The organism is Mycobacterium sp. UM_CSW (assembly GCF_000455205.1).
In the GTDB taxonomy this organism is placed as follows: domain Bacteria; phylum Actinomycetota; class Actinomycetes; order Mycobacteriales; family Mycobacteriaceae; genus Mycobacterium.
The window spans coordinates 1-57671 of the sequence record NZ_AUWQ01000023.1 but is presented as its reverse complement, the minus strand read 5'-3'; the positions used below and the strand labels follow the sequence as shown (position 1 = coordinate 57671).

The 57671-nt window shown below is 65.4% G+C and carries 39 protein-coding genes and 1 riboswitch; of the genes, 26 read left to right on the top strand and 13 right to left on the bottom strand.

The window, feature by feature from the left end:
- The first annotated feature begins 55 nt into the window (after nucleotides 1–55).
- The 5 genes from mutA to N415_RS10070 all read left to right on the top strand — a co-directional run bounded on the left by mutA (nucleotide 56) and on the right by N415_RS10070 (nucleotide 8053).
- Entirely contained in the window at nucleotides 56–1939 is a 1884-nt protein-coding gene (gene mutA, locus N415_RS10090) for a methylmalonyl-CoA mutase small subunit (RefSeq protein ID WP_068180462.1), read from the top strand.
- Nucleotides 1940–1943: 4 nt separating this feature from the next.
- Nucleotides 1944–4160, top strand: coding sequence for a methylmalonyl-CoA mutase (scpA, locus tag N415_RS10085; RefSeq protein ID WP_068180459.1), 2217 nt, complete (start codon nucleotides 1944–1946; stop codon nucleotides 4158–4160).
- A gap of 238 nt (nucleotides 4161–4398) precedes the next feature.
- Nucleotides 4399–5700, top strand: coding sequence for a hypothetical protein (locus tag N415_RS10080; RefSeq protein WP_068180456.1), 1302 nt, complete (start codon nucleotides 4399–4401; stop codon nucleotides 5698–5700).
- A gap of 27 nt (nucleotides 5701–5727) precedes the next feature.
- Nucleotides 5728–6702 carry a methylmalonyl Co-A mutase-associated GTPase MeaB gene (gene meaB, locus N415_RS10075; protein WP_068180454.1) on the top strand — a complete coding sequence of 325 codons (975 nt, stop codon included), beginning with the start codon at nucleotides 5728–5730 and terminating at the stop codon, nucleotides 6700–6702.
- A gap of 64 nt (nucleotides 6703–6766) precedes the next feature.
- The gene (locus N415_RS10070) at nucleotides 6767–8053 is read left to right on the top strand and encodes a serine hydrolase domain-containing protein (RefSeq protein WP_068180452.1); all 1287 of its coding nucleotides are present in this window, start codon (nucleotides 6767–6769) and stop codon (nucleotides 8051–8053) included.
- Here the strand turns inward: N415_RS10070 and N415_RS10065 are convergent.
- Complete coding sequence (locus N415_RS10065) at nucleotides 8050–8277, bottom strand: dodecin (protein WP_068180448.1); 228 nt, start codon at nucleotides 8275–8277, stop codon at nucleotides 8050–8052. The genes N415_RS10070 and N415_RS10065 overlap by 4 nt on opposite strands.
- A gap of 295 nt (nucleotides 8278–8572) precedes the next feature.
- Between N415_RS10065 and N415_RS10060 the strand changes: the two genes are divergently transcribed.
- Entirely contained in the window at nucleotides 8573–10156 is a 1584-nt protein-coding gene (locus N415_RS10060; protein WP_152531315.1) for a hypothetical protein, read from the top strand.
- Nucleotides 10157–10241: 85 nt separating this feature from the next.
- On the opposite strand, the gene N415_RS10055 is transcribed toward N415_RS10060, so the two are convergent.
- A complete protein-coding gene (locus N415_RS10055) occupies nucleotides 10242–10709 on the bottom strand; it encodes a hypothetical protein (protein WP_068180443.1) in 468 nt (155 codons plus the stop codon).
- A 358-nt stretch (nucleotides 10710–11067) separates the two neighbouring features.
- Here N415_RS10055 and N415_RS10050 point away from each other — a divergent pair, with 358 nt between their 5' ends.
- Genes N415_RS10050 through N415_RS10035 form a run of 4 tightly spaced genes read left to right on the top strand, consistent with a single transcriptional unit; the run spans nucleotide 11068 to nucleotide 16524 of the window.
- Nucleotides 11068–12327, top strand: a complete 1260-nt coding sequence (locus N415_RS10050) for a nucleotide sugar dehydrogenase (RefSeq protein ID WP_068180439.1) — start codon at nucleotides 11068–11070, stop codon at nucleotides 12325–12327.
- Complete coding sequence (locus N415_RS10045) at nucleotides 12324–13343, top strand: NAD(P)-dependent oxidoreductase (protein WP_068180436.1); 1020 nt, start codon at nucleotides 12324–12326, stop codon at nucleotides 13341–13343. Before N415_RS10050 ends, N415_RS10045 begins: the two co-directional genes overlap by 4 nt.
- A gap of 30 nt (nucleotides 13344–13373) precedes the next feature.
- A complete protein-coding gene (locus N415_RS10040) occupies nucleotides 13374–14876 on the top strand; it encodes a glycosyltransferase (RefSeq protein WP_068180435.1) in 1503 nt (500 codons plus the stop codon).
- A gap of 28 nt (nucleotides 14877–14904) precedes the next feature.
- Nucleotides 14905–16524: a hypothetical protein gene (locus N415_RS10035; RefSeq protein WP_068180432.1), complete on the top strand. Its 1620-nt coding sequence runs from the start codon at nucleotides 14905–14907 to the stop codon at nucleotides 16522–16524.
- 253 nt (nucleotides 16525–16777) lie between these two features.
- On the opposite strand, the gene N415_RS10030 is transcribed toward N415_RS10035, so the two are convergent.
- The 3 genes from N415_RS10030 to N415_RS10020 form a co-directional block, all read right to left on the bottom strand.
- Nucleotides 16778–17551, bottom strand: a complete 774-nt coding sequence (locus N415_RS10030; RefSeq protein WP_068180429.1) for a glycosyltransferase family 2 protein — start codon at nucleotides 17549–17551, stop codon at nucleotides 16778–16780.
- A 280-nt stretch (nucleotides 17552–17831) separates the two neighbouring features.
- Nucleotides 17832–18803 (bottom strand): GDP-L-fucose synthase, encoded by a 972-nt coding sequence (locus N415_RS10025; RefSeq protein WP_068180570.1) that lies wholly within the window; start codon nucleotides 18801–18803, stop codon nucleotides 17832–17834.
- A gap of 73 nt (nucleotides 18804–18876) precedes the next feature.
- Complete coding sequence (locus N415_RS10020) at nucleotides 18877–19707, bottom strand: FkbM family methyltransferase (protein WP_161630293.1); 831 nt, start codon at nucleotides 19705–19707, stop codon at nucleotides 18877–18879.
- A 559-nt stretch (nucleotides 19708–20266) separates the two neighbouring features.
- On the opposite strand from N415_RS10020, the gene N415_RS10015 reads away from it, so the two are divergent.
- The 3 genes from N415_RS10015 to N415_RS10005 are packed head-to-tail and all read left to right on the top strand — an operon-like array spanning nucleotide 20267 to nucleotide 23532.
- Nucleotides 20267–21583, top strand: coding sequence for a UDP-glucose/GDP-mannose dehydrogenase family protein (locus N415_RS10015; protein ID WP_068180423.1), 1317 nt, complete (start codon nucleotides 20267–20269; stop codon nucleotides 21581–21583).
- A 16-nt stretch (nucleotides 21584–21599) separates the two neighbouring features.
- Entirely contained in the window at nucleotides 21600–22544 is a 945-nt protein-coding gene (locus tag N415_RS10010) for a UDP-glucuronic acid decarboxylase family protein (protein ID WP_068180420.1), read from the top strand.
- 40 nt (nucleotides 22545–22584) lie between these two features.
- Nucleotides 22585–23532: a methyltransferase type 11 gene (locus N415_RS10005; RefSeq protein ID WP_239645492.1), complete on the top strand. Its 948-nt coding sequence runs from the start codon at nucleotides 22585–22587 to the stop codon at nucleotides 23530–23532.
- A 10-nt stretch (nucleotides 23533–23542) separates the two neighbouring features.
- On the opposite strand, the gene gmd is transcribed toward N415_RS10005, so the two are convergent.
- Complete coding sequence (gene gmd / locus N415_RS10000; protein WP_068180417.1) at nucleotides 23543–24559, bottom strand: GDP-mannose 4,6-dehydratase; 1017 nt, start codon at nucleotides 24557–24559, stop codon at nucleotides 23543–23545.
- A gap of 260 nt (nucleotides 24560–24819) precedes the next feature.
- Here gmd and N415_RS09995 point away from each other — a divergent pair, with 260 nt between their 5' ends.
- Nucleotides 24820–25617 (top strand): class I SAM-dependent methyltransferase, encoded by a 798-nt coding sequence (locus N415_RS09995; protein ID WP_068180414.1) that lies wholly within the window; start codon nucleotides 24820–24822, stop codon nucleotides 25615–25617.
- Here the strand turns inward: N415_RS09995 and N415_RS09990 are convergent.
- Both N415_RS09990 and N415_RS09985 read right to left on the bottom strand, forming a co-directional pair.
- On the bottom strand, nucleotides 25614–26711 hold the full coding sequence (locus N415_RS09990) for a glycosyltransferase family 1 protein (RefSeq protein WP_068180411.1): 1098 nt from the start codon (nucleotides 26709–26711) through the stop codon (nucleotides 25614–25616). The two genes, N415_RS09995 and N415_RS09990, sit on opposite strands and share 4 nt — an antisense overlap.
- Nucleotides 26708–27673, bottom strand: a complete 966-nt coding sequence (locus N415_RS09985) for a GDP-mannose 4,6-dehydratase (RefSeq protein ID WP_193376425.1) — start codon at nucleotides 27671–27673, stop codon at nucleotides 26708–26710. Before N415_RS09985 ends, N415_RS09990 begins: the two co-directional genes overlap by 4 nt.
- Before the next feature lie 354 nt (nucleotides 27674–28027).
- Here N415_RS09985 and N415_RS09980 point away from each other — a divergent pair, with 354 nt between their 5' ends.
- A complete protein-coding gene (locus N415_RS09980; RefSeq protein ID WP_239645491.1) occupies nucleotides 28028–28780 on the top strand; it encodes a GAP family protein in 753 nt (250 codons plus the stop codon).
- Between the two features lie 25 nt (nucleotides 28781–28805).
- Nucleotides 28806–29780, top strand: a complete 975-nt coding sequence (locus N415_RS09975; RefSeq protein ID WP_068180403.1) for a glycosyltransferase — start codon at nucleotides 28806–28808, stop codon at nucleotides 29778–29780.
- Here N415_RS09975 and N415_RS09970 read toward each other — a convergent pair.
- Nucleotides 29733–31070 carry a hypothetical protein gene (locus N415_RS09970; RefSeq protein WP_239645490.1) on the bottom strand — a complete coding sequence of 446 codons (1338 nt, stop codon included), beginning with the start codon at nucleotides 31068–31070 and terminating at the stop codon, nucleotides 29733–29735. The genes N415_RS09975 and N415_RS09970 overlap by 48 nt on opposite strands.
- Nucleotides 31071–31209: 139 nt before the next feature.
- Between N415_RS09970 and N415_RS09965 the strand changes: the two genes are divergently transcribed.
- Nucleotides 31210–32964, top strand: coding sequence for an AMP-binding protein (locus tag N415_RS09965; protein WP_068180564.1), 1755 nt, complete (start codon nucleotides 31210–31212; stop codon nucleotides 32962–32964).
- A gap of 96 nt (nucleotides 32965–33060) precedes the next feature.
- Here the strand turns inward: N415_RS09965 and N415_RS09960 are convergent, their stop codons facing one another.
- Nucleotides 33061–36780, bottom strand: a complete 3720-nt coding sequence (locus N415_RS09960; RefSeq protein ID WP_081665166.1) for an RND family transporter — start codon at nucleotides 36778–36780, stop codon at nucleotides 33061–33063.
- A gap of 178 nt (nucleotides 36781–36958) precedes the next feature.
- Between N415_RS09960 and N415_RS09955 the strand changes: the two genes are divergently transcribed.
- The 3 genes from N415_RS09955 to N415_RS09945 are packed head-to-tail and all read left to right on the top strand — an operon-like array spanning nucleotide 36959 to nucleotide 39841.
- Entirely contained in the window at nucleotides 36959–37744 is a 786-nt protein-coding gene (locus N415_RS09955) for a phthiotriol/phenolphthiotriol dimycocerosates methyltransferase (protein ID WP_068180397.1), read from the top strand.
- Nucleotides 37745–37760: 16 nt separating this feature from the next.
- On the top strand, nucleotides 37761–39008 hold the full coding sequence (locus N415_RS09950) for a glycosyltransferase (RefSeq protein ID WP_068180394.1): 1248 nt from the start codon (nucleotides 37761–37763) through the stop codon (nucleotides 39006–39008).
- On the top strand, nucleotides 39008–39841 hold the full coding sequence (locus N415_RS09945) for a glycosyltransferase family 2 protein (RefSeq protein WP_068180391.1): 834 nt from the start codon (nucleotides 39008–39010) through the stop codon (nucleotides 39839–39841). The genes N415_RS09950 and N415_RS09945 overlap by 1 nt, the downstream gene beginning before the upstream one ends.
- A gap of 13 nt (nucleotides 39842–39854) precedes the next feature.
- Here N415_RS09945 and N415_RS09940 read toward each other — a convergent pair whose 3' ends face one another.
- From N415_RS09940 to pks2, 3 genes are read right to left on the bottom strand one after another with little or no spacing between them, the layout of a single operon-like run.
- On the bottom strand, nucleotides 39855–41105 hold the full coding sequence (locus N415_RS09940; protein WP_068180388.1) for a glycosyltransferase: 1251 nt from the start codon (nucleotides 41103–41105) through the stop codon (nucleotides 39855–39857).
- A gap of 49 nt (nucleotides 41106–41154) precedes the next feature.
- Complete coding sequence (locus N415_RS09935) at nucleotides 41155–42600, bottom strand: condensation domain-containing protein (protein ID WP_081665165.1); 1446 nt, start codon at nucleotides 42598–42600, stop codon at nucleotides 41155–41157.
- Between the two features lie 58 nt (nucleotides 42601–42658).
- On the bottom strand, nucleotides 42659–48940 hold the full coding sequence (pks2, locus tag N415_RS09930; RefSeq protein ID WP_068180385.1) for a type I polyketide synthase: 6282 nt from the start codon (nucleotides 48938–48940) through the stop codon (nucleotides 42659–42661).
- A 987-nt stretch (nucleotides 48941–49927) separates the two neighbouring features.
- Between pks2 and N415_RS09925 the strand changes: the two genes are divergently transcribed.
- The 6 genes from N415_RS09925 to N415_RS09900 all read left to right on the top strand — a co-directional run bounded on the left by N415_RS09925 (nucleotide 49928) and on the right by N415_RS09900 (nucleotide 57458).
- Nucleotides 49928–50503, top strand: coding sequence for a carboxymuconolactone decarboxylase family protein (locus N415_RS09925; RefSeq protein ID WP_068180558.1), 576 nt, complete (start codon nucleotides 49928–49930; stop codon nucleotides 50501–50503).
- A 39-nt stretch (nucleotides 50504–50542) separates the two neighbouring features.
- On the top strand, nucleotides 50543–51667 hold the full coding sequence (locus N415_RS09920) for a nitronate monooxygenase family protein (RefSeq protein WP_068180382.1): 1125 nt from the start codon (nucleotides 50543–50545) through the stop codon (nucleotides 51665–51667).
- Nucleotides 51664–52308: a TetR/AcrR family transcriptional regulator gene (locus tag N415_RS09915; RefSeq protein WP_068180379.1), complete on the top strand. Its 645-nt coding sequence runs from the start codon at nucleotides 51664–51666 to the stop codon at nucleotides 52306–52308. The genes N415_RS09920 and N415_RS09915 overlap by 4 nt, the downstream gene beginning before the upstream one ends.
- A gap of 94 nt (nucleotides 52309–52402) precedes the next feature.
- Nucleotides 52403–52572, top strand: a riboswitch (M-box (ykoK) riboswitch).
- 284 nt (nucleotides 52573–52856) lie between these two features.
- Nucleotides 52857–53087 (top strand): Rv1535 family protein, encoded by a 231-nt coding sequence (locus N415_RS09910; protein ID WP_068104990.1) that lies wholly within the window; start codon nucleotides 52857–52859, stop codon nucleotides 53085–53087.
- A 288-nt stretch (nucleotides 53088–53375) separates the two neighbouring features.
- Nucleotides 53376–56501: an isoleucine--tRNA ligase gene (ileS, locus tag N415_RS09905; protein ID WP_068180376.1), complete on the top strand. Its 3126-nt coding sequence runs from the start codon at nucleotides 53376–53378 to the stop codon at nucleotides 56499–56501.
- A 93-nt stretch (nucleotides 56502–56594) separates the two neighbouring features.
- Entirely contained in the window at nucleotides 56595–57458 is an 864-nt protein-coding gene (locus N415_RS09900; protein ID WP_068180372.1) for a DUF559 domain-containing protein, read from the top strand.
- The last annotated feature ends 213 nt before the right edge of the window (nucleotides 57459–57671 follow it).

Genomic DNA, 57671 nt, shown 5'->3' with positions numbered 1-57671 from the left:
TTAGCCTCGTTAGCAAGTGGCGGAGCCCCATTTGCAGGGATAAAGGGAGCAATCGGTGTCCATTGATGTACCCGAGCGCGTCGGACTGGAACAGGTTCGCGGGCGTTGGCGCACTGCGGTCGCGGGTGTGCTGTCGAAGAGCTCGCGCAAGGATCCCGAGCAACTGGGTGACGAGCCCGAACGGCTGCTGGAAAGCCCGACTTACGACGGGATCGCGGTTCGGGCGCTCTACACCGCCCTCGACGAGCTGCCCGAACCGGCGCTGCCCGGCGAGTGGCCCTACGTGCGTGGCGGCGACGCGGCGCGCGACGTCGACGCCGGCTGGAAGGTCGCCGAGGCGTTCCCCGCGCCGGGCTGCGACGACCCCAACGCCGCGGTGCTGTCCGCCCTCACCGACGGGGTCAGCGCGCTGCTGCTCCGGATAGGAAAGTCGGGGGTGTCGGCCGGCGAGATCGGGCAGCTGCTCTCGGGCGTGTACCTGGACCTGGTTCCGGTGATCCTCGACGCGGGCGCCGACTACGCCGAGGCCAGCGACGCCCTGCTGGCGTTGGTCGACCGGGTGGACGACGACAAGCGCGGCGCCCTGTCGATCGACCTTGGCGCGGACCCGCTGACCGCGTCGCTGAGCGGCCGGGAATCCCCGTCCACGGAACAAGTGGTGGCCGTGGCCACGCGGGTGGCCGGGAGCCACGGCGTGCGAGCGATCACCGTCGACGGTCCCGCCTTCCACAACCTGGGCGCCAACGCGAGCTGGGAGCTGGCCGGCAGCGTCGCGGCCGGGGTGGCCTACCTGCGTCTGCTCACCGAGGCCGGGGTTCCGGTCGGCCAGGCGCTACGGCAGATCAGCTTCCGGCTGGCCGCCGACGACGACCAGTTCACCACCATCGCCAAGTTCCGGGCCGCACGTCAGCTGTGGGCGCGCGTTGCCGAGGTGGTCGGCGAGCCGGACGCCGGCGCGGCGCTGGTGCACGCCCAGACGTCGCTGCCGATGATGACCCAGCGCGACCCGTGGGTGAACATGCTGCGCGGCACGGTGGCCGCGTTCGGCGCGGGCGTCGGCGGCGCCGACACCGTGCTGGTATTGCCGTTCGACGTGGCCATCCCCGGCGGTTTTCCCGGCGTAGGCGCCGGCTTCGCACGCCGCATCGCCCGCAACACGCAGCTGCTGCTGCTGGAGGAGTCGCACGTCGGGCGGGTGCTGGATCCGGCCGGCGGGTCCTGGTACGTCGAGGACCTCACCGAGCAGTTGGCGCAGCGGGCGTGGCAGCAGTTCCAGGCCGCTGAAGAATGGGCGGAGCGCGGCGGGTTCGCCGCCGCCCGCGACTACATCACCGAGCAGATCGCCGAGGTCGCCGCGCGGCGCGCCGACGACATCGCGCATCGCCGCACCGCGATCACCGGTGTCAACGAATACCCGAACCTCGAGGAACCGCCTTTAACGCAGGCCGAGACGCAGGTTGAGCCGCAAGAGGATTCGCCATCCGGCGTCCGACGCTACGCGGCAGAGTTCGAGGCGCTGCGGAACCGTTCCGACGCCTTCCTGGCGCGCACGGGTTCGCGCCCCAAGGCGCTGCTGCTGCCACTCGGCCCCTCGGCCGAGCACAACATTCGGACGACGTTCGCGGCCAACCTGCTGGCGTCGGGCGGCATCGAGGCGATCAACCCGGGGCCGGTGGACGCCGCCGGGGTCGGGGCCGCGGTGGCCGGCGCGGATTCGACGGTGGCGATTATCTGCGGCACCGACAAGCGGTATCACGACGAGGCCTCGGGCGTCGTCGAGGCGGCCCGAAGCGCCGGTGCGGAGAGGGTCTATCTGGCGGGCCCGGAGAAGGCGCTGAGCGAGCTGGACGACGCCGCACCCCGGCCGGACGAGTACCTGACCGCGAAAATCAATGCGGTGCAAGCCATGTCGAACCTGCTCACCCGGTTGGGAGCGTAGCGCCATGACGATGACCACACCCGCGATCGGTAGCTTCGCCGAGGTCCCGCTGCACGGTAATCGCAAAGTGCCGCCGGCCACCGAGGCAGCCCTGCAAAAGTACGACGCCGCGGATTGGCACACCCCCGAAGGCATCGACGTCAAACCGGTGTACATCGCCGCCGACCGCGCCGCCGCGGCGGCCGAGGGCTATCCGCTGAACAGTTTCCCGGGCGAGCCCCCATTCGTGCGCGGCCCTTATCCGACGATGTACGTCAACCAGCCCTGGACTATTCGCCAATACGCGGGGTTCTCCACGGCGGCGGATTCCAACGCCTTCTACCGTCGCAACCTCGCCGCCGGCCAGAAGGGCTTGTCAGTCGCCTTCGACCTGGCCACCCACCGTGGCTACGACTCCGACCACCCCCGCGTTCAGGGCGACGTCGGAATGGCCGGTGTGGCAATCGATTCCATCCTCGACATCCGCCAGCTGTTCGACGGCATCGACCTGTCGGCGGTGTCGGTGTCGATGACCATGAACGGCGCCGTGCTGCCGATCCTGGCGCTGTACGTGGTAGCCGCCGAGGAGCAGGGGGTGCCGCCGGAGAAATTGGCCGGCACCATCCAGAACGACATCCTCAAAGAGTTCATGGTGCGCAACACCTACATCTATCCGCCCAAGCCGTCGATGCGCATCATCTCCGACATCTTCGCCTACACCAGCGCCAAGATGCCCAAGTTCAACTCCATCTCGATCTCCGGGTATCACATCCAAGAGGCCGGCGCGACAGCGGATTTGGAGCTGGCCTACACCTTGGCCGACGGCGTCGACTACATCAAGGCGGGCCTGGACGCCGGGCTGGACATCGACAAATTCGCACCCAGGCTGTCGTTCTTCTGGGGCATCGGCATGAACTTCTTCATGGAGGTCGCCAAGCTGCGCGCCGGGCGGCTGCTGTGGAGCGAACTCGTCGCAGGGTTCGGCGCCAAGAACCCGAAATCCCTTTCCCTGCGCACGCATTCGCAAACCTCGGGCTGGTCGCTGACCGCCCAGGACGCCTTCAACAACGTCGCGCGCACCTGCATCGAGGCCATGGCCGCCACCCAGGGCCACACGCAGTCGCTGCACACCAACGCGCTGGACGAGGCGCTCGCGCTGCCCACCGACTTCTCGGCCCGGATCGCGCGCAACACCCAGCTGCTGTTGGCGCAGGAGTCGGGCACCACCAGGCCGATCGACCCGTGGGGCGGCTCCTATTACGTGGAGTGGCTCACTCATCGGCTCGCGCAAGCGGCCCGCGGCCACATGGCCGAGATCGCCGAGCACGGCGGCATGGCCCAGGCCATCGACGACGGCATCCCCAAGATGCGCATCGAGGAGGCGGCCGCGCGCACCCAGGCGCGCATCGACTCGGGCCAGCAGCCCGTGATCGGGGTCAACAAGTACCAGGTCGACGAGGACCAGGAAATCGAGGTGCTCAAGGTCGAGAACAGCCGGGTGCGGGCCGAGCAGCTGGCGAAACTGCGCGAGCTGCGGGCCGGCCGGGACCAGGCGGCCGTCGACGCCGCGCTGGCCGAGCTGTCCCGCGCGGCGGCCGCGCACGGTCGCGCGGGCGAAGATGGGCTGGGCAACAACCTGCTGGCGCTGTCCATCGACGCCGCCCGGGCCAAGGCCACCGTGGGCGAGATTTCCGACGCGTTGGAGAAGGTATATGGCCGTCACCAGGCGGAGATCCGTACCATCGCCGGGGTCTACCGTCACGAAGCCGGAAAGGCAACCAACATCGCAAGCGCCACGGAATTGGTCCAGAAATTCGCCGAGGCCGACGGTCGCCGGCCCAGGATTCTGGTGGCCAAAATGGGCCAGGACGGCCACGACCGTGGGCAGAAGGTGATCGCGACGGCGTTCGCCGACATCGGGTTCGACGTCGACGTCGGGTCGCTGTTCTCCACGCCCGAGGAGGTGGCGCGCCAGGCCGCCGACAACGACGTGCACGTCGTCGGGGTGTCGTCGCTGGCCGCCGGCCATCTGACGCTGGTGCCGGCGCTGCGCGACGCGCTGGCTGCGGTGGGACGGCCCGACATCATGATCGTGGTCGGCGGCGTCATCCCGCCGGGCGACTTCGACGAGCTGTACGCCGCCGGGGCCACCGCCATCTTCCCGCCGGGGACAGTGATCGCCGACGCCGCGATCGGCCTGCTGCACAAGCTTGCCGAGCGGCTTGAATACAAGCTCGATTAGCCGCCCATTTACCAATTGCGTTGGTAATCATGGATTGTCACCGGCGCGCCCGAATCATCGCCCGATGGGGGGCTGCGATGCATTCATATTCGGCCATTGAGCGACGGATATCGCGAATTTTGTAAGCCGTTCTACCGTTTTACCATCGCAGTTCTTTGGGCCAAATGGTCACATTCTCTACCGCGCTGACCCGGCATGGGCTATTCTCCGGCTAACCTTTGTCGGGAAAGGTGCCTTTATGCCGGTGTCGGCCATTTCCACCTATCCGGCGGACCACTTAATTCCGCATCGATACCCGTACCTTACCGGCAGGCTCCCGTGGGCTTACGCACTCACCTCGGCCTGGGTGATCGGCTGGGTTATCGCCCACATGTATTTCCAGCGGGTTGTCTTTTCCAACGATTTATGGTGGTTGCAGTACTACGTCGGCAGTTACGCACCGGGATTCGTTCGACGCGGGCTCGGGGGTGAACTGATCCGCATCTTCGCGCCCGGCCACTACTTCACCGCCGCGTATGCGATCCTGTGGGCGTCCATCGTGGTCTGGTTGACCGCCCTCGCCGTGCTGACGTGGCGGATTTTTACCAGTGGAGCCCGGTCTCAGCGCAGGGCAATGCTTGCCCTCCTGGTTCCGGTCCTGCCCTTCTCGCTTTCCTATGCCATCTACAGCCCACATCCCGAACTCTTCGGCATGACCGCGCTGTTGGCCTATACCGTTTCCCTCACCGCGGTGAGAACCTCCCGCGCCAGAATGAGCCTCAGCGCCCTGTATGGAATCGGGATAGCCGTGCTGGCCCTGATGCACGAGGCGATTCCGCTCGAGTTCGCGCTCGGAGCGGTATTGGCGATCGTCGTGCTCGCGAAGGATTCGACGCGTGCCACCCAGCGAATGTGCGCCGTCTTGGCGGTCGGTCCGGGGATCGTATCGACCCTGTTGGTCGCCGCGCTGGGGCGCCGCGATGTCGCGGCGCAAATTTGTGCCCAAGTCCCGCACGGGATGATCGAGCATCCGTGGGGCGTTTCGACAACGCCGCAGAAAGCGCTCGACTACATGCTCGGTCGGGTCGAGAGCCGCACGGATTTTCACGACTTCATGTGCGCTAAAGTCATACCGATTTTCGACTCCGACACGGCCGGCGCCGTCTACATGGTTTTACAGTGGGGTTTCTTCCCGCTGCTCGGCGCCTTCGTCCTCGGGGTGGTGTACTTCGCCGGCACGGCATGGACAATTCGCTATTTCTCCGGTGTTCCGATCCGTGTTTTCCTCGGCGAATTACGCCATAATCTCGTGCTGCCGTTGCTCGGGGCGGCATTGGTGGTTCCGCTCTTTGTCACCGCCGTCGATTGGACTCGGTGGTGGATCTTGATCACCTTCGACGTGGCCGCCGTGTACTTCCTCTACGCGATCAAGCGGCCGGAGATCGAGCAGGCGCCGTCTAGGCGAAGCGTGCTGCTGTTCGTGTACATCGTCGTCGCGCTGGCGTTGCTTCCGACCGGGGCCGCGAACAACGTCGGCGTATGGAGCGTGCACCTTTTCTGAGCCGATGGCCCTATACGCTGGGGGATCGTGTCGGGAATCGAGGCATTGGCCGAGGCGGTCCGTAATGGCGATCGCGCGGCGCTGCCGCGGGCGATCACGCTGCTGGAATCCACCCGCGCCGACCATCGGGAGAAAGCGCAGCAGCTGCTGCTGGAGCTGATGCCACACTCGGGCAACGCGCGCCGCGTCGGCATCAGCGGGACGCCCGGGGTGGGCAAGTCCACCAGCATCGAGGCGCTCGGCATGTACCTGATCGAGCGGGACCATCGGGTGGCCGTGCTGGCCGTCGACCCGTCGTCGACCCGCACCGGCGGCTCGATCCTGGGCGACAAGACCCGGATGGCCCGCCTGGCGGTGCACCCGGACGCCTACATCCGTCCGTCCCCGACGTCAGGCACGTTAGGCGGGGTGGCCAAGGCCACGCGGGAAACCATCGTTCTGCTGGAGGCCGCCGGGTTCGACGTCATACTCGTCGAGACCGTCGGCGTCGGCCAGTCCGAGGTGGCCGTGGCAAACATGGTGGACACTTTCGTGTTGCTGACCCTGGCGCGCAGCGGCGATCAGCTGCAGGGCATCAAGAAGGGCGCGCTGGAGCTGGCCGACATCGTCGTGGTCAACAAAGCCGACGGGGAGCACCTGCCCGAGGCGCGCAAGGCCGCGCGCGAGCTGTCCGCGGCGATCAGGCTGATCCACCCGGGCGAAACGCTCTGGCGGCCACCGGTTCTCACGATGAGCGCGACCGAGGGCACCGGCCTGGCCGAGCTCTGGGACACGATCGAGCGCCATCGCCGGGTGCTATCCGAAGCCGGGGAACTCGACGAGCGCCGCCGGGCCCAGCAGGTCGACTGGACCTGGCAGATGGTCCGCGACACGGTGCTGGACCGGGTGATGTCCAACCCGGGCGTCCGCAAAATCCGCGCCGACCTGGAACGGCAGGTCAAGGCGGGGGAGCTGACCCCCGCGCTGGCGGCCCAGCAAATCCTCAAGGCCGCGTCCGCCTAACGGAAAGGTAACTTAGCCTCCGTTTTCCCGGCGGAAGGTATGAAATCCAAGTAAATTCGATAGCGTGACGATGGAGTCTCGGGTCGCTCGCCGCGCGGTCCCTGTACAGGATGGCCCTGACGCAGGCCATCGTGTGTCCGGCGCGGCGGACCCCCATTTTGCGTGCGTCGTTCGCGCCTTCTCCACGATGTTCCCGGCCCGCCGGTTCGGCGGCGGGGCGCTGGCCGTCTACGTCGACGGCCAGCCCGCGGTCGACGTGTGGACCGGCTGGGCGGACCGGGGCGGTCAGGTGCCGTGGTCGGCCGACACCGCCCCCATGGTGTTCTCGGCAACCAAGGGCATGGCCGCCACGGTCATCCACCGGCTCGCCGACCGTGGGCTCATCGACTACGAGGCTCCCGTCGCCGAGTACTGGCCGGACTTCGCCGCCAACGGCAAAGCCGAGCTCACCGTGCGCGAGGTGATGAGGCACGCCGCCGGCCTGTCGGGCCTGCGCGGCGCCACGCAGGAAGACTTGTTCGATCACCTCGTGATGGAGCAGCGGCTGGCGGCCGCCCCGCCGGGGCGCCTGCTGGGCAAGTCCGCCTATCACGCGCTGACATTCGGCTGGCTGATGTCCGGTCTCGGCCGGGCGGTGACCGGTAAAGGCATGCGCGCGCTGATCCGTGAAGAACTCGCCGAGCCGCTGGGCACCGACGGCATGCACCTGGGCCGCCCGCCGGCCGAGTCGCCGACGCGGGTGGCCCAGATCATCACGCCGCAGAACTTGGTGGGCAACCCGGTCCTGTCCTACGTGACGCGCAAGGTCGCCAACGAGCTGTCCGGGGGATGGCGGTCCATGTACTTCCCCGGCATGATCGCCGCCGTCCAGGGCGAGATGCCGATGCTGGACGCCGAAATCCCGGCGGCCAACGGGGTGGTGACGGCCCGCGCGCTGGCCCGGATGTACGGCGCGATCGCCAACCACGGGGAGATCGACGGCATCCAGTTCCTGTCCCGTGAACTCGTCGCGGGCCTGACCGGCCGGCGGAGCCTGCGGCCGGACCGAAACCTGTTCGTGCCGTTGGCTTTCCACCTCGGCTACCACAGCCTGCCGTATGCCAATGTGATGCCCGGCTTCGGTCACGTCGGACTGGGCGGTTCGCTTGGCTGGGCCGACCCTGCCCAAGGTGTGGCGTTCTCGCTGGTGCACAACCGGCTGCTGACGCCGTTCGTGATGACCGATCACGCGGCGTTCGTCGGCATCTACAAGCTGATCCGCGACGCCGCCGCGAAGGTACGGAAGCGCGGGCTGCAGCCGGTGACCGAGTTCGGGGCGCCCTTCTCGGAGCCGGGAGCCGTCGCCGGCTAGGGCTGGCTGACCTCGGAATCTTCCAGGCGGAAGCCGACTTTCATCGTCACCTGGACGTGTCCGACGGCCCCGTCGACCAGGTGGCCACGGATCGAGTCCACCTCGAACCAGTCCAGGCCGCGCATGGTCTGCGACGCCCGCGCCAGACCGCTGCGGATGGCGGCGTCGACCCCGTCGGGCGAGGATCCAACGATCTCGATCACGCGGTAGGTGTGATTGCTCATAGCGATCCCTCCGGGGGGCTCCCACTGAAAACTCCGACTTCGGACACGTCAATCTCGTACGCTCCCATAATCGGGATTCAGATAGGTAGGTATTCGCCCTCGTCGTCGTCCGAACCTTGGGTCGGGTTGGGCGGGGCGCGCAGCGGCGGCGGGCAGGTCGGAAGTCGGCTGGCGTTTGGGTTTACGAACGCGGCGTACTTCGGGGTTCCACGGCAGCATAAAGCCGCGATCTGCGATGCGCCTGGCGCGAAAACGTCGGTCGCCAGGGCTGCTTGGCTAGGGGGTCAGTTGTCAAATGGGTGAGCAGGTTGAGAGTTATTCGGCCCTCGGCCTACAACATCGCACTGCGGCGACAGATGAAAATGGACGGACCCCTTCTGTACCACCGGACCCATCACTTGGAAAACGACGGCAGAAGGGCACGTTTGCCTTAGTGGCCGCAATCAGTTGCGTTGTCTTCGGCGCCAAGCTGGCCACCATTTCGGCCCTCGGTTCGCCGATGCCCTTCTACGATCAGTGGTACGGGGAAGCAGCGAACCTGTACTCGCCGTACCTGAAGGGCGCACTGTCCTGCGCCAACCTGTTCGCCCCGCACAATGAACACCGCATCTTTGTGTTCCGGTTGTTCGCACTCTTACATTTGGAACTCGCGGGCGAGTGGAATACACGCCTCGAGATGATCCTGGGCGCGATCGTCCATACCGCGACGATCATCTGGCTTTCGGCATTGCTGCTGCCCTTGGTCGCGGTGCGATGCCGCGTACTCCTGGCGGGTTTCATCGCACTTCTGTTTGCGCTTCCAATTGGCTACGAGAACACACTGTCGGGGTTTCAGAGCCAGGTCTACCTCGCGCTGTTCTTCGGCATCGCGGCCCTGGTCGCCTTCGCCTTCGCGCGCCCGTTCTCCGTGCGCTGGTTTTGCGGATTGGCCGCCGCGATCCTCAGTTACTTCTCGTTTGCGACAGGCGTGGCCGCCGTTCTCGCGGCGGGCGCGCTCGTGAGCTTGCAGTTGGCAACCAAAGCCAGAAGACGGGGCGGCCGGGAGTTCGCCGGCGTCGCCGTCCTGGCATCGATCGGTCTGGCGATGATCGGATGGTCGGTCTCGTCCGCCCATCCGACGAGCACCACTCCGTGGACGTTTATCCAGGGATTGCTCCTGGTCGGCGGCCAGTCGATCGTCGGATTGGTCCCGGTGGTCTGGTTTTGCCTGCACACGCTGAAGCGGCGACCGGACCTGTCCGATCGGGCCTGGGTCGCGGTCGGAATCGGCGGGTGGCTCTGCATCCAGCTGGTGCTCCTGGCCTACGGCCGTGGAGCCTCGGTCGCGGTGCGGTATCTCGACATCGTCCTGCTGGTCTATCCCGTTGCGCTGATGGCGATGTTCGCGCTCTTCGACGGGGCGCGGGTCGCACGGTTCGGCCGGTACGCGAAACCGGCCGCCGTCGCGTGGGTGTTCGTTGTCGCCGCCGGGGCCGCGGCGACGGGCTGGATATCCGTGATCGGGGCGATCGGGTGGGGCGAATCGGCACACCAACAGGAGGTCGACGTCCAGGCCTACCTCACCACCCGGAACGTCGACGAGCTCAAAGCAAAGGGCGGGCACGGCCAGATGTTCGACCTTTCCTACCCGCACCCGCAACAGCTGGCACAAACTTTGGAAGATCGAGATATCAGGGCGATACTGCCGCACCAATTCCGACCTGCCGACGCCGACAACGCCGGAGTTCGCAACCGTTTGCTGCTCAGGGGACGACTCGCGAGCGGCACGGCTACGACGGTTCACCTCGTACTTGCGCTAGCCCCCGTATTGCTGGCGCTGGGAATCGGTTTATTCTTCGCGGCCGGCGCGCGATGGAGCCTGCAAACCCAGCGTCAGTGACCGCGGATGCCGTTGGCTTCCGCCGGGATTCGGCCGGAGCGACGGATGGAGTCCAAAGGCGTCGCCCAGGACCGGCGTCCCGAAATTACGACCGTGTTGCCGCGTGCGCCGTCTGCGAGTCGCGGAACCACCGATCCAGGATCAGGAAGCGGCCGACCCACACGACGCCGAACCCCAGCACCTGCACCGAGAACACGGCAGCACCATGGATGGCCGTGGTGTCACCGGCCATCGCGTCATCGACTAGAGAAGTGAAAAGCGTTGCCAGTGACACCGCCAGCATCACGACCAGCCAGAACACGATCACCTGTCTGCGCAGGTTCTCCGCCGACGTCGCCCGCCAGACGAAGTGCTTGTTAGCGAAGAAGTTGGGAACGGTGACGATGGCCGCCGCGAGGAGCGACGCGGCGGTGTAGCTATTGAGCCACACCCCCATCACCTGGATCAGGCCCTGGCCGATAGGCAGAAAGGCGGCCGCTACGGCTGCGTAGCGTAGCTTCTTGCGCGTTTCGACCGTGTGGGCGTTCGCGACGGAGCCCCCCAGGAGCTGCATGGTGAGCAAAGTACTCGGGGACTCGTCGCCGCGGGCTGAAATTGGCGGAACTCACGCGGTGAATGGCTTTCGGCGTTAGCCAGGTCCTCGGCGGTAACGTACGTCGAAGGTCATTCACATACTTTTCAGACGAAATTCAGCCGGTGGCATACTCGAGCCGTTGCCAGAGGCGCTGCGCCTCAAGGCTTCCGACGCTGTCGGACAGTCGGGAGCTCCGGCCTGGGTTGATATTTTCCCGAAACGCCGCGTGGTGGCCCGAGATCTCGTACGCTCCAACCAACGGAACCACGTTAGCAATACGAACTTGTGGTTGTTCAACCCGTGGGGGGCTTGAAGCAAGGAGCGGAGGGGCTTTCGAATGGCAGCTCAAACCGATCAACGCATCTGCATTATCGGCGGCGCCGGGCACGTCGGGCTGCCGCTGGCGCTCGTGCTTGCGGACGAGGGTTTCCACGTCGACATTCTCGACACGAACACCACAGCGCTGAAAACGATCATGGCCGGCCGAATGCCATTCGTCGAGAACGGGGCCCAGGATCTGCTTAAGCGGCTGTTGCCGACCGGCCGTATCTCGGCAACGACCGATTCGTGGGCGGTCAGGAATTCCGACATCGTGATCTGCGTCGTCGGGACGCCGGTGGACGAGTATCTGACACCGCAGGCGCACACCTTCTTCCGCATCATCGACGAGATCAGTCCGTACTTTCACGACGGACAGACGCTCATCTTGCGGAGCACCGTTTACCCAGGACTAAGCCAGCGCGTCCACGACTTGTTCTCCGAGCGCGGGGTTGGCGTTCACGTCACTTTTTGCCCCGAGCGCATCGCGCAGGGTCACTCCATCCGTGAGCTGCGCGAGATTCCGCAGATCATCAGCGGGTTCGACGAGGAAGGGTGTCGGATCGTTCGCGAGCTCTTCTCGCGGATAACCCCCGAGATCATCGAGGTAGAGCCGCAGGAAGCCGAGCTGGCCAAGTTGTTCTGCAACGCTTACCGCTACATCCAGTTCGCGGTCGCCAATCAGTTCTACCTGCTCAGCCGTGAGGCCGGGCTCGACTTCGACCGCATTCATCACGCGGCGACATACCAGAACAAGCGCGTCGACAGCCTGCCCAGGGCCGGGCTGGCGGCGGGCCCGTGCCTGTTGAAGGACACCATGCAGCTTGCGGGGTTCAGCAACAACAACTTCATGCTGGGACACGCGGCCATGCTGATCAACGAGGGCCAGCCCCAGTTCATCGTCAACATGCTCAAGCGCCGGGTTGATCTGCGCAACAAGACCGTTGGCCTGCTCGGCATGACGTTCAAGGCGGACTGTGATGACACGCGCGACTCGCTCAGCTTCAAACTCCGGCACCTCCTGATGCTCGAGGCCAAGCAGGTGATGCTGCACGATCCGTTCCTGGACGGCCCGGAGTACTACGCACTCGATGTCGTGTTGGGCCGCGCCGATGTCATCGTCATCGGCGTGCCGCACTCGATCTACCGCGGTCTGCAGATTCCGGAAGACAAGATTGTCGAGGATGTCTGGGGTTGCCTGGAGGTCAAGCAGGCTGAAGCGGACGCGCCGAACGGAGCCTCGTTGGCGACGCTGAGCATGGGAAACCCGGCCCCGTGAAAGTTCTCGTCACTGGCAGCGCGGGATTCATCAATGGGTACGTTGTCGACGAGCTGCTGCGCGCGGGCCACGAGGTCGTCGGCGTCGACAATTACTCGAAATATGGGAAGGTCAAGAAAAGCTACGACGATCACCCGCGGTATCACTTCGTCGAGGGCGACGTCAAAGACCTGAACCTGATGTTCCAGCTGATCGAGGGCTGCGAGCAGATGGTGGCCAGCGCGGCCCGCATCGGCGGCATAACCTATTTCCACGAGTACGCCTACGACCTGTTGGCCGAGAACGAACGCATCGCCGCCGCCCATTTCGACACCGCCATCTACGCGTACCGCAAGGGCTGGCTCAAGAAGATCAATGTGATCAGTTCGTCGATGGTGTTCGAAAACGCCACCGTCTTCCCCACGCCGGAGAAGCACATCACCGAATGCCCGCCTCCGACAAGCACTTACGGCTTTCAGAAGCTGGCCTGTGAGTATTTCGCGCATGGTGCCTATGAGCAGTATGGCCTTCCGTACACGATCATCCGCCCGTTCAACTGTGTGGGGACCGGCGAACAGCGGGCACTGGGTGGGCGCGAAATCCCAAGCGGTAATGTCAAACTCGCCATGAGTCACGTCGTGCCGGACCTCGTTCAGAAGGTGGCGAAGGGTCAGGACCCGCTACGCATCCTCGGCGACGGCACCCAGGTGCGGCACTACACCTACGGCGGTGACCTGGCCCGCGGCATTCGGACCTGCATGGAGCATCCGGCCGCGCTGAACGGGGACTTCAACCTCTCGACGCCCGAACCGACCACGGTGTTGGAGCTGGCGGAGGCGATCTGGAAGAAGATGCGTCCGGGCACTCCGTTTCGCTATGAAAGCGACCCGCCGTTCGAGCACGACGTCCAGTTACGCTCACCGGACGTTCACAAGGCTTCCGAGGTTCTCGGCTTCGAGGCGGTGACAACGCTCGATGCCATGCTGGACGAGGTCATTCCCTGGATCGTCGACGCCGTCCAGGCCGGGACCATCTGACGTGGATTGTTTTGCCACCATTGGAACGTGATGCACATCGCGGGTGAACCCGACCTCCAGCAGCTCTATCGCAATCGCTTCGGTCATGCCCGCGAGTCGCGGTCGGCCATCTGGGCGGTATTGGTGCGGGACTTCTTCCAGGCGTGGATCAGCCGCAGCGACACGGTGGTAGACCTCGGCTGTGGCTACGGCGAGTTCCTGAACCACGTGCATGCGGCGCATCGGATCGGGATCGATCTGAACCCGGACAGCGCGGCCATGCTCGATCCCGAGGTCGAGTTCCATCACGGCCGAGCCGACGACCTCGGGTTCCTCGAGGAGGATTCGGTCGACGTCGTCTTCACGAGCAACTTCTTGGAGCACATGCGGGGCAAAGATGACGTCGAGCGGACCATCGCCGAGGCGCGTCGGGTGCTCAAGCCGGGCGGGCATCTCATCGCGATGGGGCCGAATATCCGTCTGGTCCCGGGTGCCTATTGGGATTTCTGGGATCACACCGTGCCGATCAGCGATCGCTCCCTGATCGAACTGCTGGAGGCCTCCGACTTCGAGATCGTGGAGAGCTACGACCGGTTCATGCCGTACACGGCGTCGTCGTCGTTGCCGCAGGTTCCGATTTTGGTGCGCCTGTATCTGCTTTTTAAGCCGGCGTGGCGAATCTTGGGCAAGCAGTTCGTGATTCGCGCTCGCAAGCCCGGACCTGGATCGGAGACGGGCGATCAGCGTCTGGTGAGTGTGGTAATCCCGGTCTACAACGAGGGCGGGAACATTCAGGTCTGCATCAGGAGGCTTACCGAGGCGTTGGCGGAGACCCCGCACGAACTGCTCGTCTGTTACGACTTCGATGAGGACGACACGCTGCCGGCGCTGGCCGCCATGCCCGACAGGCCCGCCACCGTCCGGTTGGTTCGCAACTCGATCGGAAAGGGTGTGGCGAATGCGCTGATCGCCGGCTTCGCGGCCGCGCGTGGTGACGTCGTGGTCACGAGCATGGCAGACCTGTCGGATCCGCCCTCGGCGATTCCCTTGATGGCGGCCAAGATTCGTGAAGAGGGTGCAGCTGTGGTCAGCGGGTCGCGGTATATGCGCGGCGGTAGCCAGCGCGGGGGCCCCAGGTTGAAGACGCTGATGTCACGGACGGCGGGGCTCAGCCTCCATTACGTGGGCGGCATTGCGACTCATGACGCAACGACGAACTTTCGCGCCTACAGCCGCCGTTTTCTCGACGAGGTTCCGGTGGAGAGTGAGCGGGGGTTCGAGGTGGGGCTGGAGCTCACGACGAAGGCGCACCTTTTGGGTTATCGGGTCGATGAAGTCCCGAGCAGCTGGGAGGACCGAACCGCCGGCACAAGCAGGTTCGACCTGGTCGGCTGGTTGCCTTCTTATCTGCATTGGTATGGATTGGCGATGCGGGGCCCCATGCTGCGGTGGACGGGCGGCGGGCTGGCATCGCTCGGGGCGCTTGGGTTGCTGCGGCGGTATAGGGGAGGCGATCTTCGGCGGGGGACGCGAAAGAAATTGTCGCCACGATGAATCTGGATTGACCGGGGGACGTCATTCGATGGGCGAACAGGACGAATTGGTACTCGACCCAGCAGGCGGAAGCTCCCAACCCGAGCCGACCGCGCCTGCTGCCGACGATCGTGGCGAGACCACCGCGCAGCCCGCGAACGCACCCGTGGAGAAACCGCAACGCCCGAGAGGCATGGTGGCGATTATGGCGGCGGTCGCCTGCACGGTCGCCGGTTCCAGGCTGATTGTCATTTGGGCGCTCGGTTCGCCGGTGCCGTTGTTGGATCAGTGGAATGGGGAAGGCCAGAAAGTCTACGGACCTTATCTCCGGGGGACACTGTCCTTCGCCGACCTCTTCGCCCCGCACAATTCACACCGTATTTTCATTTTTCGGCTGCTCTCGCTGGCCCATCTCGAGCTGGCCGGCGAGTGGAACACACGCCTGGAGATGATTTTCGGTGCGCTCGCGCTCACCGCCGTGGCCACCTGGCTCGCGGCCTTGCTGATGCCCCTCGTCGCGCCGCAATGCCAGTTGCTTCTGGCCTGTTTCGTCGCATTCGTGTTTGCGTTTCCGATCGGCTACGAGAACGCGCTATCCGGGTTTCAGTCAATGGTGTACATCTCGTTGCTTTTTGCCGTCGCGGCGCTGGTTGCTTTCGCCACCGCGGAAGCGTTCTCCTTACGATGGTTCGGTGGATTGGTGGCCGCGGTCCTCAGTTGCCTTTCTTTCGCGTCAGGTGTGTCCACCGTTCTGGCTGTCGGTTTACTGGTGGGGCTGCAGCTGGCGACCAGGGTCAGGAAGCGCAGCGGTCGTGAGCTCGCCGCCGTCGTCGTTATTGCATCAACCGCTGTGGCGACGATCCTCTGGGAGGCATCGGACGCGAACCCGTTGTCCACTCCGCGGACCTTCATCGAGGGATTGGTCCTGTTCACCGCGAGGATCATCCTTCCGATGATCCCGACGGTTTGGTTCTGTTGGCACACGCTTATGACGCGCCCGGCGATCTCTGACCGCGCCTGGGCAGCAGTAGGAATCGCTGGGTGGGTTGTCATCCAGGTTGTACTACTCGCATACGGTCGTGGAAACCTCGTGGCGCCACGCTATTTGGACATGCTCCTGCTCGCCTACCCACTCGGGCTGGTGGGCGTGCTAACCCTTGCTGGCCAAGCGCAAGCCAGGCGGCCCGGCCGAGTCGCGAGATCCTTGACTGCGACGTACGTGTTCTTCCTCGTAGCGATCGTCGCAGCGATGGGCAACGTGGGAGTGCTCGGGTCGATCAAATGGTCTGAAGCGGCACGCCAACAGGAAGTCGAGGTGAAGGCCTATCTCGCCACCAACGACCTTGACCATCTCAAACCAAAGGACGGCCCGGGTCTTGAGGCGCAACTCTATTTCCCCCCGCAGCAGCTCGCCGAGATTCTGGCAGACCCGGATGTCAGGGCGGTCCTGCCGCCAGAATTCCGTCCCCCTGGCGCCGACATCGCAACGGCGCGAAACCGTATGTGGCTGAAGGGATCTCTCGCTGAGGGGACGGCCGCCGCGGTTCACGTCATACTTTCGATCGGGCCCGTGTTGCTGGCGTTGGGGGTCAGCTTGTTCTTCGCCGTCGCAGCGCGACGGAGCCTTGCAGGTGCTGAGCGTGATGCTGTGGTGAACGCTGGGCCCTAGGTAACCCGATCACCCGCACTCGACGGGCTTGGGCGCCCTGCCCCTTCGAATACCGAAGTCTGGCCGGTGGGATCGACGCGGACCAAACGTCCCCGGCTGCCGTCTAGACGTCAACATGACGATCGATCGCATCCGTACGCTTCGCGATGACGGTGTCCGAGTTGGCCAAATCGAAATCCGCTCGCGGAGTAAGCGTTTAACCTGGGTCGGCCATTGTGCCTTGTGGTTCTCTCTCCGTGGTACTGCGGCCGGCTCAGCGTTGATGTGGTCCCGACCGCGCGCGGCGGGTCTGCCAGCCGTCGACGATGTGTCGTCTCAAACGGTCGAGCGTTCGGCGGGTCATCTCCAGCGCCGCCCAATGAAAGTACGACGGCAGCCGCTTCTTCAGCTCTTTGTCCTTGCGTTTACTTATCCCGGCCATGTCGTTGTAACGTGCCACGACGACGTCCATGTAGCGGGTGACGAGCGCCGGGTTGGAGAAGCAGCGGATATTGAAATCCCAGTCGGCCCACACCGGATAGCGAAGGTTGAATGGCCCGATGCCGGCGAAGAGCTCACTACGGTAGAAGATCGCCTGGTGACAGATATTCTGCTCGAAAAGCAAACGGTCGAGGTCGAAGGGGCCAGCGTACCGGGACGAGTTCGAGCGCATGATGACATCGCCATAGATGAGGTCGCTGTGATCGTGGTCGTCGAGGAATGCAGCTACATGGGCAAGCGTGTCCGCCTCGTATAAGGCGTCATCCGCACCCAAGAAAAGGAGCCAGTCACCCTTGGCCATGCTCACGCCGCGGTTCATGGCATCGTAGGCGCCCTTATCGGGGCCCGAGTGAATGACCAGACGCGTGCCGAGGCGAGAGGCGAAGCTGTTGGCGATGTCGAGGGTGGCGTCCGTCGAACCTCCGTCGACCAGCACCACCTCAAAGTCCTTGCAGGTTTGGGAAGCGATACTGTCGAGGCACCTGCGCAGCGTCGCTGCAACATTAAATGTGGGCACGATGATCGAAAACAGCGGAACCGCAGGCATTTCAGTCAATCTTCCGGCCGGAAGAAGATGCCGTCGGCTTGGAGCGTCCGACCATCGCGCATATCCGCAAGGCAAGCTGATAGCCCAGTCGGTGTGAAGCCCAACGAATAAGCGACATCGCGGATAGACGGTCGCGCTCGGTGCACGAAATCTCGTTTCCAGTCGAGTCCTGGATCGTATCGGGCGGCCTCGATGCCGGTGCGACGCAATGTGTTACGAGCAGCGCGCGACAAATTCATTGCGTCACACTAACACGCGATAATTGCTCACGAAGGCGACTTCACTGCCGCAGTGCACTGGTGTTCGAGCGATACCAGGCCACCGTTGTCTCGATGCCGTCGCGCAGGGCGATCTTGGAATGCCAACCAGCTTCCCGGAGAACCGAGACGTCCAGGAGTTTGCGTGGTGTGCCGTCTGGTTTGGTTGAGTCCCACCGCGTCTCGCCAGAATAGCCGACCGCTTCGGCCACCATATCGGCGATCTCGGCAATGGTGTGATCAGTACCGGTGCCCACGTTGACTTGGTTCGGTCCGTCGAAGTGCTCCAAGAGATACAAACAAGCAGTCGCCAGATCGTCGACATGCAGCAGCTCGCGCCGCGGAGTTCCGGTGCCCCAGTTAGTCACTTCCGGGGTCCCACTGGCTCTCGCGTCGTCGTACCGGCGAATCAGCGCCGGTAGCAGGTGCGAGCTCGACGCCGAGAAGTTGTCACCCGGTCCGTACAAGTTGGTCGGCATAGCAGAGATCCAAGCTAACCCGTATTGGCGTCGGATGGCCTGCACTTGCAGGATGCCCGCGATCTTCGCAATGGCGTAAGCGTCGTTCGTCGGCTCCAAAGGTCCGGTGAGCAACGAGCTTTCCTTGATGGGCTGTGGACTGTATTTCGGATAGATGCAAGACGATCCGAGGAACAGGAGCCGCGGTACACGAGCGGCGGCGGCAGCGTCAAGGAGGTTGACCTGGATCTGAAGGTTTTCGGACAGAAACTCGGCGGGATAGGTGTCGTTCGCTAGTATCCCGCCAACTCTGGCAGCAGCGTCCACGATGACTTGGGGCTTGGAATCAAGAATGAAGTCGAATGTCGCCGGTCGATCCCTCAAGTCAAGTTCGGCGTGTGATCGCACAAGGACATTGGTGAAGCCCTCGGCCTCAAATTTTCTTAGCAGAGCAGAGCCAACCAGCCCGCGGTGGCCCGCTATATACACGGGCGCTGCGCGGTCCAGGACACCGACTGGTTGGTTCGCTGTGCTCATGGTTTCTCTGATCCGAGCGTACGTTACCGGTGCCATACGCCCGTGCAGGCCGATTTAAATGGTGCAGCTTCAACTACGAGAGGGCAAGAGGCTGGCGGCTCAGCAGCACGTCAGCGTGGTCTAGATGATAGAAGTCGCTATAAGCAGCCTTGGTGATGTGTGGCACCTTGCGCTCGAAGGCCCAGCGGTAGTCATTGTGCAGGTCGTAAACGTAAAAGCCCCGCTCTTGGAACGGCGTCAGCGCTCCTTCGATCGGCGCCCGCGCCTCAAGTGCCACTACCAGTCTCGGATTGGAGAATCCACCGACGATTTGTGGCGTTAGAGCGGTTTCCGCGCCCTCGATGTCGAGCTTGATGAACGAGACCCGCTCAGCGTCGGCGCCCACTATTGAGGTGAGCGTGTCAGCGGCTACAGTCACGGGAATCCAACTCTTCCCCATGACGTCGCGGTCGGGATCTCCCTCGGCGGGTGGGCTGAGCCGCGACCACGCGTCAATCTCGGGGTGCAGGTAAAACGTAATCTCGCCCTTTTCTTCCGCGCATGCCGCTGCGACGACATCGACGATGCTCGATGCCCCATTGAGTTCGACGTTGGCGCGCAGCCGCCGCACGGTGTCGGGTCCGGCCTCGATCGCGATGACCTTGCCAGACGGCCCAACACGCCGCGCGAATAGAAGGGAGAAGTAGCCGATGTTGGCTCCTGCGTCGACGCAGACATCACCTTCCTCTACGTGCCGCAGAATGAACTCGGATAGAACCGGTTCGTAAACGCCGCGAACACGTATCCAGAAGGTGATGATTGAACTGTCCCGACCGGCTACAAACTTCGTTCCGTACTCTGACTCCACTGGTGTCTCATCGGCCTCAATGTCGAGCGCTGTGAGCAGCCCACGGCCTCGATTCACGAAAGCCTGCTTGGTCGAGAGGGGTATGCGGTCACTTGCAATGCATGCGCGCATGGATCCGACCAGGGCCTGGCACGCGCGTCGCTTGGCCGAGTCGAGGATGCTGCAACTCCTTCCGATCGCGCCGTTGCGGGGCCACGTGAGCTGAGTTAGGCGAAGACTATCAGCATCAGCACGTTCGTTGGCGATGCGCCTATGCATCACAGCCAGCGGTGGTGTGCGCTCGTCTCCTCGACCGCCGAGCCGCTAGTTGTGCGAGCGCTGAATGCAGTTCGATAGCGCGGCTCTGCAACGCGCATCGACGCCACCGCTCCAACCGACCCGCTCTCGTAGACAGAATCTGACGGAGGGCGACGATGCTGTGATCGACGACCGACAACGAAGTTTTCGTTCTCACATGCTGCCTCGACGAACGCTGCGGGGCCGTCGAGCCCCTCAAAAGGGCGGAATGTAGGACAAAAGCGGAGAAAAGTACCTGGGATCGTTCGGGAAAGCCACATGACGAGCCCGCACTTGCGAGAGTATGGGCGGCGATCGGTTGGCAGATGAAGGGGGCCTTGTGAAGATATCGGTCATCGGATGCGGCTACGTCGGCCTGGTGACGGGCGCCTGCTTGGCGGACAGTGGCAATGACGTGGTCTGCGTCGACATCGACCAGGCCAAGGTAGATGAGCTTCTCGCGGGTGGCGTCCCTATCTATGAGCCCGGCCTGGGGGAACTGATCGAAAGGAATCGCGAGAACGGGTGCATCGACTTCACGACCGACAAGCGCCGCGGCGTCGAGCATGGAGACGTGATATTCATCGCCGTCGCTACGCCCATGAGCGATGGCGGCGAGGCCGATCTCTCCTACGTCTACGCCGTGGCAGAGGATATCGGGTCGCATATGGATCGCTATAAGGTCGTGGTCGACAAGTCGACCGTCCCGGTTGGCACTGCCGACGAGGTTCGAGCGATTATCGGCAAGAAGGCAAAGCACGAGTTCGACGTCGTGTCCAATCCCGAATTCCTTAAAGAAGGCACAGCGATCGCCGACTTCATGAAACCCGACCGTGTGGTGGTCGGCGGTGACTCGAAGCGCGCCCTCGACATCATGCGAGAGGTTTACGAGCCATACCTGCGCACTTTCAATCCCTTGATCACCATGGACATCAGAAGTGCCGAGATGACGAAATACGCGGCCAATTGCTTCCTCGCCACCAAGATTTCCTTCATCAACGAGATTTCGAACCTGTGCGAGAAGGCTGGCGCTGATATTTCCGCTGTGCGGGAAGCTATCGGGGCAGACAGCCGCATTCGTTATGAATTCCTGTTCCCCGGGGTGGGCTACGGCGGCTCGTGCTTGCCGAAAGACGTTCAGGCGCTTATACATACCGCCGCGAGCCTGGGCTTGGACACGCGACTGCTGCGAGCGGTCGACGAGGTCAACAGCGGGCAGAAATCCGCCTTGGTGTCCAAGATCATGACTCATTTTGGAGGCCAGTCGCCTGCTTCCACCCTGGAAGGCTTGTCCTTCGGGCTTTGGGGGCTCAGCTTCAAGCCCCAGACCGACGATATGCGCGAGGCCCCATCCGTCGTCATCGCGAGGAGGCTGGTCGAGCTGGGGGCAACCGTGCGGGCCTATGATCCCGAAGCGACCATGCAGGCGAAAAGGGTGCTGGGGGAGTCGGTCGAGTATGCCGAGAACATGTACGAGGCCGCCGAGGGCGCCGATGCCCTGCTCCTGGTCACCGAGTGGAAGCAGTTCCAGCGGCCATCGTGGCAGCGCCTCAAGTCGGTGATGCGGGGATTCGTCGTGTTCGATGGTCGAAATATCTATGACCCAAAGCGGCTGCGGGCCGAAGGTTTTGAGTACTACGGCATGGGCCGGAACTGAAATTGGAGAGCAAATAATGAGAGCCCTCGTCGCCGGCGCCGCTGGCTTCCTGGGATCCCATCTCTGTGACCGTCTTCGCCGCGACGGCATCGAGGTTCTTGGGCTGGACAACTTCTACACCGGCAGTCGCGAAAACATCAGTCATCTCGAGGATGATCCGGGTTTCAGTTTCTTCGAGCACGACATCACACAGCCGCTGGACGCGGCTGTGGCGGGCCCGCTGGACCTTGTCTTCAACATGGCCTGTCCGGCGTCGCCGCTCACTTATCAACGCGACCCTCTGTTCACCCTCGAGACGAACTACAGCGGGGTAAAGAATCTCCTCGAACTGTCGCGCGCGAAGGAAGCGATTATGCTTCAATCCTCCACCAGCGAGGTCTATGGGGATCCCACGGTGCATCCCCAGGTCGAGAGCTATTGGGGCAACGTCAACTGCTTCGGCGTGCGGAGTTGCTATGACGAGGGTAAGCGGATTGCGGAGACGCTGATGCTGGAATACGCGCGCCGCTACGGGGTTCGGATCAAAGTCGTTCGCATCTTCAACACCTACGGCCCACGGATGGACCCCAAGGACGGCCGAATCGTCGCCACCTTCATCGTCCAGGCGCTGCGAGGTGAACCGATCACGGTGTTTGGGGACGGCAGCCAAACCCGTTCCTTCTGCTATGTAGATGACCTCATCGACGGACTCATCAGGATGGCCGCAAGCGAGCCCTCGTTCATCGGACCCGTCAACCTTGGCAGCACGGCTGAATTCACCGCCGAGGAGGCCGCGAGCCTCATCAAAGAGATGACCGGATCTGCATCGACGACCGTCTACAAGGCCCTGCCTCCGGACGATCCGAGGCAGCGCAAACCAGACATCAGCCTCGCCGAGTCCCAGCTCGGGTGGCGTCCTCAAGTCCCCTTCGCGCAGGGAGTGGCGCGGACCATTGAATATTTCAAGAACAGGACCGGATGAAGCTTTCGGCACTCTTCAGAGTTATCGCAAGGATGGGACAGTGACCACGTCGCCCCCGATCATCTTGATCGTCTTTAACAGGCCCGACACCACCAGGCAGGTGTTCGAGACGATCAGGGCCGCAAAGCCCGAGAAGCTCATGGTGATTGCCGACGGTCCTCGCAGCAACCGGCCGGACGAGGCAGAGAAGTGCGCAGCGACACGCGAGATCATCGAAGAAGTCGACTGGGACTGCGAAGTCCATAGAAATTTCTCGGAGACCAATATGGGCTGCCGGCTCCGCGTGTCCTCGGGCATTTCGTGGGCCTTCGAGCTGGTCGATAAGGCGATAATTCTCGAGGACGACTGCGTGCCGTCTTCTTCGTTTTTCCACTACTGCGCAGACCTTCTCGATCGCTACGAGAGCGACGAGCGCATCATGATGGTGTCGGGGGACAATCATCTCTTCGGGCACGCCGGGACTTCGGATAGCTATTACTTCTCGAGGTATCCCCACATTTGGGGTTGGGCGACGTGGAGGCGGGCCTGGGCGAAGTATGACCTCAACATGATGCACTGGCCGGAGATCAGGGATAGGAAGCTCTTTGATCAGTACCTACCGAAGCTGAGCGAACGCTACCACTGGGAGTCCGCATTTCAGAGCGTTTACGACGGCAAGCTTGATACTTGGGATTACCAATGGGTGTACAGCATTTGGGCGAACTCGGGCCTATGCGTTGCTCCTGCCCGTAACTTAGTGCGTAACATTGGCTTTCACCACGCTGGTACGCACACAACGGGGGACACTATCTACTCTTCCCTGGTCGCCGAAGACTTGGAATGGCCCCTCATCCACCCGACCGCCCTCCTTGCGAGTTCTGACATAGATCAACTAGAGGCGAGGCTGCGCATCTCTAATACGGAGGCCTCGCCGTTGCGGCTTGGAATTGCCGCCTCCGCGCTCAAGCTGCTAGCCAAACGGGCAACGCGCCACAGCAAAAGCTGTTAGGCAGCTCGTTTCATTGTGCGAGCGCCGGCTTGTCGATCCACGGCTTGCCCTCGCACTCCAGCGCCGCGATGTCGGCGTCCACCATGAGCCTGGCCAGGTCGCCGGTGTGAACCGACGCCGTCCAACCAAGCGTTTCGGCCGCCTTCGACGCGTCGCCGATGAGCGCGTCCACCTCGGTGGGTCGCAGATAGCGCTCGTCAAACTTGATGTGCTTCTCCCAATCGAGGCCGGCGTGCTCGAACGCCGCCTGCGCGAACTCCCGCACGGTGTAGCCGCGTCCCGTCGCGAGAACGAAGTCCTCCGGTTCGGAAGCCTGCAGCATCCGCCACATGCCTTCGACGTACTCCGGCGCGTACCCCCAGTCGCGCACCGCATCCAAATTGCCCATGAACAGCTCGGATTGAACACCCGCCTTAATGCGGGCCACGGCCCGGGTGATCTTTCGGGTGACGAATGTTTCACCGCGCCTTGGGGATTCGTGGTTGAACAAGATGCCGTTGACCGCGAACAAGCCGTACGCTTCCCGGTAATTGCGAGTTGCCCAGTACGAGTAGACCTTCGCCGCACCGTACGGCGAGCGCGGATAGAACGGCGTCAGCTCGTTCTGGGGTGGCGGCGACGCGCCGAACATCTCCGACGAGGACGCCTGGTAGAAGCGGCAGTGCACCTTGGAAAGCCGGACCGCTTCGAGCAGTCGCATGGATCCCATGCCGGTGGTGTCGCCGGTATGCACGGGTTCGTCGAAACTGACGCGCACGTGCGACTGCGCCGCGAGGTTGTACACCTCGTCGGGTTCGATGGTGCTGAGCAGAGTTACGAGGCGGGTTCCGTCGATGAGATCCCCGTAGTGCAGGTACAACCGAGCGTCGGGGTCGTGCGGATCGACGTAGAGGTGATCGATCCGTGAGGTGTTGAACGTGGAGGCCCGACGTATCAGCCCGTGGACCTCGTAGCCTTTGCTGAGCAACAGTTCGGCAAGGTAGGAGCCGTCCTGTCCTGTTATTCCAGTTATGAGCGCTCGCTTCACCAATTTCTCACCTCTGTCGATCCAGACCTCTCCCCGAATCTCATGGATCGTGGGGCCTACTGACCCTACTCCGCCGCCATGGCCAGGCACTGCCGTCGCTTCATATTAGAGGCCGAACGCACCGCTAGTCGGTGCTACAGCTGCGTAGTTGTCAGGGCAAACCTGCGACGAAGGACCGCCCGGTTGGATAGATTGTGGAGACGATCGATCGCCAGGTATGCCCCGGTCGCCGGTCGTGTCGTCGGGCCGGGAGGGAGGGTATGCGCGTGCAGTGCCGAATTTGCGGTTCCTCTGCCGAGATCGCGTTCGATCACAAGGTGCTCGGCAGGCACGATTGCCACTACTACTATTGCGCCGGCTGTGGCGGTCTGCAGACCGAAGAGCCCTACTGGTTGGACGAAGCCTATGACAGCCCCGTCGCGTCCGCGGACACGGGGATTTTGGTGCGCAACCTCGACCTTGCGCGAGTGACTTCGCTGGTCTTGTTTTTCCTGTTCGACCACCGTGGTCGCTTCCTCGACGCAGCCGGAGGCTACGGCATCTTCACCCGTCTCATGCGGGACATCGGCTTCGACTATTACTGGGCGGACAAATACAGCCCTAATCTGGTCGCGAGGGGCTTCGAGATGGTCGAGGGCGCGGACCTGCCTTACACCGCGGTCACAGCCTTCGAAGTCATGGAGCACCTGCCGGACCCGGTGGCGTTTGTCGATGAGATCCTGACCAGTACCGGTACCGACACGATCATCTTTTCCACGGAATTGTTTGCTGGGCAGCCTCCCGCCCCTGATGAGTGGTGGTATTACTGCTTCGCCACGGGGCAGCACATCAGCTTCTATCAGAAGCGGACACTGGAGCTGATCGGCAAGCGCTTCGGTATGCACCTGTACAGCTCGGGGATGTATCACATCTGGACACGAGCGAAAATCAACCCGGTGGCCCTGCGTCTTCTCATGTCACCGCGTGTTTCAGGTCTCCTGCACTGGTTACCGCGGCGCGCCCTTGCCTCCCGAGTCATGACCGACCACGAGCGACTGATGGCGGCAGTTAGCGACTAGAAAGTCAGCACCTCGCGATAGATCCCCGCCGTCGCCGCAGCGCAGTCATCCCACGAAAATGCTTTCAGTCGGGCGCGGCCGCGCGCCCGCAAATCCGCCTGCAATTCGTCACTTGTCACGACGCGCTCCAGGGTTGCCCGCAGGTCCTCGACGCTATTGGGATCGAAGTACGCGCCGGCTGACCCGACCACCTCCGGGATTGGGCCCGAATCGCTGCACACGACTGGACATCCGTAGTTCATGGCTTCGAGCGGAGGAATGCCAAACCCCTCGTACTTGGACGGATAGATGAACGCGGTAGCCGACCGGTAGCGAGCGACGAGCTCACGGTCTGACCCGGATTCGAACCGCACCAGGTCGGCAACACCCAGTCTCTCAACCTCTTCGACCTCTTCGGGCGCGACAGCCCTTCCGCCGAAAGCGATGAGGTCGAATTCTCTCAGTATTGGAGAGCTGGCGAACGCCTGCAGCAGAGCCGTGAAGTTCTTGTAGCCGTAGCGATTTCCCACGTAGAGAAGCGACGGCCGGTCGGTAGGTTCTTGCTCCCCAGGCGACTCCACGTCCACCGAATAGCCCAGGTGGACAACGCTTGTGCGCGCCGGGTCGATGCCGAAGAGACGTACCAGGTCTCCGCGGGTGTTCTCGGAAATGCAGATCACGTGGTCGGCCCGATTGACGGCGGCTCGCTTGGCGGCGGTCGCCTGTGCGGCGTCGGGGAACTCGTCGGCGAACAGCTCGTGGATCATGTCGTAGACGGTCACGACGCGCCGGCGCGCCCTGCCAACGGGTTTGGTGGCGTAATAGGTCTCGTGCAGGATGTCAGGATTTGCTTTGCGCAATGCGATCGGCGCGGCGAACTTGTTCACGACGCCCACAACGCGCGCGGTGTCTTTGAACTTGTCAGGCACATACCTGCCACGCGTGAAGCTGCGGGCGGAATCGGCCGTCAGATAGTTGTTGACGTGCAACGGAGCCACGATGGACACCTCCGACACGCCGTGGGCGGGTAGTCGGCGAGCCAGCTCGAAGAAATAGCGCGAGATGCCGCCGTATCGCTGGATGGAGAAGATCTGGTGGTCGAACGCGACCTTCACCGGTGCTCACTCAAAGCGCACTCGGCCTCAACCATTGCCGTGACGACATCCGGCATCCGGTACGTCGGAGACCAGCCGAGGATTTCGCGGGCCCTGGAAGCATCGCCGAGCCCTTCTGCAAGATCCGTAGGCCGCATCAGGGCCTCGGAAAGGTCCGTATGTTCGTGCCAGTCGAGCCCGACCTGGGCGAAAGCGGTCTCCGCAAACTCTTCGAGAGTGTGGCTTTCGCCAGTGGCGATCACGAAGTCCGACCCGGTGGACTGCTGCAGCATGCGCCACATTGCGTCCACATATTCCGGGGCCCACCCCCAATCTCGTTTGATACGAACGTTGCCCAGCGTCAGACGCGAGCGTTCACCCTTGGCGATGCGCACCGCCGCCGCGACGATCTTCTTCGTCACGAAACGTTCAGGGCGCAAGGGGGATTCGTGGTTGAACAGCACGCCGGTGCTCGCGTGCAGCCCGTACGCGTCACGGTAGTTGGCGACGAGCCAATGCGCCGTTGCCTTTGCCACCGCGTACGGACTACGGGGATGAAATGGCGTGTCTTCTTTTGCAGCGTGGCCTCCCGTATCCCCGAAGCACTCACTAGATCCGGCGTTGTAGAAGCGGATCGGTTCGTCGAGAAAACGTATCGCTTCAAGCAGATTTAGCGTCCCCGCGGCGATACTTTCGAGCGTTTCCACCGGTTGCTCGAAGGATAGGCCTACCGAGCTTTGCCCGGCCATGTTGTAGACCTCTTGGGGGGCGGTTCTGCGCAGCACGGTCAGGACGCTGCGAAAATCATTCGCTGCCATGGACTCCAGGTGCACGCGGTCCCGAATGCCGAGCCACGCGAGATTGGCGAATCCGCCGATCTGCGCATCGCGTGATGTGCCCCACACCTCATAGCCCTTGTCGAGCAGCAGGCGCGCCAGGTACGCGCCGTCCTGACCTGAGATGCCGCATATCAGCGCTCTCATGCCGCCCTCCTGATTCTTGTGACGGAGATACCCGTGAGCTTGGCGGTGTGCGCACGGTCTAGCCGCCATCGGTCCCTATTGAACCACCGCACAGCAATCGCCCGAACCTGCGGATAAGTCGTGGCCGGGCGGCGCAACAACGGCTCGGACCCTGGCATGATGACGTGAAGTGCCAAGTAGTTCCGGGTCATGTCCCGCATTGGCGGGCGGTCGCCGCCAAGGTCGAGGGGTTCGCCGAGGTGTTCGATGCCGCCGTTGCGGTGACAGGACACACCACCGATCAACGAATGAATTCGCCAGTTACGCCACGAGATACGCCGCGGCAAGGTAGCGTCCCAACTGATGTGGGCGATAGTGGTGGTAGCCGGGTTGGGAATGGCGATTGACCCCGTGAGGCTGGGGCTCGCCGTGGTCATGCTGGCCCGGCGGAAACCCATGCTGAATCTGGCCGCGTTCTGGCTGGGTGGCATCGCAGCGGGCATTTCTATCTCCGTAGCAGTGCTGCTGCTGATGCGCGATGTCGCGCTGGTAGCGATCCGAAACCTGGTAACCGCGGTCGGGGAGCTCAGGTCCGGGACCTTTATCCTCGAGGGCCCCCGCATCATGATCACCGTCGGTGTGATCTCGCTGGTGGGATTGGCCGTCATGATGGCCCGCGCAAAGGCGGCGACACAGGTCGGTGCGGCGCAGCCAGCCGTGGGCGGCGGCAACACTGCGGTCCTCGTGGAGGAGGAGCGCCCACAGAGCCGATTCGCGCGGATGGGGGCCAGGACGCACGCCATGTTGGACGGTGATTCCCTGTGGCCGGCGTTCGCGGTCGGCGTCATAACGTCGTTTCCGCCCTACGAAGGCGTGGTGGTGCTGGCCTTCATCATGGCATCGGGGACGTCTCTCACCACGCAGTTCAGCGCATTCATCATCTTCACCCTCATGGTGCTTGCCGTGATCGAGATTCCCCTGGTCAGCTACTTGGTGATCCCGGGCAAAACCGAAGCTGTGATGCTGAGGATTCAGCACTGGCTGCGGAAATACCGCGCGCAGATCGCTCAAGTCATCCTCGGCGGCACCGGGGTCACATTTTTGGTGCAGGGCATCGCTGCTCTTTGACATCGTTGATGATGGCGTCACATCGGTGACTCCCGACCGGGCTGACGATGTGCCCGCAACCCCGCTGGTCTCGGTCTGCGTGCCGATGTACAACAACGGCGCGACCATCGAGCGCTGCCTGCGCAGCATCCTGGACCAGGACAGCGTCGACTTCGAGATCATCGTCGTCGATGACGACTCGTCGGATGACGGCGCCGCCGTCGCCGCCGCGATGCTGCGGCCGGGGGACCGGCTGGTCAAGAATCAACCGCGCCTCGGGCTCAGCGGCAACCACAACAAATGCCTGGAACTGGCGCGCGGCACCTGCGTTCAGTTCGTGCACGGCGACGACTGGCTGCTGCCCGGCGCCCTGGCGACCCTCGCGGGATGCTTCGAGGACCCGGCCGTCGGGCTCGCGTTCGCGCCCCGGCAGGTGGTGGGTGACGACGAGCGGTGGCAGCGCCGATACGGCAAGATGTACACGCATTTCCGGAACCTCCGGGAACGCAATGACGGGCGGTCGTTGGTGCGGCAGGCGGCGCTGGGCGGCCTGAGGGACAACTGGGTGGGCGAGCCCACCTGCGTGATGTTCCGGCGCCGGCTGGCACTCGATGTCGGGGGCCTGCGCAACGACATCTACCAACTCGTCGACCTGGACTTCTGGTTGCGCCTGATGCTGCGGTCGACCGTTTGCTTTGTTCCCCGGGAACTGTCGGTGCGCAGTCACATGAAGGGGACCGAAACCACGTACCTGATGAAGTCCCGCGGCTACCTGCTCGATCAGCTGCGCATCCTCAGTTGGCTGGCCGTCGATCCGGCGTCACCCCGCTCGATCCGAATCATCGCCCGGCTGTGGTGGTTTCCCGCATGGCTGGCGCTGGTCGTGGAGATCGCGGTCTTCGGGCCGCAGCGGGCGCAGCATCTGAAGACTCTGGCGCAGGCCACTTTTCGCGAATTCCCCCGCGCGCGGGCGCTAGCCGTGAATCTCGGCGGTCAGGCCGAATTCGTCCAACGTCCGTGAGACGTCCTCGCGCAGCGCGGCTTGGGAGTTCGTCCGCTCGGCGAGGTAGGCGTTGACCGCGAGGAAGATTTTTCCGTGGATCCGCCCCGAAGCGACGAACAGTTGCCCGCCCATGCGTTCGAGGGCGCGCCGGTTGATGCCCGGTTCGATCAGCCGCCCGAATGCGTAGTCGGCGTCGGTCCCGTCCGGGCGGTTCGTCGCCGGAGGCATATCCCCGACGTTAGAGCAGCCGATGGGAAGGCTGGCGACACCCAATCCCATTCCCGCCGCGCGCCGTGCAGCCCATTTGGGCGCCAGCGAGGCCAGCGGCAGCGGCCCCAGCAGCTCCTCGGTGATTTCGGTGAGGTCGGCGAACGCCTGCTTGAACTTGAGACGGACCTCCCCGAGGTCGGAGGACAGGCGCGCCGGGTCGACCGAAATGGTGGGGAATACCACTGCGTTGCCACGCGTGTCGTCTTCGGTGCGGTCGCTGACCGGGAACGCCAGCGTGACCGTTCCGTCGTCGCAGACGCGCCCCATTCGCACGCCGAGCCTGCCCGCGAATCCCGCGAGAAGCGTGAAGCTGTTTCCGCCAATGGTTTTCGCGCACGCGTCCCAGGCCGTCACGTCGACGTAGGCCGTCAAGTACGGCACCACGACGGGCCGATCGTGGGCGGCCCTGCGCGGCGAAGGCGGTGGCGAGGTCATCGAGGCGACGACGTCCTTGCGCCGGTGTCGGGCGATGCGCACCGTGGCCGCCACCGCGCGCGCCAGCTCGGGGGCCGACGCGATCGTTTGCCGGGCGTCCTGTAGCGCTGCCCGTCCGCGGGTGCGCGAACCTGGGCCGGGGTAGCCCAGGTGGCGGGTTCGTCCCTCCGCCGCGTCGGAGATGGCCTGCAGGATCCCGAGGCCGTCGACCAGGGTGTGCGACGTGGTCAGGCAAACCGCGGTCCCGCCGTCGTCGAGGGGGAGGACCCCGAGGTGCCAGCCGGGCCCGTATTCGGGATCCAGCGGCAGGCAGGCCCGCTCATGCAACCAGTCATTCAGATCCGCACGGGAGCGCGGTGTTTCGGCGATCTCGATGTCGGCGGGTCCGCGCGCGACCACCCAGCGGTCACGCGCGAAAGGCAGCGGCGAGGGTTCGACCAGCCGCCCGAGCAACCCGTATCCGAGGTTTCGGTGGAAGCGGCGCAATCCGTCAACGTTTGCGGGGCGGTTGTAAATCCAGCTGAACTGCACGTGCGCCCCGTAGCCAAGCGCCCGCAGACCGAGGAAAGACGCCTGGTCCATGTGTGCGAGTCGATTGTCCACCGCGTACACGGTAGTTTATTTGCCAGCAGGGGCGGAGCGCTTTGTGCGCGGGGGACATCGGGGGCGGCCGGGGGGCCGCGCGGTTGTAACCTGGCCGTTCCGGGCCGGAAACGCTTTCGACGAAGGTAGTGTGTTGTCCGTGGTTCAGTCATCTATCCCTGGTGTGCTGCGCGAACGCGCGAGCTTGCAGCCCAATGACGCGGCGTTCACATACATTGACTACGACCAGGATTGGGACGGCGTCCGACAGACCCTGACGTGGTCGGAGCTGTACAAGCGCGTGGTCAACCTCGGCGAACAGCTCAGGGCCAGCGGGTCGCCCGGTGACCGGGCCCTGATCCTCGCCCCCAATGGACTCGACTACGTCCTGGGCTTTCTCGGCGCCCTGCAGGCCGGGCTGGTCGCGGTTCCGCTTTCGGTTCCCTATGGCGGTGCGCACGACGAACGCACCATCTCGGTGCTGGCCGACACCTCGCCCGCCGTCGTCCTCACGACGTCCGCGGTCGTCGACAACGTCGCCGCGTCGGTGCAGACCGGACAGGCAAAATCCGCGCCCTCGATCGTCGAACTCGATTTGCTGGACCTCGAAACTCGGCAGCGCCCCACCGGCCCCAGACCGCGCGCCGGCGCCGACGACGGGTCGGACTTCATCTATCTGCAGTACACCTCCGGATCCACCCGCACGCCGGCCGGGGTCATGGTCTCCAGCAGGAACGTCTTCGCCAACTTCGAGCAGATCATGAGCGACTTCTTTGCGCCCGAGGGCGGGGTGGCGCCTCCCGGGATGACGGTGGTGACCTGGCTGCCGCTCTACCACGACATGGGTCTGCTGTTGGGCATCATCATGCCGATCCTGGCCGGCGTACCGACGGTGCTGTCCAGCCCGGTGGGGTTCCTGCAGCGACCGGCTCGCTGGATGCACATGATGGCCCAGAACGACTGCACGATCTCGGCGGGGCCGAACTTCGCCTACGAGCTCGCGGTGCGCAAGACCTCCGACGACGACATGGCCGGGCACGACCTCGGCGTCGTTCACACGATCCTCAACGGCAGCGAGCGCGTGCAGCCGGCAACGCTCAAGCGATTCACGGACCGGTTCGCCCCCTTCAACTTCGACCCCCGGGCGCTGCGGCCTTGCTACGGCATGGCGGAGGCCACGGTGTATATGTCGACCCGCCAGGTGGGCGACCCGCCCGAGATCGGTTATTTCGATTCCGAGAAGCTGCCCGGCGGCGAGGCGGTGCGGTGTGAAACCGGAAGTGGCACACCGCTGGTCAGTTACGGCAACCCCACATCGATGCTGCACCGCATCGTCGACCCCGACACTGGTCGCGAGTGCCCGGAGGGGACGGTCGGTGAGATCTGGGTGCACGGCGAGAACGTCGCCGCCGGTTATTGGCAGAAGCCCGAAGAGACGGCGCGGACCTTCGGGGCGACGATCGTCGAGCCGTCGCAGGGCACACCCGAAGGCCCCTGGCTGAGAACGGGCGACTCGGGCTTCTTCTCCAGCGGCGAGATGTTCATCATCGGACGGATCAAGGACCTGCTGATTGTCTACGGGCGCAACCATTCTCCCGACGACATCGAGGCGACCATCCAGGAGATCACCGCGGGACGTTGCGCGGCGATCGCAGTTCCCGACAAGGGCGTCGAGAAGCTGGTCGCGATCATCGAGATGAAGAAGCGCGGCGCCTCCGAGGAGGAGGCAGCGGACAAGCTGCGCGGCGTCAAACGCGAAGTCACCTCCGCGATTTCGAAGTCTCACGGGCTGAAGGTGGCGGATCTCGTTCTCGTATCACCGGGTTCGATACCCATCACCACGAGTGGCAAGATCAGGCGATCGCAGTGCGTCGAGCTCTACCGGCAGGACGAGTTCGTCCGGTTGGACGGCTAGGCGTTTCGGAATTCTCTGAACGCCGAGATTGACGCTAGCGCGTGGTCCACTCGTACTTCTTCGCGACCACGTCAACCTCGACGAAAATTTTCGAGGCTAGAGAAGCGGGTGCTTGCCGTGCCCGTTGCCATTGGTGGGCTGCTGCGCCGGGGCGCCCGTCCCGAACAGCGGCAACGGATTGCCGCGGTCGTCGTCGGCTGATTGTTCACTGTGCCCGTTGCCGTTCGAATGCCCGTTTCCGTTGGCGCCGACCGTGATTGGCCGGGGCGACAGGAAGTCCTGGCCGAACAGCGGCAGCGGGTGGCCGACATAGCGATCGCCCTTGTGGCTGCCGTTGCCGTTGGTGGGCGGGGCGGAATCCAACCCCGGATCGCGAAGATCGTCGGTCAGCTGACCCGACAGGCCGCTGAGGTCGAACAGCGGGAGCGCGTGGTTCGAAAGACGTTGTCTCTTCGACCGTTTCCCGTTCTTGGCGGCCGCGGGGCCGGACGCCGTCTTGGCGACACCGTTGGGCCGTGTCCGACGCGACTTCGTCCGCGGCTTGTGCCCGGGCGGAACGAGTTTCAGGCGAACGAGCAGGTCGTCGGGAATCAACGGCTCGCTCGGCGCGCTCGTCGCCGAGGACGCGCCCGCCGGTCCCAGAGCGGCCGGGCTCGGAATCACCTTCATCTTGACCAGCTGATCGGTCAGCTGATTGAGCTGGTGCTGCTTCTTCTGGTGGGCCGCGTAAACCTGGGCGGGCGTCTTGCCGAGGTGTGAAGGCCACCAGTTCTTTTGGCCGATCAGCGCGGCCATGGCCGGCACGGTGATCGAGCGCACCAGGAACGTGTCGATCAGAATGCCCATCCCGAGGATGAAGCCGGCCTCGGCCATCGTGTAGATGCTGGCGCTCATCAACCCGAACATCGAGGCCGCGAAGATCAGGCCGGCCGACGTGATCACGCCACCGGTCGAACCCACCGTGCGAATGACGCCGACCCGCACGCCGTGCGGCGACTCGTCGCGGATGCGCGAGATGAGCAGCATGTTGTAGTCCGCGCCGACCGCGACGAGCAGGATGAAGGACAGCCCGGGCAGGCTCCAGTGCAGGTTCTGCCCGAGCAGCAGCTGGAACACCAAGACGCCCAAACCCATTGCCGACAGGTAGGAAAGCAGCACCGAACCGATGAGGTACAGCGGCGCAACCACCGCACGCAACAGGCCGACCAAGATCAGGAACACGATCATGATCGTGGCGAAGACGATGTAGCCGATGTCGTTGTTGTAATAGTTACGCGTGTCGGCAAGCCCGCTCGGCACACCCGCCACCTGCACCGTGGCGTCCGACAGCTCGGTGTTGGGCTGCGCCGACTGCGCGGCCTTGATGATCTTCGGGATCTGGTCCATGGCATCGGTGGAGAACGGGTTGAGTCCGCTCTGGATCAGATACCGCGCCGCGTGCCCGTCGGGGGACAGGAAGATCGCGGCGCCCTGCTTGAATTCGTCCCTCGTCAGGATCTGCGGTGGGATGTTGAAGCCGGACATCGACGGCTTGTTGTCGGTGTCGTGCTTCATGCTCAACAGGAATTGCGACGCCTCGTTGAGGCCGCTGCCGATCTGTCGGGTGGAATCGACGAGTTGTTTCACCCCACCGGCGATCGCGCGGCTGCCGTCGGCAAGCGCGTTGGCGCCCTGTTGCGCCTGGCCCATCGTGGTCTGCAGATCCCTGATCGTCTTCATGGCGCTGGAGGCCTGAGTCAGCGTTTGCTGGGCGGTGTTCAGCGTCTGCCCGACGGTCTGCGATTTCCCGGCCGCTTGCAGGTTGTGAGCCATGATCTTGATGGAGTTGAGGGTTCCGTCGTTGTTTGCCTGCACCATCGCGGCCAACCCCGAACGTGAGCTCACGCAGCCCGGGTCGGCGTTGCAGTCCGGGCTGTTATTGAGGGCGTTCAACATCGGTGTGGCCCACGCGGCGATGTTTTCGGCGTTCATGGTGGACATGTTGAGGTTGTCGCCGAGCGTCTTCATCCGCCCGGTGAGGGCGGCGCCCTGGTCGAGCGCGGCGATGGTGCTATCGCCGCCCGCCATCTGCTCCATCGCCGTCAGCGCGCTGACCGCGGGGCCGAGGCTGGTCAGGGCGCCGTTGACCTGATCGCGCAGCATCGCCAGGGCGTCGGCCAACTGATTGGAGCCGTTGACCAGGCGGTCCAGATCGCTGTCGTGCTCGGTGATCTGGCGGGATCCGTCGTCAAGCTTGCTGCCGACCTCACCGGCCTGGAACGAGATCTTGGTCTGCTCCAGCGGTTCGCCGTTGGGCCGGGTCAGCCCGCGCACCATCGTGATGTCGGGCAGCTGGCTCACCCGGGCGGCCATCTGCTCCAGGTCCGCGAGGGCGGCCGGCGTCCTCAGGTCGTGGGAGGGCGACTTGATGAACAGCACCATGGGTGTCAGCGCGTTCGCCGGGAAATGGCGATTCATCACGTCATACCCCTTGGAGCTGTCCACGGAGGCGGGCATCGTCTTGAGGTCGTCGTAGTTGAAGCGCATCACCGCCGTGCAACTGGCCAAACCGATGAGCACGATCAGGCTTCCGATCAGGTGGACGCGCGGCCGGCGCACGACGCGCGTGCCCATGATTCGCCACATCCGGGTGGTGAGGTCGCGACGCGGCTTGATCCAGCCACGACGTCCGGCGAGCACCAACAGGGCGGGCAACAGGGTGACCGCACACAGGAATGCCACGATGACCGAAATCGAAATCGCCGGACCGACGGTCGAAAACACTTCCAGCTTGGTGAACACCATTGCGAGGAACGCGACCGCGACGGTGGCCGCCGACGCGGCGATCACCTTGCCGATCGACATCAGCGCCATCTTGACCGCTTCGTCGGACGTGTGGCCCTTTCGCACATAGTCGTGATAGCGGCTGATCAGGAAGACGGCATAGTCCGTCCCCGCCCCGACCATGACGGCGGTCATCAGGACGAGGGTCTGCAGGGCGAACGGCAGGCCGATCTCGCTCAGCCCGGACAGGACGCCCTGCGACGTTCCGATCGACGCACCGATGTTGATCAGCGGTACCAACATCGTGATGATGTTGCGGTAAATCAGGAAAAGGATGGCCAGCACCGACACCACGGTGCCGATCTCAATGAAATGCGCGTCTTCGAGCGCCATTTCGGTCGCGTCGGCGATCGTGGCCAGCGGCCCGCTGACGTGGGCGGTCAGCGAGGTTCCCGCGGTTACCTCTTTGGCGATGTCTTTGACGTGGTGGTAGGCCGCGATCGTCGACGGCGCGGTGCCGGCGCCTGGGAACGAGATCGGCAGGATGAAGGCCTTGCCGTCCTTGCTCGCCAGGACCTCGCGCATCTGAGGGTTGGTCAAAAAGTCCTGCACCGTCAGCTTGTCGGCCTTGTCCTGGCGCAGCTTGTCCACCAGCCTGGCGTAGACGGCCTCGTCGGCAGGTGTGATGCCGTTCTCGTCGCTGAGCAGGATCATCAGCAGGGAACCGCCGCCGCCCAGCGGATTGTCGCCGCCCCCGTCCCCGGCGGCGTCCGGGGCCTTCTTGGCGTCTCCGCCCGCTTTAGGGGCGCCGGGCATCGCGAAGGCCTTGGCCATTTCCTGGTTGACGACCACCGTCGGGGCGTTGTCCGGGAGGGCCTTCGGCTCGCGCTTGCTGGCCTGGACCGGCAACGGCGGAAAGACCAGTGCCAGGGTGACCGCCACCCCGATCCAGCCCGCGATGACAAGCAGGGGCCACCGCACGACGATGTCGCCTATGCGGTCGAAGATTCCCCCAGGCTTGGCTGCCTCGCCCGTGCCAGTCCGGCTCGACACGCCAACCACCCTACAATCCGGCGCACACTCGCGTGGGCTAATCAAGATCTGGGCGGTGACCGTGACATTGCTGTGATCTTGGGGTAAACGCGCTGGTCAAGGCCGCAATTGCCGGTCGCGAAGCGGTCAAGGCGGCTATTCGCCGTGTAGCGCCGCGGATCCGTGCAACACTCTTGCCGTGGCTCTCAAATACCGCCTGCAATCCAACCCGCTCGTCGGCAAGCTCACCACGAAGTACTTTCTGCCCCTCGGCACCCGCCAGGTCGGCGACGACGTGGTTTTCTTCAACTTCGGCTACGAAGAGGACCCTCCGATGGGCCTGCCGTTGGCGCCGTCCGACGAACCCAACCGCTACTGCATTCAGCTCTATCACGTGACCGCCTCGCAGGTGGATCTCACCGGCAAAAAGGTGCTGGAGGTCAGTTGCGGGGCCGGCGGGGGCGCGTCCTACATCGTGCGGAACCTGGGCCCGGCCTCCTACACCGGGCTGGATCTGAACCCCGCCAGCATCGACAAGTGCCGGGAACGCCACCAGCTGCCCGGCCTGGATTTCGTACAGGGCGATGCCGAAAACCTGCCCTTCGGCGACGGCTCCTTCGACGCGGTGGTCAACGTCGAGGCCTCGCATCAGTACCCCCACTTCTCCCGCTTCCTCGAGGAGGTGGCGCGCGTGCTGCGGCCCGGGGGGCATTTCCTGTACACCGATTCCCGCCGCGCTCCCGTCGTCGGCGAGTGGGAGGCGGCGCTGGCCGCCGCGCCGCTGCGCAAGGTCTCGGAAAGGGACATCGACGCGGAGGCCAAGCGCGGGCTGGACGCCAACACGCGGCGGACCCAGCAGCAGATCAGCGACCGCCTGCCCGGATTCATGAACTCCCTGATCCGTTACGGCGTCGGGGTGATGGACTGGGATCTGCGCCGCGCCGGGGGCTTCTCTTACCGCGTCTACCACTTCGTCAAGGATTGATGGGCTCGACTCCGTCATGAAGTTTGCGTTGGCGAGCTACGGAACTCGCGGCGACATCGAGCCGTGCGCCGCCATCGGCCGGGAGCTGCAGCGCCGGGGGCACGACGTGCGGGTTGCGGTGCCGCCCAATCTGATCGGCTTCGTCGAGTCGGCCGGGCTGCCCGCCGTCGCCTACGGGCAGCGGGATTCCCAGCAACAGCTGGACGAGGATTTCCTGCATAACTCGTGGAAGTTCCAAAACCCGGTCAAGCTGGCGCGCGAGGCGATGGAGCCGGTCCGGGCGGGCTTCGAAGAGCTGGGCGCCGCGCTCAACTCGCTCGTGGACGGTGTCGACCTGCTGCTGACCGGCCAGCTCTATCAGGAGATCGCCGCCAACGTCGCCGAGCGCTACGACATTCCGTTGGCCGCGTTGCACTTCTACCCGATGCGGCCCAACGGCCACGTGGCGTTTCCCGCGCGGTTGCCCGCGCCGCTGGTGCGCTCGACGATGAAGACCCTCGACTGGATGTATTGGCGGTTCACCCGGGGCGCCGACGACGCGCAGCGCCGGGATTTGGGTCTGCCGAATGCCACTTGCCCTGCGCCGCAACGCATGTCGGAACTGGGCGCGCTGGAGATCCAGGCCTACGACGCGCTTTGTTTTCCCGGGTTGGCCGAGGAATGGGGCGCCCGGCGGCCGTTCGTCGGCGCGCTGACCATGGAGTCGCCCACCGATGCCGACGACGAGGTCGCGTCGTGGATCACCGCCGGAACGCCGCCCATCTATTTCGGGTTCGGCAGCATGCCCGCCGGGTCGCTCGCGGATCTGGCCACGATGATCGGCGGGGCCTGTGCGGAGCTGGGCGAGCGGGCGCTGATCTGCTCGCGGGCGCAGGACGGCGGCGTCCCCGCATTCGACCATGTGAAGGTTGTCTCGGCGGTCAATCACGCCGCGATATTTCCGACCTGTCGCGCCGTTGTGCACCACGGCGGTTCCGGCACCACAGCCGCGGGGTTACGGGCCGGCGTCCCCACGCTGATCCTCTGGATCACCTCCGACCAGCCGATCTGGGCGGCCCAGATCAAACAGCTGAAAGTCGGCTCGGGCCGCCGCTTCTCGAGCACCACCCGCAAAACGTTGGTCGCCGACCTCAAATCGGTCCTCGCGCCCGCCTATGTCAGCCGGGCGCGCGACGTCGCCTCGCGGATGACAAAGCCCGCCGAGAGCGTCGCCAGCGCCGCCGATCTGCTGGAAAAAGCCGCCCGACGCGGGGGTTTGGACTGATGGCGGAACGCCCCGCGGGGTTGCGCGGCTCGGGGTACGCTCCCGGTGTGTCCCTACTGATCACGGTGCCGGTCTTCGGCCAGCACGAGTACACACACGCGCTCGTAGCGGATTTGGAGCGCGAGGGCGCCGACTACTTGATCGTCGACAATCGCGGCGACTACCCGAAGATCGGCAACGAACGCGTCGCCACGCCGGGCACGAACCTGGGGTGGGCCGGGGGCAGCGAGCTCGGCTTCCGAACCGCGTTCGCGGAGGGCTACTCCCACGCGATGACGCTCAACAACGACACCCGGCTGTCCCGGGGATTCGTCGCCGCCCTGCTCGACCCGCGCCTGCCCGCGGACGTCGGGATGGTGGGGCCGCTGTTCAACATCGGATTCCCCTACGCGGTGGTCGAGGGAATACCGGACGCCGCGAGCTACGTTCCGCGGCCGCAGTATCGGGTGGTGCCCGCCATCGAGGGCACGGCGCTGGCGATGTCCCGGGAATGCTGGGAAGCCGTCGGGGGAATGGATCTCGACACCTTCGGCCGCTACGGCTGGGGGCTCGACCTCGACCTCGCGCTGCGGGCGCGAAAAGCCGGATTCGGCGTGTACACAACGGAAATGGCCTACGTCAACCATTTCGGGCGCAGGACCGCCAAGGTTCACTTCGGCGGCCTGAAGTACCACTGGGGCTCCAGCCGGGCGATGATTCTGGGGTTGCGCAAGACGCACGGCTGGTTCGCGGCCATGGGCATCCTGCGCGAGATGGGTGCGGCACACCACCGCAAGTGGTACAAGTCTTACCCGCTCGTCCAGCGCGACGCGGCCGCCAGCCGGCAGCCGTAACGGCACCGGCCGTTCAGACGCCGACGCGGACGCTCTGCTCCAGGAGGTCGGCGGCGGTGACCACCCCGACGGCCGGTTTGGACATCTGCGGTGCGATCTCACGGGCCCGGGCCACGTAGTCCGGCGCGAGGATCTTGCGCAGCTGCCTAACCAACGATTTGCGGGTGATGGTCGAAAGCTTCTTGGCGGAGCCGACTTTCAGCCGTTTGACCTGGGTCGCCCAGATGAACTGGTCGGCCACGTCCCACAGGATCAACGTCGGGAGCCCGGCTCGTAGGCTCGCCGCCGTCGTGCCCGCCCCGCCATGGTGGGCGGCCGCCCGACACATGGGCAAGATCGTGCTGTAGTTGACGTGTCCGACCAGCTTGATGTGCTCACTATGCGGAGCGGGCTCGGAACCGTCGGCGCCGGAATAGATCAGCGCGCGTTCGCCCAACTCGGCGCAGGCGTCGGCGATCATGGCCACCGTCTCGGCGGGGGAGCTGACCGGAGTGCTGCCAAAACCGAAGTAGATCGGCGGCTTTCCCGCGGCGATCCACGACGCGACCTCATCGTCGGTCTCCGCGGCCAACTCCAGGGTCAACGAACCCACGAAGGGGCGCTTGCCATTCCACTCCGCCGCCAGCCCGGGGAACAAGGCCCGGTCGTAGGCCTGGATTTCGAGCGTTCCGCCGTCGGCCATCCGCTGCCACGCGGGCACCGTCGTGGGCGGCAGGCCCAGCTCGCGGCGCTGCGCGTCCTCGTCCGCCTTGGTGAAGCGGTTATACAGCCGCCAGCCCGCCGACAGCGTGGTGCGGACGATCGGCGCCGGCGACGGCAGAAACGGAACGCCGATCTGACCGTTGACCCGCACCGGGAAATGATGCAGCCCCGCCACCGGAATGTCGTAGTATTCTGCGACATTCGCCACCACCCCGTGGTAGGTCTGGCCCGTCAGCAGCAGGTCCGCCCCGTCGGCCAGCGAGGTGAGCGTCCGGCTCATCTCCGCCCAGCCCTCGACGAAAAGCGACTTGAAGGTGCGCATGAAGTCGGCCGGGTTCTGGGGTTTGAAGGCGTTGTGGGTGAAGTCGGCGACCGCCACCACCTGATCACGCGTGTCCGGCCCGTAGGAGACGGCGGGCACCCCGGCCGACTCGACGAAGTCAACCAGGTTGGGCGGCACCGCCATTCGGACATCGTGGCCCCGGCGCCGGAGTTCCACGCCGACCGTGGCACCGGGCTCGATGTCGCCGCGGGTACCGTGGGCCGCCAAGACAAACTTCATCGACGGAGCTCAGCCTTCCACTTCGCTCGAGGACGAAGCGCTTCGCAGCTTACCTGGCTACGCGAACCGGCACCTCGGCCAGCTTGCCCGCGACGACCCGGTCGAACACCGACTTCAACGCCTCCGTGTAGCGAATCACGGATTCGCGGGCGACCGGGTTGTTCGGGTAGGACACCATGATCGAGACCTCGTCGAACAGCCGGAAGACCGTCGAGTACATGTACGCCGGGCTGCGGCCATCGGTGAACGCGGTCGCGTTCACGCCGTCCAGGGCGGTGGCGACGATGCCGGACAGGGGAGGAAGGCCCGCGTCCATGTAGCTCATCATGGTGAACTGGGGTCCGTGCTTGCGGAGCCAGGGCGCCAATTCCAGCACGCGGTCGAACGGCACGTTCGCCAGATCCATGTTCGCGTCGAAGGAGGCCTGCGCCGCGCGGGCCGTTTCCTCGAACGAGTTCGGGTCGACGGGCACGGTGAACGGCACCACGCCGGTGAACCAGCCCACCGTCATGAAGTCCGCCGGGCTCTTGCGCTTGTCGGTGGGGGTAAGCCCGTAATACGTTTCCGCGCCGGTCAATTCGTACTGAGCCAGGGCGGCGCAGGCGAACAGGCCACCGCTGAACCGGGCTCCCGCCTGCCGGCACAGCGCCTCGAACTGGGCCGTTTGGTCGGGGCCGAGCAACCGCTCGACATGGGTGTCACCGCCGCACGGAATCGACTGGTCACCTAGCGGCAGCGGGAAGTCGGGCAGGGTCCCGCCGTTGGCTTCGGCGAACTCGATCCACTTGCGCACCTCCGGGGACTCCAGCGTCATCCCCGACACGATGTTGTGCTCCCGCATGCAGAAGTCGTCGTAGCTGGCCGCCGGCGGCAGCGAGACCGGCGCCTTGCCCTCGATGAGCGCGGTGTAGTTCATCAAGATCTCGACGTACAGCCCGGCGAGCAACATCGGATCGCAGTGCAGGTGGTCGACGACCGCATACAGCGCGAAGTGGTCCTCGTGCTGGACGATGCCGAACCGGAAGCAGTCCCACTGCAGCGGATCGGGCGTGGCGAGCACGTGTTCGCGCCACTCGAGCTCCGTCATCACGCCGTACTCCTTCGCGACGAAGTTGATGTCGCGCGGGTTCTTCAGGGTGTGCCGGACGATGTTCTTGTCGTCGGTGTACTCGAACCAGCTGTGGTACGTCGCGTGGCGGCGCAGGTGCGCGTTGATGACGTAGGTCATCGCGCGGATGTCGCAGCGCCCGGGCACATCCCAGGACCCCATGATCGCCCGCGAATAATCCAGCCCACGCTCACCGAACTCGACGAACCCGCGAAGGTGACCCGCCTGCATGGAGCTGGGCGGCACCGGGCTCACCGGCGCCTGCCGAGCCTTCGCGATGCAGCCGGGCGTGGGCTGCCACGTCACGACCGAACCCGCGCCCGGGTACCAGTCGTACGCGTTGCCCACTCGCAGGCTGTCGTGCTCAGAGCCTCCACCTATGAACACGTTTCCCTCCTTAAATACCGGCCTAAGCAGTGCAGTCGACTTTGACGTAGGACCTATCTCACGCGGGTGCCGCAGCGTCCTCCTTAGGAGCCAGCTTCGAAAACAGGTGATCCGCCAAGCCGCGCACCGTGGTGATGTCGGCCGAGGTGATGCGTACCCCCGTCTGCGCCTCGATGTGCGTGCGCAATTCGAGATTGCCCAGCGAGTCGAGGCCGTACTCGGAAAGCGGGTGGTCCACGTCGATGTTGCGGCGCAGGATCAGGCCGATCTGCTCGGAGAGCAGGCGCCGCAGCCGGGTGGGCCACTCGTCGAGCGGCAGGTCGGACAGCTCGGCGCGCAGTTTGCTTGAGCCCGAACGCTTTTCGCCGGCCGACTTGAACATCTCGAGGAACTTGCTGCGCTCCGCGAAGGACGCGATCCACGGCGTCCCGATGAGCGGGCTGTAGCCGGTGTACGCGCGGTCGTGGCGCAGCAGCGCCTCGAACGCGTAGGCGCCCTCGTCGGGAGCGATCGCGGCGCCACTGCCTTCTGCGAAGTCCGCGCCGCGGCCGATCTCGCCCCAGGCGCCCCAGGCGATCGCGGTGGCCGGCAGGCCCTGCGCGCGCCGCCAGTGGGTGAAGGCGTCCAGCCAGCTGTTGGCCGCGGCGTAGGCGCCCTGGCCCGGCGAGCCCAGCAGGGCCGCCGCCGACGAGAACGAGCAGAACCAGTCCAGGTCCGCGGATGCGGTGGCCTCGTGTAGGTTCCACGCGCCGTACACCTTTGGCGCCCAGTCACGGTCGATCAGCTCATCGGTGATGTTGGTCAGGGTGGCGTCCTCGACCACCGCGGCGGCGTGCAGCACGCCCCGCAACGGCAGCCCGGTGGCGGTCGCCGTGGCCACCAGCCGCTGTGCGACGTCGGCCTGGGCGATGTCACCGCACTCCACGATCACGTCAGAACCTATCGCTCGGACGAGCTCGATCGTTTCAAGCGCCTTCTGCGAGGGCTCGGAACGCGAGGTGAGCACGATCCGGCCCGCACCGGACGCGGCCATCTTCTCGGCCAGGAACAGCCCCAGGCCGCCCAGACCACCGGTGATGATGTACGAGCCGTCGCGCCGGAAGACCGGTGCCTGCTCGGGCGGCAGCACCACGCTGCTGCGGCCGGCCCGCGGGATGTCGAGGATGAGCTTGCCGGTGTGCTCGGCCGCGCTCATCACGCGAATCGCGGTGGCCGCCTCGGAGAGCGGGTAGTGCGTGCTCTCGGGCATCGGCAGCACGCCCTCGGCGGTCAGCCGGTAGACGGTGCTCAGCACCTGGCTGACCTGGCTGGGGTGGCTGACCGACATCAGGCCCAGGTCCACGCCCCAGAACGCCAGGTTGCGGCGGAACGGGAAGAGACCCAGCTTGGTGTCGCCGTAGATGTCGCGCTTGCCGATCTCGACGAACCGTCCGCCCAGGGCGAGCAGCTTGATCCCGGCCAGCTGCGCGGCACCGGTCACCGAGTTGAGCACGATGTCCACGCCGTAGCCGTCGGTGTCGCGCCGGATCTGCTCGGCGAACTCGACCGTGCGCGAATCGTAGACATGCTCAATTCCCATGTCGCGCAACAGCTGTCGACGCTGCTCGCTGCCGGCCGTGGCGAAGATCTCGGCCCCGGCCGCGCGGGCGATGGCGATCGCCGCCTGCCCGACGCCGCCGGTGCCCGAGTGGATCAGCACCTTGTCGCCGGCCTTGATCCGGGCCAGTTCGTTCAGCCCGTACCAGGCGGTGGCGTGCGCGGTGGTCACCGCTGCCGCCTGTGCGTCGCTCAGCCCCTCGGGCAGCGTGGTGGCCAGGCGCGCGTCGCACGTGACGAACGTGGCCCAGCAGCCGTTGGGGGACATGCCGCCGACGTGGTCGCCGACCTTGTGGTTGGTGACGTCGGGTCCGACGGCCGTGACCACGCCCGCGAAGTCCGTGCCCAGCTGGGGCAGGATGTTGTCCAGGCTCTGGTAGCGGCCGAACGCGTTCAGCACGTCGGCGAAGTTGATGCTCGACGCGGTGACCGCCACCTCGATCTGCCCCGGTCCCGGCGGAACCCGGTCGAACGCGGCGAACTCCATCGTCTGCAGGTCGCCCGGTGTGCGGATCTGCATCCGCATGCCGTCGGTCTCGTGGTCGACGACGGTGGACAGCCGCTCTTCGGGACGCAGCGGGGTGGGGCACAGGCGCGCGCTGTACCACTCGTCGTTGCGCCAGGCCGTCTCGTCCTCGCCCGGGCCCGTCATCAGCAGCTGGCGCACCACCTGCTCGGCGCCGGTCTGCTCGTCGACGTCGATGTGGGTGGTGTGCAGGTGCGGGTGCTCGGCACCGATCACCCGCAGCAGGCCGCGCAGGCCGCCCTGGTCGAGGTTGGGAACGTCCTCCGACAGCACCTTTTGGGCGTTTCGGGTGACGACGAACAACCGGGGCGACTCGCCCTGCAGTTCCGGGAGCTCGCGGGCGATGCGCACCACGTGGTGCACCAAATCACCGCCACGCACGGCGCTTTCGTCGTCCGGGTTGCCGTTCTTCGGCTCCGTCACCACGACCACGCCGGCGAACTCGCCCTTCTCGACCTCGTCGCGCAGCCGTACGGCCATGGCCCGGTGGTCGGCCTGGTGCGGCCAGGACAAGGTCTTGCATTCCGCGTCGTGCAGCTTCATCGCGTCGGTGAACGCTGCGGCCACCAGGTCGGCGGCGTCGGAGGTGCTGATCAGCAGCCATGCGCCGGTCTCGGCGGCGGCGGCCTCGGGCAGCTGGCGTTGCTGCCATTCCACCGTCAGCAGGCGCTCCGCCATCACCTTGGCCCGCTCGCCGCTCGGCGAGATGCCGGTGCCCATCTGCAGCCCGCGCACGGTCAGCAGCACGGTGCCGTGCTTGTCCAGCACGTCGAGGTCGGCCTCGACCGCTCCGCCGCTCGCCGAGGTCACCCGCGAGTAGCAGTAGCGGGCAGTGCTGACGGGGCCGTGGACCCGAAGCCGGCGAACACCGAGCGGCAACAGCAGGCCGCCCAGGCTGGCGTTCGCGACGCTGGGGTGCGCGGCGACCGACTGGAAGCAGGCGTCGAGCAGCGCCGGGTGGACCCCGTAATTCGTCTGCTGGGTCCGGATCACGCTGGGCAGCCCGATCTCGGCCAGCACCGTGGTGCCGGTTCCCTCGGCGGTGTGCGCGCCGGCCAGGCCGGTGAAGGCGGGACCGTACTGGATGCCGCACAGGTCCATGGCGTCGCGGAGGTCGGCGCCCTCCAGGCGGCTCGGGTGGGCGTCGAGCAGCTCGTCGATGTCCTGCACGGACGGCTGGTCTTCGTCGTCGACGTCGTGCAGCACCGCGGACGCGCGGCGGGCCTGGACGCCGTCCTCGTTGGTTTCCACCACGAAGGTGAGCGCACCGGGCGTCTCAGCGGTGGCGGTGAGGCTGATGTGGGTTTCCTCGTCGAGCATCAGCATCTGCTCGAAGCGGACGTCGCGAACCTCGGACGCCTCGCCGAAGACGGTGCGCGCGGCGGCCAGCGCCATCTCGCAGTAGGCCGCACCCGGCAGCGTGGCCGTGCCGTGGACCTGGTGGTCGGCCAGCCAGGGCAGCGTCGCCGTGCCGATGTCGGCCTGCCAGACGTGGCGTTCCGGCTCCTCGGGCAGGCGGACGTGCTGGCCCATCAGCGGGTGCACCGCGACGCTGGAGGCCAGCGCGCGCGAGCTGTGGCCCTCGCGGCTCAACAGCAGCGACCGGTGCGTCCACGCAGGCAGCGGCGCGTCCACCAGGTGACCGCCCGGGTACAGCACGGAGAAGTCGACCGTGGCGCCGGTGGCGTACAGGTCACCCAGCAAGCCGCGCAGGCCGTGGGGCAGCGGCTGTTCGCGCCGCATCGCGGCGAGCGCGGCCACCGTCATGTCGAGGCTGCGGGCGGTCTGGTCGACCGCGTGGGTCAGCAGCGGGTGGGGTGAGAGCTCGCCGAAGACGCGGTAGCCGTCTTCCAGCGCCGCCTGCACCGCGGCCGAGAAACGGACCGTGTGACGCAGGTTGTCGACCCAGTAGTTGGCGTCGCAGTAGGGCTCCTCGCGGGGGTCGAACGAGGTGGCCGAGTAGTAGGAGACCTCCGGGGTCAGCGGCTCGATCTCGGCCAGCACGTCGTACAGCTCGTCGAGGATCGGGTCGACCTGCGGCGAGTGCGATGCCACGTCGACGGCCACCTCGCGGGCCATCACCTCACGCTGCTCCCACACCGCCACCAGTTCGCGGACCGTCTCGGTCGCGCCGCCGATGACGGTGGACTGCGGGGAGGCCACCACCGCCACCACGGCGTCGTTGACGCCGCGCGCCATCAGCTCCGAAAGCACTTGCTGGGCAGGCAGTTCCACGGACGCCATGGCGCCCGAGCCGGCGATCTTGGTCATCAGTCGCGAGCGGCGGCAGATGACCCGCACCCCGTCCTCGAGCGACAGCGCCCCGGCGACCACGGCCGCCGCGGACTCGCCCATCGAGTGGCCGATCACCGCGCCGGGCCGGACCCCGTAGGACTTCATCGTGGCCGCCAGCGCGACCTGCATGGCGAAGATCGTCGGCTGGACCCGGTCGATGCCGGTGACCTTCTCGGGCGCGGTCAGCGCTTCGGTCACGGAGAACCCGGACTCGTGGGCGATCAGCGGCTCGATCTCGGCGATGGCCGCCGCGAAGGCGGGCTCGTTCGCCAGCAGGTCGGTGCCCATGGTTGCCCACTGCGACCCCTGCCCGGAGAAGACCCAGACCGGGCCGCGCTCCTCCTGGCCGACGACTTCCTGGAACAGGGCGTCACCGTTGGCGACGTCCCGCAGGGCCGTCAGCAGCTCCGCGGTGTCGCTGGCCAGCACCGTGGTGCGCACGGAGCGGTGCCCCCGCTTGCGGGCCAGCGTGTAGGCCAGGTCCGGCGCCGCCAGCTCGGTGGCGTGGGCCTCGACCCAGTCCGCGAGCCGTGCGGCGGTTTCGCGCAGGCTGTCGTCCGAGGTGGCCGACAGCGGGAACAGCAGCGTGCCATCGCGGCCGGCCCGGGTCGCGGCGCCGTTGCGCGACAAGGGTTCTGGGGCTTCCTCGACGATGGCGTGCACGTTGGTGCCGGAGATTCCGTACGCCGACACCGCCGCGCGCCGCGGTTGATCGCCATTCAGCGGCCACGGCGTATTCTCTTGCGGCACAAACAATCCGGTGTCGATCCGGGCCATTTCGTCGGGCAGGCTTTCGAAGTGCAGGTTCTTGGGAACCACGCCGTGCTGGACGGAGAGAACCGCCTTCATCATCCCCAGCGCACCGGCGGCCGCCTGGGTGTGCCCGAAGTTCGTCTTCGAGGCGCCGAGCACGCAGGGGTTGCCGATGCCGTATACCTCGGCCAGGCTGCCGTATTCGATCGGGTCGCCGACCGGGGTGCCCGTGCCGTGCGCCTCGACCATGCCGACGGTGCTGGCGTCGACGCCGGCCGCCGCGAGCGCCGTGCGGTAGACCGCCGCCTGCGCCTCGCCGGACGGCATCGCGATGTTCATGGTGTGGCCGTCCTGGTTGGCGGCCGTGGCGCGGATCACACCGAGGATCCGGTCGCCGTCGCGCTGCGCGTCGGTCAGGCGCTTGAGCAGCAGCACCACGCAGCCCTCGCCGGAGACGAAGCCGTCGGCCTTGACGTCGAACGCGAAGCAGTGCCCGGTGCCGGACAGCATGCCCCCCGCCGAAGCGGAAGCGGACCTGCGCGGCTCCATCATCACGTTCACGCCACCGGCGAACGCGAGGTTGCTCTCTCCGTCGTTGAGGCTGCGGCAGGCCTGGTGGATGGCGAACAGGCCGGAAGAGCACGCGGTGTCGATGGTGACGGCGGGACCGTGCAGGCCGAGTGCGTAGGCGATGCGCCCGGAGGCCATGCAGGAGATGGTGCCCGGGTTTCCATAGGGACCGTCAAAGGCGTCGGTGGCGGCGTGGACGAATTGGTAGTCGCCGTAGTTCAATCCGACGAAAACGCCCGTTTCCTCGGCCATGGTGTCCTTGGTGAGGCCGGCATGTTCCATGGCCTCCCACGCGGTTTCCATGAGCAACCGGTGCTGCGGGTCCATCGCGGTGGCTTCTTTTTCGGTGATGCCGAAGAACTCGGGGTCGAAGTCGCCGACGTTGTCCAGGAACGAGCCCCACTTGCAGACCGACCGGCCCGGGACGCCCGGCTCGGGGTCGTAGTAGTAGTCGACGTCCCAGCGTTCGGCGGGAATTTCCTTGACAAGGTCGTCGCCACGGAGCAACGCTTCCCAAAAGAGGTCAGGTGAGTTGATACCCCCTGGCAGCCGGCATGCCATCCCGATGACGGCAACCGGAGTCACGCCTGCCTTATCCACTGTCCTTCACCTCTCCTTGCCTATCCACAAGTTCCTATCACTGCTGCTCGCTCTTATCTGGGCTTCGAGAAATCTCGTCGAATTTTTTTGTGCGAGCTGGCAACTCCGCCGCAACGCGCAAAAAACCCACCGACCCCCGGATCGAAGCCCACCCGTAAGAACATGGCGCGATCAGCAGCGTAGCGGCTTCGCTTCTCACGCGTGGAAAAATCGTGCGAACGTACAAAAATTTAACAATGCCCTGGCCAGGGCCGGTCGACGTCGGGCTTGGCCGAAGGCCCAGACGCATACTTTTGGGACGGTATTTGGCCATAACGTCGTACCGCCGTCGCCGCCAGAGGCGCTGTCCGCCAAGGTGTCCGGGCGTTTACCTGCCCGAACGGGCGTGACCAGGGACGTTGTCAGCGCGCGGCGTCGAGGGCGGGCTGAGGCGGCCCGACCCGCGCGGGCCGAGACGGAGACCAAATTGGGCGCACCGATGCACTGCATCGAGGATGCGTAATCACGCCATGCTAGGGGCTATTGCGAAACTCCGCAGGGAAATCGCTGAAATCTTTAAGATTGCAAGTTAAGTCCCAACTGAATTGTGGCGAGATTCATACTTTGTCGCGATTGGCGTGTCCGGTTCGGGGCCGAACCGTGGCGGCTGGCGCGGGGCGTGGGCGCCGTCCGGGGGGACTGATCACGGTCCGATCACGGCAGCCCCCGGCTTTGAATTCATTCGCTGGGGAGGGACGGGCTGGGCCCGCGCGGCGAGCCGGCCCGAAGCCGACGGCGTCGGGGTATCCAGGTGGGCGCCAACGGCATTCGCACGCGCGGCCCCGGCGCAACCCGCGCCGGAACCGCGGTTTTCACCGCCCGGTTCCGCGTTGCGGCGTTGGGGCTCCGGGCTTTTCGTTCATGATTCTTCGCCTCTGGCGACTGCTGCCGCTGGCTACCATTGCCGGTGAACGCGAGGTGTCCACCAGTGGACGGAGTGCTCACACCATGACCCCACCAACTGGGCAGGCCCGGGTCCCCCGACTGCCGCTTGACGTGGCCAAGGCCGCCGCCGACGAGGCCGCGGTACCCGACTACATGGCGGAGCTCAGCATCTTCCAGGTTCTGCTCAACCATCCGCCGCTGGCGCGTGGCATCAACGACCTGCTGGCCACGATGCTCTGGCACGGCGCCCTCGACCCGCGCCTGCGCGAACTGGTCATCATGCGGATCGGCTGGCTCACCGCGTGCGACTACGAGTGGACGCAGCATTGGCGGGTCGCGTCGGGGTTGGGCGTGAGCGCCGACGACCTCGTCGGCGTGCGCGATTGGCACGGGTATGAGGGCTTCGGGCCGGCCGAGCGCGCGGTGCTGGCGGCCACCGACGACGTGGTCCGCGACGGCGCGGTGAGCGCCGAGAGCTGGGCCGCGTGTGAACGCGAATTGCACGGCGATACAACGGTTCTCATCGAGCTGGTCACCGCCATCGGGGCGTGGCGGATGGTTTCGTCGATCCTGCGCAGCCTCCAGGTCCCCTTGGAAGAGGGCGTGGCCAGCTGGCCGCCGGACGGCCGGTCGCCCTAACCGATTGACTTATCAGTCAGTAACTCTTAGCGTCGGGCGATGCGAACCAGGGTCGCCGAGATGCTCGGCGTTGAGTTTCCGATCTGCGCCTTCAGCCACTGTCGCGACGTGGTGGCCGCGGTAACCAACGCCGGCGGGTTCGGGATCCTCGGCGCCGTCGCGCACAGTCCCCAGCGCCTGCACAACGAGCTCACCTGGATCGAGGAGCAGACGGGCGGCAAACCCTACGGCGTCGACCTGCTGTTGCCGCCCAAGTACGTCGGTGCCGAGCAGGGCGGGATCGACGCCAAACAGGCACGCGAGCTGCTGCCCGAGGAGCACCGTGCGTTCATCGAGGACATCCTGTCCCGCTACGGCGTCGTGGCCGCCGCCGAGGAGCCCAGTGCGTCGGCCGGGGGCCTGAACATCTCGCCCAAGGGCTACGAGCCGCTGCTCGACGTGGCGTTCGAGCACGACATCCGGCTGATCGCCAGCGCGCTCGGGCCGCCGCCCGCCGACCTCGTCCAGCGCGCCCATGACCGGGGCGTCGTGGTGGCCGCGCTCGCGGGCACCACGCAACACGCGCGGCGGCACGCGGCCGCGGGCGTGGACCTGATCGTCGCGCAGGGCACCGAGGCGGGCGGGCACACCGGCGAGGTGGCGACCATGGTGCTGGTCCCCGAGGTGGTGGACGCCGTGTCGCCGGTCCCGGTTCTGGCGGCCGGCGGGATCGCGCGGGGCCGCCAGGTCGCCGCCGCGCTGGCGCTGGGGGCCGAAGGGGTGTGGTGCGGCTCGGTGTGGCTGACCACCGAAGAGGCCGAGACGGTCCCCGTGGTCAAGGAGAAGTTCTTGGCGGCCAGCTCCTCGGACACGGTGCGCTCCCGGTCGATGACCGGGAAGCCGGCGCGGATGCTGCGCACGGCCTGGACCGACGAGTGGGAGCGGCCCGACACCCCCGATCCGCTCGGCATGCCGCTGCAGACCGCGCTGGTCACCGGCTCTCAGGTGCGCATCAACCAGGCCGCGACCAATCCGGACTCCAAGGCGCGTGAGCTGGCGACGTACTTCGTCGGCCAGGTGGTCGGTTCGCTCGACCGGGTCCGGCCGGTGCGCTCGGTGGTGCTCGACATGGTTGAGGAGTTCATCGACACCATCGGCCGGCTCGACGGCCTGGTCGGTACGTGACCAGCGCGACCCGCCGGCGCCGCGCGGTCAGCGACGAGGACAAGTCGCAGCGGCGCGAGCAGATCGTGTCGGCCGCCAAAGAAGTGTTCGCGCGCAAGGGTTTTCATGCGACGACGATCGCCGACATCGCGAAGCGGGCCGGCCTGGCCTACGGCTCGGTCTATTGGTACTTCGCCTCCAAGGACGAGCTGTTCCACGCGTTGATGGCGGCCGAGGAGGGCGCGCTGCGCGCCCATGTCGCTGCGGCGTTGGGGGCTCCGACCGCGAACGCCGGGCAGGAGGAGTCGCTTCGGGTCGCGGTGCGGGCGACGCTGGAGTTCTTCGAGTCCGACAAGGCGACGGTCAAGCTGTTGCTGCGGGATCCCTGCGCGCTGGGCGAGCGCTTCGAAAAACATCTCGGCGGGATCTACGAGCGGTTCATCGACGACATCGAAAGCTTCATCGTCGCCGCCCAGGAGCGCGGCGAGGTGATCAGCGCCCCGCCGCGCATGGTGGCGTACACACTGGCCGCGCTGGTGGGCCAGTTGGCGCAACGGCGGCTGAACACCGACGACGACGTCACCGCTGCTCAGGTGGCCGATTTCGTGGTGGCACTGGTGCTCGACGGGCTGCGCCCGCGCGGTGCCGATGAAACTTGTTAAATCCTGTGTGCCCGCGTAATGACTGCATAAAGATTCGGCCACACCGACCAGATCACATTGACCGTGTCGTGGCGGTCATGCATGATCGGTCGCGTATGCACCTCGTTAGGTGAGGCGTCTACACGAATACAGGCCACTGACCCCGAACGTCGAAAGACGCCCCGGGTCAGGACAGCTCCTCCCGGCTTAAGGGTTGAGCCCAGGTGGCTTCCGAGGGATCGGACACGTCGTGTAGTGCCAAAGCTCTGACGAGAGGGGTGCGGATCTCCGGCGGTTCGCCGGTTTCTGTACTCCTTTGGTGCGCGTGGATCGCGCGGGCAACCGCACGCGTCGTGACGTCGAGGAGGTGAGGGACGTATGAGTTCCAGCGATAGTCCGGATCGAAGTCCGGGCTGTGTTCCGTCCCGATCCGACCTGAAGCGCGACGTTCTCGGCTGAGTCGCCAACGCTAATCGGCTTACCCGCCAAGCGTTCTCGGATCGGAACCACAACGGGATGGGACACGTCAGTCCAGTCAACGTTCGTTTGAGTTCCGTCAGGAGACGATCATGACCGCAGTTCTGCACGACGAAGTGGTAACCGTCGCGCCCGCCCGCAAGCTGACCGTGGTGCGCGACACGACCCCGGCCCCCGCGCCCAAGAAGGCAACGCGTCGTGAGGGCACGACCATCGTCATCAGCGACCCGCTGGTGGACGGCGCCGCCCACTTCTTGGCCATCGGGGTGCGTCACGTGTACGCCGCGCTGTGGCGCGTTGGCGTGCTCGATGTCCGGGCCTAACTGCCTCCAAGGGGCTACCCGGCCGCAGGTCTTCCCTGAGACCAGGTAGCCCCTTGGAGTGCAGGGTTTGAGTAGAATCGAGACACTAGGCATCGATCCGGCGATCACCGGGGAGCCTTCGGAAGAACGGCCAGCAGGCTCAGTAGAACCGAACGGGTAGGCCCGTCACAGCCCTCATCGAGCGGTCGCGTGAGAGCGCGGCAAGCGGGGTGGTACCGCGGCGCTCGCGCACCTTGCGCGTCGTCGTCCCCGGCCTGAGCATGATGGCCACAGGAGACGACACAGATCGTGACCGAGAACGCTGACGTCAAGGCGTACCCCAAGCCGGCCGGCGGTGCGCCCGATTTTCCGGCGCTCGAAGTCGAGGTTCTCGACTACTGGGCGCGCGACGACACCTTCCGCGCCAGCATCGCCCGCCGCGACGGCGCCCCGGAGTACGTGTTCTACGACGGGCCGCCGTTCGCCAACGGGCTGCCCCACTACGGTCACCTGCTCACCGGGTACGTCAAGGACATCGTGCCGCGGTACCGGACCATGCGCGGCTACAAGGTGGAGCGCCGGTTCGGCTGGGACACGCACGGGCTGCCCGCCGAACTGGAAGTCGAACGCCAGCTCGGCATCAACGACAAGTCCCAGATCGACGACATGGGGATCGCCGCGTTCAACGAAGCCTGCCGCGAATCGGTGCTGCGCTACACCGACGAGTGGCAGGCGTACGTGACGCGCCAGGCCCGATGGGTCGACTTCGACAACGACTACAAGACGCTGGATCCCAGCTACATGGAGTCGGTGATCTGGGCGTTCAAACAGCTGTGGGACAAGGGCCTGGCGTATGAGGGCTATCGGGTGCTGCCGTACTGCTGGCGCGACGAAACCCCGCTGTCCAACCACGAATTGCGGATGGACGACGACGTCTACCAGAGCCGCCAGGACCCGGCCCTGACCGTCGGTTTCAAGGTGGACGGGGGTGAGCTCGACGGCGCCTATCTGTTGGTGTGGACGACGACACCGTGGACGCTGCCGTCGAACCTCGCGGTGGCCGTGAACCCCGAGGTGACCTACGTGGCGGTCGAGGCGGACGGCCGCCGCTTCGTGCTGGCGGAGGCGCGGCTGGCCGCGTATGCGCGGGAATTGGGTGAAGAGCCGGACGTGCTGGGTACCTATCGGGGCGCGGACCTGCTGGGTCTGCGCTACGTTCCGCCGTTCCCGTATTTCATGGACACCCCCAACGCATTCCGGGTGCTGCCCGGTGACTTCGTGACCACCGAGGACGGCACCGGGATCGTGCACATGGCGCCGGCCTACGGCGAGGACGACATGGCGACCTGTGAGGCGGCCGGCATCGTGCCCGTCACCCCGGTCGATTCGAAGGGCCGGTTCGACGCAAGCGTCCCGGATTACCAGGGGCAGCGCGTCTTTGACGCGAATCCGCACATTATCCGCGACCTGAAGAATGGCAGCGGTCCGGCGGCGGCCAACGGCGCCGTGCTTATCCGCCACGAGACCTACGAGCACCCCTACCCGCACTGCTGGCGGTGCCGCAATCCGCTGATCTACCGGGCGGTGTCGTCGTGGTTCGTCGCCGTCACCGAATTCCGCGACCGCATGGTCGAACTCAACCAGCAGATCACCTGGTACCCCGAACACGTCAAGGACGGCCAGTTCGGCAAGTGGCTGCAGGGCGCGCGGGACTGGTCGATCTCGCGAAACCGCTACTGGGGCACGCCGATTCCGGTGTGGAAGTCCGATGATCCGGCCTACCCGCGCGTCGACGTGTACGGCAGCCTCGACGAGCTGGAACGCGACTTCGGGGTGCGGCCCACCAACTTGCACCGGCCCTACATCGACGAGCTGACTCGGCCCAACCCCGACGATCCCACGGGGCGCAGCACGATGCGGCGCATCCCCGACGTGCTCGACGTGTGGTTCGACTCGGGCTCGATGCCGTATGCCCAGGTGCACTACCCGTTCGAAAACCGCGACTGGTTCGACGGGCACTACCCGGGCGACTTCATCGTCGAGTACATCGGCCAGACGCGCGGCTGGTTCTACACCCTGCACGTGCTGGCCACCGCGCTGTTCGACCGTCCGGCGTTCAAAACGTGTGTCGCGCACGGCATCGTGCTCGGCTCCGACGGCCAGAAGATGAGCAAGTCGCTGCGCAACTACCCCGACGTCTCGGAGGTGTTCGATCGCGACGGCTCCGACGCGATGCGGTGGTTCCTGATGGCCTCGCCGATCCTGCGCGGGGGCAACCTGATCGTCACCGAACAGGGCATCCGCGAAGGCGTGCGTCAGGTGCTGCTGCCGTTGTGGAACGCCTACAGTTTTTTGGCCCTTTACGCGCCGAAAGTCGGCAACTGGCGCACGGATTCGGCCAATGTGCTGGATCGCTATATCCTGGCCAAGCTGGCGGAGCTGCGCGACGAGCTCACCGCGTCGATGGATGTCTGCGACATCTCGGGGGCCTGCGAGCAGCTGCGCCAGTTCACCGAGGCGCTGACGAATTGGTATGTGCGACGGTCGCGTTCGCGGTTCTGGGAGGAAGACGCCGACGCCATCGACACGTTGCACACGGTGCTGGAGGTGACCGCCCGCCTGGCCGCCCCGTTGTTGCCGTCGGTGACGGAGATCATCTGGCGCGGTCTGACGTTCGAGCGCTCGGTGCATTTGACCGATTGGCCGGACGCGGACGCGCTGCCCGCGGATGCCGGCTTGGTCGCCGCCATGGATCAGGTCCGGGAAGTCTGCTCGGCGGCGTCGTCGTTGCGCAAGGCGAAGAAGCTGCGGGTGCGCCTGCCGTTGCCGAAACTGACCGTGGCCGTTGAGAATCCGCAGCGGCTCGAGCCGTTTGTCGACCTGATCGCCGACGAGCTCAACGTCAAGCGGGTCGAACTGACCGACGCGATCGACACATACGGCCGGTTCGAGCTCACCGTCAACGCGCGGGTGGCCGGGCCGCGGCTGGGCAAGGACGTGCAGGCGGCGATCAAGGCCGTCAAGGCCGGCGAGGGCGTCGTCAACCCCGACGGCACCCTGACGGCGGGTCCCGCCGTCCTACAGCCCGACGAGTACAGCTCCCGGCTGGTCGCCGCCGACCCGGATTACACCGCGGCGCTGCCCGACGGGTCCGGTCTGGTGGTCCTCGATGGCACGGTGACCCCGGAATTGGAGGCCGAGGGCTGGGCCAAGGACCGGATCCGCGAGCTGCAGGAACTACGCAAGTCGACCGGGCTGGACGTGTCCGACCGCATCAGCGTGGTGATGTCGGTGCCCGGCGAGCGGGCCGACTGGGCGCAGACGCACCGCGACCTGATCGCGGGGGAGATCCTCGCCACCAGCTTCGAGTTCGGCGAGCCCGCTGACGGCTCGGAGATCGGCGACGGCGTACGAGTGGCGATCAGTAAGGCCTGACCGCGAAAGTGCAACTAGCGAAACATTTCTCGAGTACGGGCGTCGGTAGTCGCACTTTCGCGACTTGTCGGAGCGCCGTGGCAGTCTGCGGCTATGGGGAAGGGGACACCGTTTGTCGGCACGCATGCCGTCGACGCCGGCGCGTTGACGCGACGCGAGCTTCGACGCTCATGCACACGGATTTATCGCAACGTCTACCAACGCCGCGACAGCGCGCTGACCGCGAAAGACAGCGTGATTGCGGCCTGGCTTTGGTCGGGAAAGCAAGCGGTCGTGGCGGGAAACTCCGCGGCCGCACTGCTCGGCGCAGAGTGGGTCGATCCCGAGTCGCCGGCGGACCTCATCAGCGGGCGCAAACGTCCGCCACCGCTGATCGTCAGCCGCAACGAATCGCTTCTGGAGGGTGAGGTCACCGCCGTCAACGGCGTTGCGGTCACCTCGCCGGCCCGCACCGCCTTCGACCTGGGGCGGCGTCCGGGCCTGGTTCCTGCCGTCATCGCGGTCGATGCGTTGGCGAGGGCTACCGGGCTCGCGGCCGAGCAGGTCGAACCGCTGACGGTGGCACACCGTGGCGCCCGCGGTATGAAGCAGCTGCGACAGGTGCTCGCTCTCGTCGATGCGGGCGCGGAATCGCCTCAGGAAACCAGGACCAGACTCGCGATCATCTCCGCCGGCTTGCCCAGACCCAATACCCAAATCGCGATCTACAACGAGTGCGGCGCGGTCATCGCTCGCATAGACATGGGGTGGGAGCGGTGGCTCGTCGGCGTCGAATACGACGGCGCCCAGCACTGGATCAACGCGCGCGTCCGAGCCAACGACATCGACCGCGCGGCCGAGTTACAGCGCCGGGGCTGGCGCATTATTCGGGTGAGTGCCGATCTATTGCGGAATCGGCCGGACATCCTAATCGCCCGGATCCGCGAAGCTCTGCGGGCCGCGGGCTGCGAGTGCTGACCGCGAAAGTGCAGCTAGCGACCTATTTCGCGAGTAATGGCGTCCGCAGTTGCACCCTCGCGGAAAAAAGTTTCCAAAAAAGTGTCCGACCCATTGTGGGTGGCTGCTCGTACCTATGACAGCGGCCCAACGGGGGCCGCGACGACATTAAGGGAACACACCATGAGCACCATCGAAGACTTCCAATCCGCTACTTTCGCCGCCATCCCGCAC

Bases quoted from the DNA above. Each gene is read 5' to 3' on its own strand.
- scpA (WP_068180459.1), top strand. From the start codon at position 1,944: ATGACGATGACCACACCCGCGATCGGTAGCTTCGCCGAGGTCCCGCTG.
- N415_RS09910 (WP_068104990.1), top strand. From the start codon at position 52,857: ATGACCGCAGTTCTGCACGACGAAGTGGTAACCGTCGCGCCCGCCCGC.
- N415_RS10080 (WP_068180456.1), top strand. From the start codon at position 4,399: ATGCCGGTGTCGGCCATTTCCACCTATCCGGCGGACCACTTAATTCCG.
- N415_RS09950 (WP_068180394.1), top strand. From the start codon at position 37,761: ATGAAGTTTGCGTTGGCGAGCTACGGAACTCGCGGCGACATCGAGCCG.
- N415_RS09940 (WP_068180388.1), bottom strand. From the start codon at position 41,105: ATGAAGTTTGTCTTGGCGGCCCACGGTACCCGCGGCGACATCGAGCCC.
- N415_RS10040 (WP_068180435.1), top strand. From the start codon at position 13,374: ATGCACATCGCGGGTGAACCCGACCTCCAGCAGCTCTATCGCAATCGC.
- N415_RS10060 (WP_152531315.1), top strand. From the start codon at position 8,573: ATGGGTGAGCAGGTTGAGAGTTATTCGGCCCTCGGCCTACAACATCGC.
- N415_RS09925 (WP_068180558.1), top strand. From the start codon at position 49,928: ATGACCCCACCAACTGGGCAGGCCCGGGTCCCCCGACTGCCGCTTGAC.
- N415_RS10055 (WP_068180443.1), bottom strand. From the start codon at position 10,709: ATGCAGCTCCTGGGGGGCTCCGTCGCGAACGCCCACACGGTCGAAACG.
- N415_RS10035 (WP_068180432.1), top strand. From the start codon at position 14,905: ATGGGCGAACAGGACGAATTGGTACTCGACCCAGCAGGCGGAAGCTCC.
- N415_RS10030 (WP_068180429.1), bottom strand. From the start codon at position 17,551: ATGCCTGCGGTTCCGCTGTTTTCGATCATCGTGCCCACATTTAATGTT.
- N415_RS10065 (WP_068180448.1), bottom strand. From the start codon at position 8,277: ATGAGCAATCACACCTACCGCGTGATCGAGATCGTTGGATCCTCGCCC.
- N415_RS10010 (WP_068180420.1), top strand. From the start codon at position 21,600: ATGAGAGCCCTCGTCGCCGGCGCCGCTGGCTTCCTGGGATCCCATCTC.
- N415_RS09995 (WP_068180414.1), top strand. From the start codon at position 24,820: ATGCGCGTGCAGTGCCGAATTTGCGGTTCCTCTGCCGAGATCGCGTTC.
- N415_RS10050 (WP_068180439.1), top strand. From the start codon at position 11,068: ATGGCAGCTCAAACCGATCAACGCATCTGCATTATCGGCGGCGCCGGG.
- N415_RS09985 (WP_193376425.1), bottom strand. From the start codon at position 27,673: ATGAGAGCGCTGATATGCGGCATCTCAGGTCAGGACGGCGCGTACCTG.
- N415_RS09900 (WP_068180372.1), top strand. From the start codon at position 56,595: ATGGGGAAGGGGACACCGTTTGTCGGCACGCATGCCGTCGACGCCGGC.
- N415_RS09945 (WP_068180391.1), top strand. From the start codon at position 39,008: ATGGCGGAACGCCCCGCGGGGTTGCGCGGCTCGGGGTACGCTCCCGGT.
- N415_RS09920 (WP_068180382.1), top strand. From the start codon at position 50,543: ATGCGAACCAGGGTCGCCGAGATGCTCGGCGTTGAGTTTCCGATCTGC.
- N415_RS10025 (WP_068180570.1), bottom strand. From the start codon at position 18,803: ATGAGCACAGCGAACCAACCAGTCGGTGTCCTGGACCGCGCAGCGCCC.